The organism is Hominimerdicola alba (genome assembly GCF_900112155.1).
Taxonomy (GTDB): Bacteria; Bacillota; Clostridia; order Oscillospirales; family Ruminococcaceae; genus Hominimerdicola; species Hominimerdicola alba_D.
The window spans coordinates 1-57,671 of the sequence record NZ_FOKQ01000015.1 but is presented as its reverse complement, the minus strand read 5'-3'; the positions used below and the strand labels follow the sequence as shown (position 1 = coordinate 57,671).

Below are 57,671 nucleotides of genomic sequence, written 5' to 3'. Positions count from 1 at the left end.
AGAAACTGCATGAAATCTGGAACTTTCGGACACATTACAATTCATGTTTGAATACAGGAGGGTTACTAATGCTTGAAAAGATAGAAAAGCCAAAGATCGAAACGCCTGAGCTCAAAAGCAACGGAACATACGGCAAGTTTATTCTCGAGCCTCTGGAGCGCGGCTATGGTATAACTCTCGGAAACAGTCTGAGACGTGTACTGCTCTCCTCTTTACCCGGTGTAGCTGTTACTTCTGTAAAGATCGACGGTGTACACCACGAACTCTCAACAATACCCGGTGTTAAGGAAGATGTCACTGAGATAATCCTTAACCTCAAGGGTCTGACTGCAAAGCTTTACGGTGAGGGTCCCAAGACTATCTACATTGAAGCTGAAGGCGAATGCGTTGTTACCGCAGGCGACATCAAGGCTGATTCCGAAGTAGATATCCTGGTTCCCGATATGCACATCGCAACACTGGGCGCAGGCGCTAAACTGTATATGGAGATCACTATCGACCGCGGCAGAGGCTACGTTTCTGCTGAGAAGAACAAGTCTCTTATGCAGAATGCACCCATCGGCATCATTGCTGTAGACAGTATCTATTCGCCGGTATTAAAGGTAAACTACACTGTTGATAATACCCGTGTAGGACACATTACCGACTTTGACAAGCTCACGCTGGAGGTATGGACTGACGGTACTATATCTGCCAAGGAAGCTGTTTCAATGGCAGCCAAACTCCTCAACGAGCATCTTAATCCTTTCGTTGATCTCTCCGAAGAGACCAACGTTGTGGAACTTATTGTTGAAAAGGATGATCAGGGCAAAGAAAAGATCCTTGAGATGACCATTGAGGAACTTGACTTATCCGTGCGTTCATTCAACTGTCTGAAGCGCGCAGGCATCAACACAGTCAACGATTTGATCGAAAAGTCAGCAGAAGAAATGATGAAGGTTCGTAACCTCGGTAAGAAGTCATTCGACGAGGTTCGTGAGAAGCTTCATTCACTGGGCTATGAGCTCAATTCTGAGGAAGATAATTAATGTAAGGAGTGAAAATCTATGCCAGGCACAAGAAAGCTGGGAAGGACCAGTGACCAGAGAAAAGCTATGCTGAGAGCTATGGTTACTTTCCTTCTGGAAAACGGTAAGATTGAAACAACTGTAACCAGAGCTAAGGAAGTTGCTGCTATGGCCGAGAAGATGATAACTCTCGGTAAGGCAGGCGATCTCCATTCCAAGAGACAGGTATTCGCTTATGTAACTAAGGAAGCTGTCGCTAAGAAGCTCTTTGATGAGATAGCACCTAACTACGCAGACCGTAAGGGCGGTTACACCAAGATCATCAAGATCGGACCCCGCCGCGGTGACGCTGCTGAAATGGCTATCATACAGCTGGTTTAATATACTAACCATAAAGACCGTACCTCAAGGTGCGGTCTTTTTTATTGCTGTAAATAATAATTTATCCAATGTACAGCGGATTCTGCTGGGGAAAACCTTTCTGAAGAAAGGTTATTCCCCAGACCCCTTTCGAAAGACTTTCATTTCTTTTTGGCAGGGGGCAGCTATTTTCCGAAAGTTTGGTTAGTAATCTTACAATTTTAACTTTATAAAGATAACTGCCCCCTGCCAAAAAGAGTTAAAAATTTTCGGGGAAGGAGTTTGAGGAGGAACCTTTTGAAAAAGGGTCCTCCTCAATAAAAACTCGCACTCCTTGTGATAGATCATTGTATGAGGCAATAAAAAATCGGTGAGTACCATGTACTCACCGATCAATGTTTAAATTAGATCATTGAATCTTCCCAGCAAGCAGGAGCTTCGATACCGAATATCTTGAGAACGGTAGGAGCAACGTTTGCAAGACCGTACTTCTCGCTGTCAGCGTCCTTGATCTCGTACTTATCCTTGCTTACGATGAAGAAAGGAACACGGTTCAGGGAGTGAGCTGTTCTTACGTTGATCTCACCCTTCTTATTCTTCTCCAGCATCTCGTCAGCGTTGCCGTGGTCAGCTGTGATGAGAACAGTGTAGCCGTACTCTTCGCAAACCTTCAGCAGTCTTGTCAGACCCAAGTCAACGGACTCAACACCGATGATGGTAGCGTCCATAGAACCTGTGTGACCAACCATGTCGCCGTTAGGGAAATTGCATCTGATGAAGTCATACTTCTCGCTCTTGATAGCTTCGATGAGGTCATCGGTTATCTCAGCGGACTTCATCCAGGGTCTCTGGTCGAAAGAAACCTTATCGGAAGGAATCTCTTTCCAAACCTCGGAAGCGAACTTTTCACTTCTGTTGCCGTTCCAGAAATATGTAACGTGACCGTACTTCTGGGTCTCGGATACAGCGTAGGACTTCAGACCTGCCTTCTCCAGAACTTCGCTCATGGTATCCTTGATCTCGGGAGGATTTACGAGGTACTTGTTGGGGATGTGGAGGTCGCCGTCATATTCCAGCATACCTGCATAGATAACATCAGGCTTAACGCCTCTGTCGAAGTAGTTGAACTCGTCGCCTGCGTCGAATGCCATAGAAAGCTCGATAGCTCTGTCGCCGCGGAAGTTGAAGAGGATAACGCTGTCGCCGTCAACGATCTTGCCAACGGGTGCGCCGTTCTCAGCGATAACGAATGCAGGAAGATCCTGGTCGATAGCGCCTGTCTCGTTTCTGAGAGTCTCAACAGCTTCAAGAGCGTTTGCAAACTGTCTGCCTTCGCCCTTTACGTGAGTTTCCCAGCCAAGCTTTACCATATCCCAGTCAGCCTGATATCTGTCCATGGTGACCTTCATTCTTCCTCCGCCGGAAGCGATCTTAGCATCGAATGTAGCGTCATTCAGCTCAGCCATGCACTTTTCAAGATCTTCGATATAAAGGGGAGCGCTGGTAGCGGGAACATCTCTGCCGTCCAGGAGTACGTGTACTCTTACCTTAGCAGCACCCTGCTCCTTAGCCTTAGCGATCATCTTCTTCAGGTGGGAGATGTTGGAGTGAACGTTACCGTCAGACAGCAGACCGATGAAGTGCAGAGTGCTGTTCTTTGTCTTAACGTTGTTTACCAGCTCGGTCCATGTAGCGGAAGCGAACATCTTGCCGCTCTCGATAGACTCGTTAACGAGCTTAGCACCCTGAGAATAGATCTGACCGCAGCCCAGTGCGTTGTGACCAACCTCAGAGTTACCCATATCGTCATCGGTAGGCAGACCAACTGCACTGCCGTGAGCCTTCAGAGTGGTGTAGGGGCACTCTTTTCTCAGTCTGTCCAGTGTGGGAGTGTTAGCCTCGGTAACAGCGTCACCGAGATGTGTAACGGAGATGCCGATGCCATCCATTACAACGAGAACGATTTTTTTGTTAGACATAATAAATACGTCCTTTCTATTTTAGATGTTTGTATAATAAACCTTATGATTTATTACCGTATCAATATCTGCTTGCTCAGTCGAGATCGGAGAATCTCTGTCTGCAAACGGCATAAGCCATCAGCATGAAGATAAATGCCGCAAGGTTCGCCCAGCCGCAGTATTCCATAATGCGGAAATGTGCCTGGGTAAAGGCTTTGACATCAGCGCCAAGTTCAGCCGCCGATCTCACCGATTTTGAGAACAGCAGTCTTGAAACAATGGTAGATGCAGGAAGCATAAGGAAGGACAGTACGCCGATAAGCTTCGGGTCCATATCCTTATCCATCATCAGTTTAAGCAAGAACCAGAATATAAAGTAGAGTATAACGCCGCCCAGAAGTACGGCAGCAAGTGTCATGTCGGGATTGTTTGCGGGGACTTCGCTGATATCTATATTATAGAATTTTATCAGTGCATCGTCATAAAATGCGGGACGAAAGATCAACAGTACAGTTATAAAAAACATATAGATGACTTCGGATACTACCGAAAGAGTCATAAGTCTGCGCAGCAGCCTGCTTCTTTTCATTTTTACACACCTCATGAATAATATCAAACGGCGGATATTTACCGCTGAATATACTTGTTGCAAGAATTTCCCCAAATTCCCCAATTACTCTATGAAAAAAGGGAGCGGGCTCGCCCGCCCCCCGATGTGTTTACTGTATCAGAGATATTAGCCGTTTACTGCAGCCTGTACGATGGTGTTGAAGTCAGCAGCCTTGAGGGAAGCGCCGCCGATAAGACCGCCGTCAACGTTCTCCTTGCTGAGCAGCTCAGCAGCGTTGCCTGCGTTCATGGATCCGCCGTACTGGATAGTTACTGCCTGAGCGGTAGCCTCGTCATAGAGCTTAGCAAGTGTAGCTCTGATGAATGCGCAAACTTCCTCAGCCTGATCAGCAGTAGCAGTCTTGCCTGTGCCGATAGCCCAAACAGGCTCGTAAGCGATAACAGTCTTCTTAACGTCCTCATCAGAAACGTCGAAGAGGTCAAGCTTGATCTGACGAGCGATAACTTCCTCAGTGATGTTGCACTCACGCTCCCAGAGCAGCTCGCCAACGCAAACGATAGGCTTCAGACCTGCAGCCAGAGCAGCCTTTGTTCTCTTGTTAACAGTCTCGTCGGTCTCGCCGAAGTACTGTCTTCTCTCGGAGTGACCGAGAACAACGTACTCAACGCCCAGCTCAGTCAGCATATCAGCAGATATCTCACCTGTGAAAGCGCCGCTCTTCTCGAAGTGAACGTTCTCAGCGCCTACCTTTACGTTAGAACCTGCGGTAGTATTAACAGCAGTCTCCAGATTGGTGAAAGGTACACACGCGATGACCTCGACCTTACCCTCAGCGTTTGCTACGAGGGGCTTGATAGCTTCCAGAAGCTCCTTAGCCTCAGGACGGGTCTTGTTCATTTTCCAGTTGCCTGCAATGATAGCTTTTCTTACGGATTTCTTCATTTTAATTACTCCTTTGTATTGAAAAAATAAGATAAAAACCTACATCATCAATTATACAACAATAGCGGTTCAATGTCAATGCTTACGGATAAAATTTTAACAATTGGTGAGGGTTGGAAACCGTAAATTTGCGGAAATAGCCAAAGAAAAGAGCTTTGGCTCAAGTCTTTCGCGAAAGGCTTGCGGGGAGCCACAGTCAGCAAAGCTGACTGTTAAGGGCAGAGCCCTCGCATCAAGGTGCAAAACCATCGTGACAATGGTGCTGTAATAGCACAGCAAACTAACGTCCAAATAGGGCGCGGGCAATAATAAACGATACGAGCGTATGCAAACGTATGCCACCGCACAAACTATCCGCGTGAATATTGCCCGCGCCCGAAATCGGACAGCAAAGCGAATCCGATTTCTCGCCCCGTCAGGGGCGACCTTGGCTACCGCAGTACTTCCGATAAGCTGACGGCACTCTGTTGTGTTTATTCTCCGACGATGCTATCACCCTTAAAATCGGACTTTGCAAGTATAGTCGAGAGTTTGCTGTTTGCGATAGTTGGCGAGTTTTCGCCCATCGTTCCTCGGGGCGAGTCATCGGATTCGCTATCGCTGTCCGATGACGGCGCGACAATATTTTCCGCACATAGAAAGAGCGTGGACATTTGTATTGTCCACGCTCGATTTTTTGATATTGCCGCGCCTGTTTGACAGGGCGGGTAGTTTGCTGTGCTATTTACTGCTTTATTGTCGCGTCGCTTTGGTGCCTTGACCGAGAGGCTCTGCCTCTCGAGCTCTCCGCAAGCTTTTCGCGAAAAGCTTGACCAAAAGCTCTCTTCCTTGGCAGTTTACCACTGGTTTACGATTATGATCACGAATTAAAATAAAGTGCCACGCCGCCGAGGATCACCAGCACACCCAGTACTCCGAGGATAAGCCCTGTCATTTTGCTTTTGCCCTCATCGGATGTGTCTTCACTTTCGTCGGTATCCTCTTTTTCCTCTGCGATATAATATGCTGAGGGCTTTGCAGGATCGTACTTGATCTTTATCTCTTCACCCTCGGAATATCCGTCATCAGGAATATCCTGAGAATACTCTTCACCGTCCGCGGTGTAGACTATCTTCCACTCCACGAACTCTCTGTCCTCGCCGCCGTTGGGGTCGGGCATTTTGGTAACTTTCTTTTCAACTGCCTTGGCTGTGCCCTCAACATAGTTATCTTCCTTGATGACAGTCTCACTGCCAAGGGTAGGAATGAAGCTGTACCCTTTGGCGACTTTGAATGCTATGTACAGCAAAAGTAGTCCCGTAACGACAAGCACTATCCCCACGATATGACCCGCGCCGCTGAACAGACCGTCAAAAGTTTTGTCGGTGTCGTCTGCAAGGGCAAGAAGTTTATACATTTCCATCTTATTCACTCCTCAGCATGGGGTTTTCGTACCCGTGCTTTTCATAATTGTTGTTCAGCATAGTTATCAGTTTTGTGCTTTTTATGCCGAGATATAGTTTCAGCGGTCTGCCGTTGTTGTAGTAGATATTCAGGGTCTCCTTGATGACCTTGCCCTGGAAATAATCATAGCTGTAATCAGCAGCAGGGCGGAGACAGTCCTTTTTTATCTCGGGGACGATAATGCCATCGGGGGTGATTATCGTGAAAGCACAGGGCAGGAAAAGCAGTGTGACGATCAGCGAAAGCACGTATACCGGCAGAGACATATTATCCACTGAATAACAGCAGGTAACGCCTGCGGCAAAAAGTATCATGCAGAGGACATCGCCTATCTCCGTAAGGGTGACTTTATCCTTTGCGGCTTTCCAAGCTTTTATTACCCTGATATCGGTGACGATCAACGCCGCCGCAACTAATGCAAGGCATACCAGCATTACAATATCAAGATCGTTCATGATATCACTCCCTTACGTAGGCAAGTTCAAGGTCGCCGTCAACAAAGCCGAAACCTACTGCGCGGAAGTTTTTGAGCATATCTGCGAATTTTCCTTTTTCAAGATAAGCGGTTATCAGCTCGCGGACATCTTCGTGAGCTTCCTCCCAGCTGTATTCCTTTTCCCAGTAGTAAAGGTCTTCTTCGGTAGAATATACTTCAAAGCAAGCCCATTCATCGTCCTGAGCGTCAAATCTGTCGGAGGCTATAAGCTGAACAGTCCAGCCGTTGTTTTCCTCCTCGTAGATATTGAAATTAACTGCCACTGCGGTATCGGGCAGACCGTTCTCCAGCTTTTCATCGAGCCATGCTGAAAATTCTTCGTACATGATGATTCTCCTTTCATATGCTGTGATAATGCGGGGCATCAATACTATGCGCCCAAACACAGGATTATTCACAGATATTATACCACATCAGCAGAGTAAGGTCAACCGTTTTTTGCGGAAAGATAGCAAACCAGCGACCAGAACGGAGAGAGGGGCGACCCACCCGCAGTTCGTCCGCCAAAAAAGAAAATGTTCCACGTGGAACATTCGTTCTGAATGACGACACAAAAGCAAAATGTACATATCCTCACCTATGAAACTGTGACATCTGCAAGAAAAAAGGAGCCGTCCGAAAACAGCTCCTTAATATTATCACTTGTTCTGTGACTTGAGTATTACACCGATGACCTTGGGACCAGCGTTTACCGCAATCTCGGAACCTATCTGGTAACAGTCAGCAGGGGGATAACCCAGCTTTTTGGTCATAGCCTGAACCATCTCGTCGCGGACTTCGGTGTCGTTGCCGTATACGATGCAGTAAGGGGTCTTGGGTATCTGCTCGCCTGCGGTGAGTTCGATTATCTTGGGGATAAGCGCCTTGTCGCCGCGCACCTTGGCTTCTGTGATTATCTGGTTGTGCTGAATGCGGGATACGGGGCGGAGTCCCATTATCTCGCCAACAAATGCAGCTGCCGCGGGGATACGTCCCGACTTTTTAGCGTACTGGAGCGAGTACATTCCGAAGAATATAACGCAGTTGTCTACCCAGTCGCGGATAAAAGTTTCTATCTCGGAAACGGATGCGCCTTTCTGGGCTTTCTTTGCGGCTTCAACTACTGCATAACCGTATCCGCCTGTGTAGCCCTTGCCGTCGATGTTGATCACGCGGAATTTGTCCTTGGCTTCGGGAACTTCCTCATAGAACTGCTCGACCGCCATGACGGAATTGTTGTAGGTGGCAGAACCCTTTGAGTTGATGCTGACATAAATAACATCGGTATAACCGGCGTTGTACAGCTCCTTGTAATTCTCCACGAATTCAAAGGAAGTTATCTGTGATGTCAGGGGGATACCGTCGTACTCTTCCATCATTTTGTAGAACTTCTCGTTGTCGAAATCCACGCGGCTGGTGTAGCTCTTGTCACCCATGCTCATCTTGAAAGGGACTACGTGAATTTCATACTTCTTCTCGTTCTCGATAGAGATGTCGCTGGCTGAATCTGTCATTATTTTTATTTTAGACATTTGATATTCCTCCTTGGATTATATCCATTTTACTTTTTATATGTTATTATTTATATATTTATATAAATGTGCTCCTCGATGTAGCGTTTGAGGCGTTTGAACTTGCTGTTAGCTATGTCCTCATCGGACACACCTGACGGTTTACTAGCGTTATGATATGGTATCAGTACGCACGCGAATGAATGGTCGCCATCATCACAGTGGAAAGTTATTATTTCGATGACACCTGTATATGTGACAGTTTTGTACCTTGTCTCTTTTCTCTTGGCCGATCTTGTTTCGGTGCGTAGGTCGATGCTTTTTATTGAAGAATATGCTATCTTTTTTCTGAAGACTCTGTAAAATGTAACAGAGTTTTCGTCAGCGATAAAGCGCGCATAAACTGCGATACGTCCGAAAAATAATGCCAGTGCAGAACCCGATATAAATGCTAATATCCAGAATGTTCGTCTTTCAAGTTCGGAACCGCTCCCGAATAAATATATCATCAGTCCAAGCCCAACCAAAAATAGTAAACCATCCATTACAGAGTTTTTGACAGTGTCATATTCGTATTTTTCTTTCATTTTTTCATTTATCAGGTTGTCTTTATCATGTCCTCAATGTAAGTTTTCAGCTGAGAGAATTTGCTTTCATTGAAATCACGCTTTAGATCGCAGGGGTGACGTATCAGGTTTTTATAATTGATATCAAGCCTGCGGCGGTAAATATAGCGTTTACCATATTTTGTTTCTATGGTGAGTATTTCATTGTAGTGATCCTGATCACCGCGTATCATCGCCGTTTGAAACTCTTGTTCAACTGATATTTCTGATATATCGCGGTATCTTATTCTGGTCTTCTTAAAGAATACCTTTATAAGTACGGATCGTTTTCGGGCGTGCATACTCACAGGTACAACTGACAGTATAATAAAGCAGTACTATGTATACTGCTATGGATATAAGGATGATGCCTGCGTCTTCTTCCCGCAATCTCACGCCTGAATATGCCAGCAAGATCATGAGAACTATGCCGCCATAAAACAAAACGTAAAATAACGGACTCCTGTATTTATATTTTATCTTCATTTGTTGTTTCCTCTTTATATGTTATTTTTCTCTTTTTATATATTTATATAAATGCGCTCCTCGATGTAGTTTTTGAGGCGTGAGAACTTGCTGTTTGCCATGTCCTCGGCTGACACACCTGACGGTTCGGATGTGTCGTGCGGCGGGACAAGTATGCTCGCGAATGAATGGTCGCCGTCGTCACAGTGGAAAGTTATTATTTCGGTGACACCTGTATATGTGACAATTTGGTACTTCGTCTTTTTTTTCTTGAACGATCTTGTTTCGGTGCGCAGATCGATGCTTTTTATTGAGGAATAGGGTATCCGCTTCCTGAATATCCTGCTGAATGTGACAGCGTTGTCGTCAGCGGAAAAGCGCACACTGACTAAGATTCGTCCGATAAAGAATGCCAGCACGGAACCTGATATAAAAACTAATATCCAGAATATCCGTCTATCGAGATGGTCACCTTTCATGAATAAATATATCATCAGTCCAACTGCGGCAAAAAATATTAAACCTTCCGTGGCAGAGGTATCGTTGACAGTGTCATAGTCGTATTTTTCTTTCATTTTTTCATTTCCTTTGTCAGATTTTTCTTAGCCTGTCCGCATTTATATATTTATATAAATGCGCTCCTCGATGTAGTTTTTGAGGCGTGAGAACTTGCTGTTCTCGAATTGTACTGTCAGTTCAGCGGGGTTCGCGGCTACCTTATCGTAGTCGATATCCATTTTAGCTGAGAAGACATGAGTTTCCGATGCTGTTGTTATGGTCAGGGTCTCGACGTAGCATCTCTGGATGCCCGATCTTGTTTTGAACTCGTTATTGCGACGTTCAATTTTCATATCTTTTATTTCACCGTATCTTATAACAGTGTTTTTGCCGAGACAAGAAAATGTAACCTGAGTATCATTTGCATCAAAGCTTATTTCCTGCATCATCACGTTGAGAAATGACATTACTATTATTGGTGCGAAAATTCCGATAAGAATAATAGGAACAAATATTGTTTTGTCATTATCTATCGTCGTGTACAGCGGTAACAGTATAAATAAAGGAAGTATACCACTCCAAGCGATAGCCTCATCTGAAAAAAAGTCGGATGCGCGTGTATAATTATTTTTCATATGTTGTCACTCTTTCTATCTTTCTATTTAGTTGATCTGCATGATCGGAATGTGTTCCTCGATGTGTGTTTTCAGCTTTGCGAACCTGCTGTTTTCAAACTGACGTTTAAGGTCATCGGGGTCCATGGCTACTACGTCGTAGTCGAGTTCCATTTTTGCCGAAAAGACGTAAGTATTCTCTTTTGCATTTATGGTCAGGGTCTCGATGTAGTATCTTGTCATGCCTGTGCGTGTGTTGTATGTTTTGTTGTGTCGCTCAAGCTTCATGTTTCTGATCTCGCCGTATCGTATAACTTTTTTTCTGCCGAGACAAGAAAATGTAACCTGAGTATCATCTGCTTCAAAGCTTCCTTTCTCCAGACCGGCGCCGATGATCAATACTGCGGTCAGCAGTATTACAAATACCAGCACAGCCACCATTTCACCTGCTGGTGTGCCTATCAGTACGCCAATAAGCATCGGTAACCATATCATTACAAATACACCGCCGCAGCCGAGAGCCATCCCTTCGGAAGCGTCATGTTCGCGAATATATTTTTCTTTCATGTGTTGTCACTCTTTCTATCTTTTTGTTTAGTTGATCTGCATGATCGGGATGCGTTCCTCGATGTAGGTTTGCAGTTTTGCGAACTCGCTGTTTTCAAATTGTTCCGGCAGATATGTGGGGTTCATGGCTATCTTGTCCTGATCCAGATCGAGTTTTCGGTAATAGACATATTCATTTTTATAGATATCGGTTATTTTAAGTATCTCACCATACCAGTTTTGTTCGCCGCGCTGTTTTGCCTTTCTGAATTCGTGCTCTAAACGTATACTTTCAATATCGGAATATCTTATAACGGTTTTCTTAAAAAGCACCTTGATATTCAGTGCGTTTTCGTCTGCAAAAATCTCTACAGGCAAATTTTTTAACAGTATATAGCAGGCGAGCACTATGACAGGATACATTATAATAACAACCGGTTTAAGCACGGATGATACGTCATTATTCAGCGAGATTGTTAAACCTGCACCAAGAACAAGTGGTATAAACGCTAATAATAGGGTGATGATCGGAAGCAAATTGCTTCTGAAATTATAGTTGATTTTCATTTTGTTATTCCTTCTTTTTATATGTTATCTCTCTGTTTTTATATTTTTTCAGCTCGCATGATCGGGATGCGTTCCTCGATGTAGCGTTGCAGTTTTGCAAACTTACTGTTCTCAAACTTCTTTTTTAGTTCATCGGGATCATCGGCTACCTTGTCGTAGTCGATGTTGATTTTTCGGTAATAGACATATTCCTTTTTATGTATATCGGTTATTGTCAGTATCTCATTATAGCAGTCACGTTCACCACGCATTTCTGCCTTTCTGAATTCGCGCTCTATATTTATACTTTCAATATCGGAATATCTTATAACGGTTTCCCGAAAAAGAACTGTGACTTTCAGTGTCTTTTTCCTTGCAGATATCTCTACAGGTAAATTGCGGAACAGCCAGGAAAAGTAAACCCATATTACAAAGAAAACACACATAAATATGCACAATGATAATAATACTATTTCATTTTTTACTACGGAAGCAACTGCCATAGTACATATAATTATTGACGTTCCCCATATAATAACAGCCCGTAGATAATCGCTTCTGTATGTATATTTGATTTTCATTTTGTTATCCTCCTTCATGGTATTTTATATCTGTCACCATGTATGTTTTGTCAGCTTTTCTTTTTTATGTCTTCTATGTATATTTTCAGCCGTGAAAAAAGGCTGTATGTTGTGTCATCGGGGGACACGATCTCGGAATTGTTTGAACACGTAATAGTTTTTTGCGATGGTTCTGATTTGCAGGCAAATGAATGATCGCCGTTTTCACAGTGGAAAGTCAGTATCTCAATATAATATGTCTTTATGTCAAACGCACGGACTTCGTCGGCATTGTATGGCTTTTTTTCTCTGCGCAGATCTATGCTTTTTATGGAAGAATACGCTATCTTCTTCCTGAAGAATCTGTAAAATGTGACAGAGTTGTCATCGGTGGTGAAGTGCATAGGGACTAAGGTACGTGCGCCCCAGAAGATCAGCGCGGAGCCCGCTATAGAAATCAATAACCAGAAACCCTGATCTTCAAGATCACCATAGTTTAACAGTGCAAATATAAGTATTATTATCCCGCTGATCATTAATATATCGTTCAGGGTACTTACTTTTTTGGTGGAGTCATATTCGTATTTTCCTTTCATTTTCTTTTGTTCTTTTTTGGGGTCAGTATCGGGTATACTTCGGCTGTCTTTCATTATCTTGTCTTCGATGTAGACTTTCAGCCGTGAAAAAGGGCTGTATGTCATGTCATCGGGGGAGACGATCGTTGAATTATTTACCCATGCGAGACTTTTTTGCGATGACTCTAATTCGCTTGCGAATGAATGGTCGCCTTTTTCACAGTGGAAAGTTATTATCTCGGTAGTGGTCGTATGTCGGACTGTTCTGTTTCCCGATTTGGTTTTGTATGTTCTTTTTTCGGTGCGCAGGTCGATGCTTTTTATTGAAGAATAGGGTATCTTCTTTCTGAATATCCTGCTGAATGTGACAGCATAGTCATCAGCGGCAACGCGCATAGGGAATATGAAACGTCCGATCCAGCAGCCAAGCACTGAGACACATATAAAAGTTAGTATCCAGAATGTTAGTCTTTCAAGATCGGAATGGTTCGCGCATAAATATATCATCAGTCCCAGCCCGGCGAACAATATCAAAGCTTCCGGGGTGGTTGTATCTTTTACGGTGCTGTATTGGTATTTTCCTTTCATTTTTTTGTCCTTTTTGAGGTCAGTTATATTTCAGCCTGCATGATCGGGATGCGTTCCTCGATGTAGCGTTTCAGCTGTGAAAACGTGCTGTTCTCAAACTGTACTGTCAGATCGGCAGGGTTCATTGCTATCTCGTCCTGATCCAGATCGATTTTTTTGTAATAGACATATTTCTTTTTATTGATATCGGTTATTGTCAGTATCTCATTATAATGGTTTTGTTCGCCGCGGAGTTCCGGCTTTCTGAATTCGCGAACTAAACTTATACTTTCAATATCGGAATATCTTATAGCGGTTTTCCGAAAAAGCACCTTGACGTTCAGTGCGTTTTCATCTGCAACCATCGTTACAGGCATATAGCTTAATAGTATAATGAAAAAAGCAAATATAACCAAGGGTAAAAAATACATTATATATATTACTGCTTCTGATACCGGATTTTTTATGTTTAAACAATTTATATGAAAAAATATCATACCTATTGTTCCCAAAAACATAGCGGACTTAAGAAAATTGCTTCTGTATGTATATTTGATTTTCATTTTGTTATCCTCCTTCATGGTGTTTATATCTTATCTGTCACCATGTATATTTTGTAAGTTTGCCCTCTCTGCCGAGGTCCGGGTAATCCCATTGGCGGAGCACCTCATAGGTCGCTATTGCCACGGAATTTGACAGGTTCAGGCTTCGGAGGGTATTCCTCATTGGTATGCGCACACATTCATCGGGGTGGGCGTAAAGCAGTTCTTCGGGAAGCCCTGCGTCTTCTCTGCCGAATATTATGTATACGGGCTTGTCCTCGGGGTAGCGGGCTTCGGAATGTACCTGCCTGCCCTTGGTGGTGAAAAAGAAGTATGCGCCATCGTTCTTTTCAAAGAATTCGTCTATATTATTATAATAGTATATATCCAGTTTGTCCCAGTAATCAAGACCTGCACGTTTCAGCTTTTTGTCATCTATCTCGAAGCCGAAAGGTCTGACCATGTGGAGTGCTGCGCCTGTTACGGCACAGGTTCGGGATATATTTCCTGTGTTCTGGGGGATACGGGGCTCAACGAGGACGATGTTCAGTCGGTGCGTATTTTTATTTTCTTTCTCACACTGACTCTCAGTCTTCGGGCTGTTTAAATACTCTGTATTGCTCATAGTACCGAATACCCATCAAGCTGCTGGTAGCTTGTCAGCCAGGGGAGCTGACTTTCCAGCATAAGACCCTCTGTCCAGGGCTGCTGATAGCTGTATGTAACCTTGACATTCAGCTCGGCGAATGCGGTGGCTCTGTTCATGGCGATGGGGAGACTGTCGCCTTTCAGCAGCGAACCTATCAGCACGCTGGCGAAGATATCGCCTGTCCCCGAATAGTGCGCACCGCGGACATAGTCGTTGCGTATCTTCCAGAAACTGTTGGTATCCCTGTCATAGCCGATGGTGTGCATACCGCCGCCTGCAAGGTTCACGCTGGTGATGACAACTATCCTCGCGCCCTGCTCGGAGAGCCTTACCAGCCATGAGCGTGCATCGCTGCTGCCAAGGGGCATGGATGGGTACTCCTCACCCAAAAGTATAGCAGCTTCGGTTATGTTGGGAGTGATTATATCAGCTACGGCAACAAGTTCGCTCATGCGCTTGCAGAGTTCCCCTGTATATGTAGCATAGCTTTTGCCGTCGTCGCCCATAACAGGATCCACAACTTTAAGTGCATCGGGGTATGCGGCGAAGAATTCAAGACAGTGGTCTATCTGTTCTGCCGATGCAAGAAAACCGCTGTAAATGCAGTCGAAATGTGTATCCATGCGCTTGTAGTGCTCCAGTGCGGGGTGAATGAAATCCGTGAGATCGCGGATAACGAATTCACTGTAACCCGTATGTGCAGAAAGTACCGCCGTCGGGACAGGGCAGACCTGCACACCCATCGCGGAAAGGGTGGGTATTATAACTGTCAGCGAACATCTTCCCAGACCTGACAGATCCTGTATTGCGGCAACTCTTTTGCAGCCATTCATTTTACTGATCCCTCTTTATATAAATATTATTTCAAATCATTATAGCACATCTTTTGCCAAAAGTAAAGACCTTTTGCACCCGTCCGAATGGGTTATATCTTTGCCCGCCTGAAAGCTTGAAAGATAGCTATAGTTTGCTTAGAGGGGTACAGTCTGCGGGGGATTTTTGTTGACTCTTAACGGCTTTTGCTGTATAATGTGAGTATGGCGGTATTGCCACATATCAATATACTAAGGAGGTAGAATTATGCAAAAGCTCAAAAAACGATTCTTATCGGCAACAACAGCGCTCATTATGGGTGTGACGGCTTTTTCAGGTATGGGAGTTATCACAGCCAACGCGCAGGATTATACAGTGCATTATTCACTGTATATCGGAGATGTGCAGGTGACCAATAAAAACTACAATGACATTCTTAACAACGGAGTGTTCAAGTATTCGCCAAGCGATAATAAGCTGACCATCAGCGGTGATTTTACCGGAAAATATATCGATGCACTCAGAAATAAACAAGCTATATCCAGTGATATCAACAATCTGACAATAGAGGTCAAAACGGATTCTAACATAAATGGTAATATCAGACTGAACGAAGATACTACCATTACCGGCAGCGGTCATCTTCATGTTGAATATGATAATCTTTACGATGTAGCACTGCGGTGCAATAAAACTTTGAAATTCGTAGATGCTGATGTATCTGTGAATTCAAAGTATGTTGGTGTCGGCTGGGGATCGGCAAGCTTAGATGATAGTGAAAACACCATCGTGATAAATCATTCCAGATTAGATGTAAAATCGTCTAATGAACCTGCAGTGAGCTATAAAAATATAGTTCTCAAAGACAGCTGCATTGAGAACCCTGTGGGCGGATATACTGCCGCACACTATATCTGTACAAGCAGCAGTAACGCTGCGCAGGAGGTACTTATCTCGCCCGTTGATAAATACGGTATTGAAATTGATGATGTTCCTGTGACCAATGTGAACAGCTCGGACGTTATGGGTGACGGCAAGGTAACCTATGACGCTGATACCAAGACACTTACCCTTAAAGGCGGTACTTATAGCTACATCAATAACACAGATGTTGAGGGGCTGACTATCAATGTTGCCGATGATACTACAGTTAGGAACAGCAGTAGTTCAAATAATTATGGCAAGACATTTGAGATCGACGAGGATACTACGATCACAGGCAAGGGTAAACTGACTATAGATGCAGTATCAGTAGGTATAAAAGACCGGTATGATTCCACGCTCACCATCAAGAATGCTAATATTGATATCGTAGCGCCTTGTGCATTGGAAGGTCCGGAAGTTGACAAGGGCTTTGAGAAGCTCATTATTATAAATTCCGCTTTGAATATCAATAGTTCAGATCGTGCGATTTCGGAATTTAACTACGGCATTGTTCTGAAAAACTGCAAGATAGTTACTCCCGAAATTGCAATCATAAGTGACAGAGGAAATGTTTACGAGAGTGACGGAAAGACTTTTGCAAAAGTAGTTAAGATCAAGCCGATCGGCGTTAAGGGCGATGTAACAGGTGACGGAAAGATCGCAGTTACCGATATTACCAAAGTTGCTGCTCACATAAAGGGCAAAAAGCTGCTTACCGAAGAACAGCAGGCTCTCGCCGATATTGACGGCAACGGAAAGATCAATGTTACCGACCTCACCAGAATAGCGGCGCACGTAAAAGGCAAAAAACTTATAGTATAAATATTCAGATTGCACAAGCCGAGCTTATCTTGCCATAGCTCGGCTTTTTTTCGCAATTATCTACTTGATTTTGGCAATTAAATGGGGTATAATGTTAAATGTTATTACAATTGAATATCTGTAAGGCATAAAAATTATAACTGAGAAAAGGAAAGAGAGTGGTTTTATGAAAATGAAAAAAGCAGCAACAGGACTCTGTGCGCTGATGATGGTGTTCAGCGGTACGGTTTGTACCACAGCTCCGATAGCTTTTGATACGGCTATCACTGCAAGCGCGGCACAGACCTATGGTGATTACGAATACATAGTATTCGGCGACAACACCATTGAGATAACCATGTATAATGGTGGAGCTTCAAGTGTTTCGGTGCCTTCCAACATAGGCGGCAAGACTGTAGTCAGCATAGGCGAGGAAGCCTTTGACGGCAATCATTCTATAATGAGTGTTACTCTGCCATCCACGATAAAGAGCATAGGTACCTGTGCATTTTTCAATTGCGGCAATCTGAAGAGCATAAACCTGCCCAACGGTCTGAAAGAGATACAAGATGAGGCTTTCGAGAATTGTGTGTCACTGACTGCTATAGCTATGCCTAACAGCGTTACTTCACTGGGAAGCAATGCTTTCGGCGGATGTACATCCCTCAGCAACCTCACGATAAGCAGCGGTCTTAAAGTGATACCCGACTATGCTTTTGACGAGTGCGGTTCCCTAAGGTCTGTTACGGTGCCTTACGGCGTTACAAAGCTTGGCGTTCATGCATTTGCAAGGTGCAAATCTCTGGAGAGCATATCTCTGCCGAGTACCCTTACTTTCATTGGCGCTAATGCTTTTTACTACTGCGGCAGACTGAAGAGCATTTCTCTGCCTGACGGTATTACCTCGATAGAATCCAATACCTTCATTGATTGTGTTGGTCTTGCAAGTGTAAAGTTCCCTTCAAAGCTGAAAGAGATAGGTCTCGATGCTTTCCGCGGCTGTGAGTGTCTTACAAACGTAAAGTTGCCCGATGGTCTGCAGACTATCTGGTATGATGCATTCTACGGCTGTGTGGCTATGGGTACTGTTAATATCCCGAAAAGCGTTACAAAGATCAGTTACGGCGCTCTGGGCTTTTACGGTAACGGCAAGATAAAGGGCTTCAAGATGAGAGTATACAGCGGTTCTGCTGCTGAGGCATATGCCAAGGAAAATGGTCTGGCTTATGAGGTCATAGCTTCCACCGGTACTGCCAGGGGAGATGTTAACGGAGACGGTAAGGTCAACGTTACCGATCTTACACGTCTAGCTGCCCATGTTAAGGGCAAAAGAAAACTCAGCAACACCTCAAAGGCAGATGTCAACGGGGATGGAAAAGTAAATGTTACTGATATCACCATTCTGGCTGCGGCTATCAAGGGCAAGAAAAAGCTTTGATAACGCATAAAACTGTGTAATAAGCACGAACCGGGCTGTCGGATAGGCAGCCCGGTTTTTTGTGTATTTGAATTTATGAAATTTTAACTAAATTAACATAATTATTTTGTGCATAACAGAGTTTGAAAACTTGTTGTGATTTTACACAAAGATTTTTGGAAATATATTGTGAATTGCAAATATGAAAACGTTACAACAATGCAAAAATTGCGAAAGAATACTGCAAATTGCATAAAAATTGCGACTTGCTATTGTGCAGTAGGGCGAAAGCGCAGTTATAGCTTAAATTTAAGGTTGCGTAAACGTTTTCTGGCGCTTGACAAATTGTCGGTTAATTGTTATAATAAATGATAGCAAAGTATGCTATTTTGGCTAATTTTGATAAATCATGTGGCATAGTGCACTTCACTTAACTTATATTTTTGAACACATTGTACAGCAAATACTGTATGTTGTATGGACAAAAATTAATATATCACAAGATGTGAAAATTGCACAAATCAACAACAATAATTGATCTGTACAACAGCTGCTGAAGGGAGGAAGAGCCCCATGGACGTTATACTCAGAACAGAGGAGCTTTACCGTGACTTCAAGATCGGCGACGGCAGCATAGTTTCTGCATTGAAAAATGTCAACATCGAGATAGAAAAGGGCAAGCTCACCGTGCTGAGAGGACGCTCGGGAAGCGGTAAGACTACGCTTATAAATATTCTCGGGGCTCTTGACCGACCTACCAAAGGCAAGGTGCTGTTCGACGGAAAGGATATCACAAGGCTTTCGGAGGGCGCAAGAGACGACCTCAGGCGGCATGATATGGCTTTCGTTTTTCAGTCGGTGGCACTGATGTCGGGGATGACCGCATTTGAAAATGTCAGCTTCGGGCTGAGGCTGGCAAAATACCCTTATGACAAGCGGGACGCCCGCACAAAAGAATGTCTTGCTGCGGTTGGGCTGGATAAGAGAATGGGTCACAGACCGGGCGAGATGTCGGGCGGCGAACAGCAGAGAGTCGCCATAGCAAGGGCGATAGCCCACGAACCTCGGCTGATATTCGCCGATGAGCCAACTGCGGAGCTGGATACAAATACCGCTCTGCATATCGTCAAGCTTTTCAAGGAGCTTGTGGCCAAGCAGAATATGACTATCATCATGACTACCCACGACCCCAGCATGATGGATGTGGCAGATAAGGTGTATACATTGGAGGACGGTGAGATAGTTGAGTGATGATACTATTATAAAGTCAGCCGATGATGAGTACATGATAAGATGTGAGAATCTTGTAAAAATCTATAAAACATCCGATGTGGAAGCAGTGGCTCTGCAGGGGCTTGACCTTGATGTGAAAAAGGGAGAGCTCATGGCTATCGTGGGCAATTCGGGCAGCGGAAAATCAACGCTGCTGAATATGCTTGGTGGACTTGACAGACCCTCGGCGGGGAGCCTGACGGTGGACGGCAAGAATCTGCTGAAATTCACGGATAAGGACTACATGGAGTACAAGCGGGACACCGTGGGCTTTGTGTGGCAGAACAATGCGAGAAACCTTGTGCCTTACCTTACTGCGGTGCAGAATGTGGAACTTCCCATGCTGCTTAAAGGCAGAAAGAACAGGCGGGAAAGAGCGCTGGAGCTTCTTAAAAAGGTAGGGCTCGAAAAGCGAAAGAACAGCAGGCTCGATCAGATGTCGGGCGGCGAACAGCAGAGGGTGGCTATTGCCATAGCTATGGCGAACGACCCGAAACTTCTGCTGGCTGACGAACCTACGGGTTCGGTTGATACAAAGACCTCGGCGATGATACTTGATATATTCAAGGAGCTGAACAGAAGCGAGGGGGTCACGGTGGTGATAGTCACCCACGACCTGAAGCTGGCTGACCATATCGACAGAGTTGTGGCGATAAGGGACGGCAGGACGAGCTCGGAGATAATCAGGAAAAGATCGTACAGGGAAGACCTTGACGAGATGGGCGAGGTCATCACAGAGGAAGAAGCTACACACGAGGAGCTGGCTGTGCTGGACAGATCGGGCAGATTACAGCTTCCTAAGGACTATATGCAGTCGCTGGGAATAAAGGGCGGCGGCAAGGTCAGGGTGGAGCTTGACGAAGAACGGGGCGGGATAATCCTTTTCCCCTCGGATGACAGTTAGTATATTCGGTCTGCTTTGCAGACTCAGGATAGATGGGATCTCTTTACAGTTTAAATGACTATGCGTCGGTGCAGTGAGGATCTCAGGTTTTTTTCACAGCATTATTTTTAGAAAGGGTGGATCTAATAGTGAAAAACACAATGTTTAGGCGTGTTGTTTGCTCTGCTTTGGCGCTATCGCTGAGTGTAAGCTGCTTTGTTCCGACGGCTTTTGCAGAAACAAATGACTCTCTAGGCACTGCCGATGAAAGCTCTGAGGCTTTGACAGGCACAGACAGTATCCGTCAGAACTCTTACAGCAAGTATCTGAAAAAATATGAGGGTACAGCAAGACCTATGATCGATGAGATAGTGATCAAGGGTTCGGATTATTTGCCTGATTCGGTTAGTGCTGATCTTACAATGGGCGCCGAAACGAGCTTTGAGGGCGTGGATGATGTATTCGTCTGGGCAAATCAGCAGGGTTCTGTTTCGTATGAGGTGGTCATCCCTCAGGATGGTATGTACAACCTGAAGATGTCCTACTACGCTCTGGCAGGCACAACAAATGATATCGAGTTCTCTCTGCTTATAGACGGTGAGAGCCCCTACGGTACAGCTCAGCGTATCACCCTTGACAAAGTGTGGGTAAATGACGGTGATATCGGTGAGGATGCCAAGGGCAACGATATGCGTCCCGGACAGATAGAATATCCCACATGGCAGATGGATAAGCCTCTGGCGGATGTTGACGGTCTGTACAACGAGCCTCTGCAGTTTCATATGACAGCAGGCAAGCACGTGCTTACCATCGAATCTGACAAGGCACAGTTCGTGATAGGCGATATAAAGGTATACAATTATAAAGAGCCTGAGAAGTACAGTGCTCCTTCATCTTCAGAGATAAGCAAGTCTTCCGGACAGAAGATAGTGCTGGAGGGCGAAACTGCCAGCTTCAAGTCTTCAAGAACACTGTATCCTACTTCTGATAAGACATCTTATATGACATCCAGTACCAAGGAATACAGCCCCACCAAGACAAGGTACAACACCATCGGCGGCGGCGGAAACTGGAACCAGTCAACACAGGCTGTTACCTGGGAATTCAATGTTCCTCAGGCAGGCTACTATAAGATAGGTATATTCAGCAGACAGGATCAGATGAGGGGTATGTACTCCAACAGAAGGCTGTACATAAACGGCGTTGTTCCCAATAAAGAATCGGAGCAGGTAAAGTTTTTCTACGATACCGACTGGAACGTTGTTTCACCTGAAGACAGTTCGGGTGACACCATGTACTACTTCTTTGAAGCCGGTGCCAACACCCTCACCCTGGAAGCTGTTCCGGGTGAGATAGGCGAGATAATGGGTGAGCTTGATGATGTCGTGTTCGATATCAACAGCTATTATCGTCAGATAAGACAGATCACAGGTCCTTCTCCAGATGAGTACAACAACTATATGATAGATGTTGCTATACCTTCTATCATCGATGATTTCAAGAATAATGCCGCACTCCTCAGAGAAGAGAAGGAAAAGATCGAGAAGCTTTCGGGTTCGGGCGGAACAGAAGCCGAAACGCTTGAAAAAATGGCAATAGTACTTGACAAATGTGTGAAGAAGCCTGATATAATCCCCGAGATGATGGGACAGATCAAGGATAACGTAACTGCAGTATCGACCTTTATCAATACTTACAGAATGCAGCCCCTTGAAGTTGATAAGTTAGAGCTTTGCTCGGATAATGTGGATTTCTCAGACTGCGAGCAGACTTTCTTCGGAACAGTAGGACATGGTTTCCAGTCCTTTATAGGCTCTTTCTTTGAGGATTACAACTCTCTTTCAAACGATGAAGATTCCTCTGCACAGGAGTGCTGGGTAACTCTCGGCCGTGATAATGCGGTTGTTATCAAGGAACTCATCGACAGTGACTACAATGCCAATTCTGATAACAAGATCAACCTCAAGCTGGTACAGGGCGGTATCACCGAGGCTACGTTCTCTGGCAAGGGTCCTGATATGGCACTCTTCCTGGGCGGTGACTACCCCATTCAGCTGGCGGTAAGAGATACGCTGGTGGATCTCACACAATTCAGTGACTATGAAGAGATAACCAAGCGGTTCGCGCCTGATATCATGACACTGTACACCTACGACGGCGGCGTTTACGGTCTGCCTTGTACACAGAACTTCCCGATGCTGTTCTACAGATCGGATATTCTGGAACAGTACGATATCGACCCCGAGACTGATCTGGCCACATGGGACAGCATAATCAACTGCCTGCCTACTCTCCAGAGAAACTACCTTGAAGTAGGTCTGAGACTTCCCGCTACTGCAACTGCGGGCGTTACGATGGTATCTGCCGTTACTGAGAACGGAAGCACCTTCGCTATGATGCTGCTGCAGCAGGGTCTTAACTACTACAACGAGGATCAGACCAAGACCACATTCAGTGAACAGCCTGCTATCGAAGCTTTTGATACATGGACTAAGTTCTATACAACTTACAGCTTCCAGCAGCAGTACGATGCGTTCACAAGATTCAGACAGGGCGATATGCCTGTACTGATAAACGACTATGCGTTCTACAATCAGCTGACAGCTGCCGCTCCCGAGATCAAGGGCTGCTGGAGCTTCAGAGCTGTTCCCGGTACCAAGGACGAAAACGGCAATATCAATCATACTGCTAACTCCGAGGGTACCTGCTGCGTTATCTTCAACAAGTCACCTGACAAAGATGCTGCTTGGGACTTCATCAAGTGGTTCACAAGCACCGAGATACAGACCAAGTACGGCAACAACATCGAATCCGTACTGGGACCTATGGGACGTTACTCCACCGCTAACCAGGAAGCTCTGAGAGGTCTTTCATGGACCACCAAGGAAGCAGATCTGCTTCTCGACCAGATGAACACTCAGGTAGAGATACCGATCATCCCCGCTTCCTACGGCGTAACAAGAAACGTTATGAACGCATTCAGAAAAGTTGTTAACGAAAACGAAAATGCAAGAGATACCCTGTTCTGGTACAACAAGGATATCAACGACGAGATCACACGTAAGCGTGCAGATCTCGGATTAGACTAAGGAAAGGAGAGTGCTGTGTTATGGCTAGAAATACTCGCGGCCCTATGAACAAACAGGGCAGATGGGCTTATACCTGGCACATGGTAAAAGCTAACAAGGGCTGTTACCTGATGCTCGTTCCTTTCATGATATTCTTTATCACGTTCACGGTGGTGCCTGTTATCATGTCGCTCCCTATGGGCTTCACAAACTTCAACATGATACAGATGCCGAAATGGGTAGGTCTTTCAAACTTCTATACACTGTTCGTAAATGACGACGTATTCCTTATCGCAGTCAGAAATACTCTGATATTCGCGATATTCACAGGTCCCTTCTCCTATGTTCTCAGCTTCCTTATCGCGTGGCTGATAAACGAGATGAACCCGTTCCTGAAAACATTCTTTACATTCGTATTCTATGCTCCTTCCATGACAACATCGGTATATGTTACCTGGCAGCTGATCCTTTCGGGCGACTCCTACGGTTACCTGAACGCTGTGCTTATGGATCTGGGCATACTGAAATCACCTGCACAGTGGATAACCGACACCAAGTACATACTGACGGTAGTTATCATCGTTCAGCTGTGGATGTCGATGGGTGCAGGCTTCCTGGCGATACGTGCAGGCTTCCAGAACATAGACAAGTCTATGTACGAGGCTGGCGCTATCGAGGGTATCAAGAACAGATGGCAGGAACTTTTCAAGATCACTATCCCCTCTATGGGACCTCAGCTCCTGTTCGCAGCTGTTATGCAGATATCCACTTCGTTCACTGTTGGTATGGTAGGTCAGAACCTGGTTGGTCTGCCTTCCACCGACTATGCAGCACATACCATAATGAACCACGCTACCGACTACGGCTGGGTACGTTATGAGATGGGCTATTCGTCAGCGATATGTTTCGTGCTCTTCGCTGCGATGCTTCTTGCCAACAAGGGTGTCAACTGGATACTCGGCAAGTATCTTGATTAAAAGGGGGGAATATTTCAAATGGCTGGAAGAAAGAAAAAGAAGCAGTCTATCGAGAAGCTCAAAGTCTCTGATAAGAAGAAGTCTATCAACGGCTCAAGAGCGGGCGATGTCTGCATATTCATATTTTTGGTGCTTCTGGGTGCATTCATGGTATTCCCGCTGTACTACTCGGTGATACAGTCGTTAAAGCCTGTTGAGGAACTCTTCGTGTTCCCGCCGAAGCTTTACGTTATCAATCCCACGGGAAGGAACTTCTCGGATATGTTCAGAGTTGCGGCTAACTCATGGCAGGTGCCGCTTTCCAGATATATCTTCAACAGCTTCTTCATCACCATCGTTATCTGCGGCGCGAACCTCTTTGTTTGCTGCTGCGCGGCATTCGTACTTTCAAAGTGCCGTTTCCCCGGTGATAAGTTCATCAACCAGGTCATCGTACTTGCGCTGCTGTTCGCTTCAAACGCAACATGGATCATGCAGTTCATGGTAATGGCTAAGCTGAGAATGATAGATACCTACTGGGCACTGATACTCCCCAGCATCTCCACATCTATCGGTCTGTACCTGATGAGACAGTCAATGTCCACGATACACGATGCTATGGTAGAGGCTGCAAAGGTTGACGGCGCAAGCCTGTTCAGGATATGCTGGCAGATCGTCGTTCCAAACTCAAAGCCCGCACTGATGACCCTGATAATCTTCGCATTCCAGGGCGCATGGAATATGCAGGGCGGCGCTCTGATATATTCGGAAGAACTCAAAACACTACCTACTGTTGTACAGCAGATCTCCGCGGCAGGTCTTGCCCGTCAGGGCGTTACCTTCGCTTCGAGCGTTGTACTTCTCATTCCTCCGCTGCTGGTATTCCTGGTTGCACAGGGCAACGTAATGGAGACCATGGCGAATTCCGGTATGAAGGATTAATAGGTATCCGACATGAGAACTAGAAAAGGAAAAAGGTGATAAGTAGTGTTGAGAATAAAAAATTCTTTTAAAAAGATTCTCTGCGCAGGACTGGCTGCCGTCGCTGCAATGTCGATGACGCTGAATGCTTACGCAGCAGAACCCTACAAGTCCTACATATACGATTTCTGGGGCGACCCGATACCTTCGCAGAATGCTTACCGTATCGATAAGACCGTTACCGGATTTGATATGGGACTTGGCAGGCTTTCGGATCCCGAAGATCCGCTGTTCATCAGCGAGAAGGCTTCCGCAAGGCTTTCAAATTCAAAGGATATGTACTTTGATCCCGAGCTGAAACAGTTCTGGGTGGCAGATACCGATAATAACCGTATCATCAGACTGGATGAAGATCTGAAACTGGTGGGCGCTTATACAGGTGCTTCAGACGGTAAGAATTTCGCCGCTCCCTCGGGAATTTATGTAAAGCGCAGCGTGCTTGACGGCAAGCTTTACATATACATTGCAGATTATGAAAATTCAAGAGTTGTAAAGGCTTCGGTAGAATCCGAAAAGGAACTCAAGCTTGTGATTGAATACACAAGACCCGAGACAGACCTCTACACCGTTGAGACTTTCAACCCCTCAAAGGTAGTAGCAGATAAGGCTGAGAACGTTTATGCGGTTTGTACCTCTGTTAACCAGGGTGCGGTGCAGTTCACAAAGTCGGGCAAGTTCCAGGGTTACTTCGGTGCCAACAGAGTTGAGGTAACAGCTGCTGTTATCGCTCAGAAGCTCTGGAGAAAGTTCGCTTCAAACGAGCAGATCTCGGGTATGCAGAGAAACGTACCTGTTGAGTATGCAAACTTCGATATCGACGACGGCGGTTTCATATACACCGTTACCGAGGCTGCAAATGCCACTACGGACGCTGTAAAGAAGCTGAATCCCGCAGGCTACAATATCTGGAACAACTCCACCGGTGATACCTACATCTTCGGTGATATGGCTTCGGAGTACGATGCTACTGCGAACCAGACTTATTCTACCAGACTTACGGATATCTGTATATCCGACAACGGTCTGATAAACGTGCTGGACTTCTCCACGGGACGTGTATTCCAGTACGACAGAAATGCTGAGCTGCTTTGTATTTTCGGTACAAAGAACTCTACCAACGATCAGCGCGGAAGCTTCTCTAACCCCAACGCGGTGGAAGCTTACAACAATAATATCTACGTGCTTGACGGCTCGAAGAACGATATAACCATCTACTCCGAGACCACATTCGGTTCGCTGATGCATGAAGCTATCGAGCTTTACGATCAGGGCAGATACTCCGAGGCAAAGCCTATCTGGGAGAACGTTCTCGCAAGAGACGGCGGCTACCCTATGGCGTATATGGGTCTCGGCAAGGCTGCACTGAACGAGGGTGAGTACCAGAAGGCTCTGGATTACTTTGAGACAGCTTATGCTCAGAGATCTTACGACAGAGCATTCAAGTACGCAAGAAACGAGTTCATTGAGAAGAACTTCAATATTATCGTTACCGTTATCGCGGTGCTGGTAGTATGGCTGATCGTACTTTCCAAGCTGCACAAGAGAAATATCTATATTATCAAGGGCAAGCTCGGTAAATTGATACCAAAGAAGAAGGAGGGAAGATAAGTCATGTATGAATTTACACCCATTGGCTGGTTAAAGCACTGTATCTTCCACCCTGTTGAAGGCTTTGAGGATCTGAGATGGAAGAAGCAGGGATCTGTAAGGATATCTGCGGTGATAGTATTCTTACTGTTTGTTGCAATGGTAGCTGACAGACAGCTGACAGGCTTCCAGTTCAACAGCAACTACGTAAAGATCTTCAATGTCGTTCCGCTGATAGTTCAGTCGGTGGTATACTACATTACATGGTGCATCGGCAACTGGTCCATATGTACACTTCTGGAGGGCGAGGGTACTTTCAAAAAGATCTGTATCTACTCAGCTTACTCCCTGGTGCCTTACATAGTATGCACACTTATACGAGTACTTCTCTCAAACTTCCTGGTACAGGAAGAGGCCATCTGGATCGCGGCACTTTACTATCTGGGAATGGGCTGGTCAATAGTACTTATGATACAGGCCATGAGAGCCTGCCATCAGTATTCCTTCGGCAAGACTCTGATATCTATGCTGCTGACAGTGGCAGCGATGCTGCTGATACTGTTCCTGGCAATACTTCTGCTCTCTCTGTTCCAGCAGGTTTACGTATTCATCTATCAGATCTATACTGAGATCGCGTATAGGATCCGAGGCTAATTAGAAACGGTGGTGTTAAAATGCATAATAAAAGTTATAAAAAAGCGATTGTCTTTGGTTTGTGCCTTACTATGCTGATGCCTCTGGGTTCTATGGCCGTTACTTCGGCTGATGCTGAAGAGGATACCGCCGCGGTGGAGGAAACTGCGGAGGTCGAAGAGACCGCAGCGGCTGATGAGGATACTTCGGGAGCTGAGGATGCTCTCCCCGAAAAGATATCCGACGAGCAGGCTGCAGCTATGGCTCAAAAGCTCTGTGAGAACGACAACTTCATTCTCTACGGCGACGAAGAGAACGAGAGACTCGGTCTTTATGTAAAGAGCAGCGGCGCTTACTGGTGGACTTCTCCTATAAACGTATTTTCCGAAGATCAGGTAGTCGATGTTGAAAAGGGCAACATGATGAAGAAAGCGCTGAGAAAGCAGATCGCATCAAGCTGCGCTATCAAGGTCGGTGACCTGAGACAGGAAAAGAGAACAGAATCCGCGGCGCCTATATACTCAAATAAGGCAAGACCCAAGTGGACTACCAATGACAAGGGCGCTGTTATCGAGTACAATTTCAGTTCCGAGGGCGTTAAGCTGAAAGTTCATTATGAGCTTTGCGAGGACAGCCTGTACGTTTATGTTAATTCTTCAGAGGTCGAAGAGGCGAACACTTCACAGGTTGACGGCAAGATACTTACCAAGCTCCAGCTTTGTCCTTACTTCGCAGCAGCTCCTGCTGTGGACTACAACGGCAATCCCACGGAAGGCTATATGATAATCCCCGACGGCAGCGGTGCTGTCATCAACTACAACAACGGCAAGGGAACTTATCCCGATTATATGCAGCAGGTATACGGCAGAGACTACACCATGGTACCTCTGCAGGCTCCGAGAGTTACCGAGCAGGCTTATCTGCCTGTACTCTCCACGGTAAACGGCAGCAACGGTATCGTTGCGGTGGTTACCGACGGCGACGCTAACGTATACGCAAGGGCTCAGGTCAGCGGTCAGAACAAGCAGGTATACAACAGCTGCTACTTTGAGTTTGAGACACGTTCTTCCGATGCGTTCTTTATGAGCGGTGACAGTGCCAACAAGCTGAACGTATTTGAAAAGGGCGATATCAAGACCGAGCGTTTCGGTATACACTACTATCCCGTTACAAGCAAGGACGGCGGTACTGTAAACTATGCTGACTGTGCTGAGGTATACAGAAACTATCTTATAGATGAGAAGGGTCTTAAAAAGCAGTCTGCTCTCAGCAACAAGCTCTACATGGATCTCTACGGCGGCGTGCTGAAGAGAACTTCCATACTGGGTCTGCCTTTCAATCTCAAGACCGAGATAACAGGCTTCGATCAGGCAGGCGAGATAGTTAAAGAGCTCAAGGGCAAGGGCGTTAACAGCTTCACTGTAAACTACAATGACTGGACAAATGCCGCTATAAAGGATAATATCTCCACTAAGGCAAAGCCCTCGGGCACGCTGGGCGGAAAAAGTGATTTCAATGATTTCATCAACACTGACGATGTTCAGGTATTCCCGTCATTGAACAACTTCACTATGGACAAATCTTCAGGCGGTTACTGGACACTGACAAGCACTGCTATAAGAATTTCCAACGCTTATTCAAGACAGTCTTCCTACAGCCTGTCATTCGGCGTTGCAAAGAAGGGCGTTGCTCCTGCGCTGCTGTCACCCAGTAAGTATTCAAAGGCATTTGAAGAGATGATAAGCAGTTATCAGAAGGAAGGTATCGACAGGATAGGCTTCGGTTATCTGTCTTCAAGACTGGTGGGAGATTACACCAGAAAGGACACCTATTGCAGAGACAAGACCATGAATGTACTTGTAGATGAGTACAAGAATGCAACCAGCAATATGGGAGCTATCCTGGCTGATGAGGCTAATGCGTACATCCTGCCTTATGTTTCCACTGTATCGGGCGTGCCTGTTTCTTCCAGCGGATACGATATCACTGATTTCGATATCCCGTTCTATCAGATGGTCATCCACGGCTATGTTCCTTACGCTTCAAGCGCTATCAACAAGAGCTCCAACACTGATGAGACCTTTATGCTGGCTCTCGCTTCGGGCTCTCAGATACACTATGATTTCACCTATGCTGACAGCGATGTGCTCCAGGATACTGAGTACAATGACCTGTATTACACCAACTACAAGGGCTGGACAGCTGCAGCAGCAAGCCAGTACAAGGCTGCAAAGAACATTATCGGCGGTGTTTCCGACTATACTATCAGCAAGTATGAGGTAAGTGACGACGGAAATGTTCTCACTACCACCTATTCAAAGGAAGGTAAGGCCGATGTTGTGGTAGAGATCGACAAGAAGAACGCTACCGCCACCGTTGACGGCAAGAACGTCAGCATTGAAAAATGTATCGAAGGAGGTTTGAAATAATGAGCAAAGAAAATAACAAAGCAGTTCAGACTTCCGAAAATACGGCTTCCGCAAAGCAGAAAAAGCACGTTCTTTCCTATGAGAAAAGAAAGGGACTTTACGGCTACGGCTTTATAGGTCTCTGGGCGTTGGGCACGATATACTTCTTCATCGCACCTCTGATTATGTCCCTCATCTACTCCTTCAACGAAACAGCGGTAGAAGTCGGCGGCATGAAGATGAAGTGGATAGGCATGAAGAACTATGTCAATGCTTTCCGTAAGGATCAGGAATATACTCTCGCGCTGGTGGATATGCTGAAAAACACTGCGCTGAGAACTCCTCTGATCATTATTTTCTCGATATTCATTGCACTGGTTCTGAACCAGAAGTTCAAGGGAAGAACTTTCGCAAGAGCGGTATTCTTCCTGCCTGTTATCATAGCTACCGGTCCTGTTATGGATATCATCAACGGCAACATGAGCACAGGCGGCTACTCGGGCGGTTCTGAGCAGTTCAGCACTATGTTTGAGGCTAACCTTGTAGATCAGCTGCTTAACTTCCTGGGAATCTACAATATCAGCGACAAGCTTTCAAACATCATAAATTCGCTGACAACAGATATCTTCAATCTGGTTTGGAACTCGGGTATACAGATACTTCTGATACTCGCGGCACTTCAGGGCATTTCCCCTGCTTCCAAGGAAGCGGCTCAGATGGAGGGCGCTACTTCGTGGGAATTCTTCTGGAAGATAACTCTCCCCACCATAAGCCCTATGATACTCGCAAGCGTTGTTTATACGGTAGTTGACTCTTTCGTTGACCCCGGCAACAAGGTAATGACCATAGTTCTGAACAAGTCTACCAACTGGCAGCACGGATATTCAGCTGCGATGGCGTGGGCATACTTCCTTATAATAGGTATTTGCCTTGGCATCATAGTTGCTATCCTTAACAAGGTCATCTACTACGAAGTTGAGTAAGGGGGGGATAGAAGTGGCAACTAAAAAAGAAGAAAAGCAGTTTGAAAAAGAACGTAAGGCTGCTATCAAAGCTCGTGAGAAGCGAATGAAGGAGATAGGTCTTGAAAAATTCCTTACTCCCGACCAGATAAAGTACAACAAAAGACAGAAAGCCATCGGCGCTGTCTGGCCTGTATTCAGATTTCTGATACTCTTCGGTCTGTGCTTTGTCATACTCTATCCTCTGATATTCATGCTTTCAACAGCATTCAGACCCAACGAACAGATGAACGATCCTTCTATCATCTGGATCCCCAAGAACTTCACCATGCAGAACATCAAGGATACCTGGAAGGTAATGAAGTTTGACAAGACACTGCTGAACACAATCATCCTGAATCTGGTATCTTCTGTTCTTCAGGTAGCTACCTGTTCGATAACAGGCTATGGATTCGCAAGATTCAAGTTCAAGGGCAAGAATTTCCTGTTCGGCATAGTTGTTATGATGATAATCGTTCCTCCCCAGATAACAACGATCCCCCTGTATATGCAGTATGCATATTTCAAGCCCCAGTTCCTGGCTAAGATATTCACACTGGGCAAATCCACTTCGCTGATAAACAGCGGCTGGACAATGTACCTGCCTGCACTGTTTGCAAATGGCATAAGAGCAGGTCTGTTCATCTTCATCTTCCGTCAGTTCTTCAGAGGACTGCCCAAGGAGCTTGAGGACGCGGCTTATCTGGACGGCTGTTCACCTCTTTACACCTATGTAAAGATAATGATACCTAACGCAAGGCAGTCATTCCTGACAGTATTCCTGTTCTCCATCGTATGGTACTGGAACGACTACTATGTATCAAGTTCATTCTTCACCAACAACGACACCGTTGCACTGATGCTGAAGAACCTGAATACCACCCTTGCAAAGACACTGTTCAACAATCAGTCGGTATCTGTTCGTCAGATAATCGTTTGGCTGGAAGCAGGCTGTCTGCTTTCAATAACCCCTATACTGGTAATGTATGTATTCCTGCAGAGATACTTCGTAGAAGGTATCGAAAAGTCCGGTCTTGCAAACTAATATCGGTATTGCGGAGGTAATACGCAGCAAGAATAAGGCACTTCTGTCGGGATATTGACAGAAGTGCCTTTGCGCTTAAATGAGGATAACAGTCCTTGTTAAAAAAAGCGAACAGCGGTTAGTCGGGGACTTCGCTGTTCACTGTATCACTTATTCGTATGCAAGAAATTCTTCGGGGATATAGTTGATGTAGTTCTGCAGGACGTTCCTGTTTACGCCTGCGCGCTGATACATCATGTGGCGTGAAAGCATATCATCTGTGTAATCGCCGTAGGGGTACACAGCACAGTTGTACCACATGGAATCCCAGCTGTAACCCTCGTAATGGGATATCACGGGGATAGCCTTAACATTCTCAAAAGATATGGCGCCGCCGTTGTCGTAGTCTTTAACTACGTCCAGCTTGCCGAATATTCCGATTATCGACCTGCCGAACTGACCGTCGGGGTTGTCGCCATCGAACATGGTGGAGAAGAAATTGCCCAGACCGTAGTAGCAGAAAGCCTGACCACCGTCGGGTTTATCGAGATAGGTGCAGGTTGAAAGAGCGTGTGCCTGAGTGCCTATGATAAGGTCGGCACCCCATTCGACCAGCTTTGGTGTGAGTTCAAGCTGCATATCATTCAGGTCGTTGAGGACTTCGGTGCCGTAGTGACAGGATACCACTACAACATCAGCCATGTTATCCGCTTCCATTATCTGGCGCTTGACGGTCTCCTCATCGCTGAGGTATACCACCTTTCCGGGGTCGCCGTCACCGAGGAATATGCCGTTGGTGTGTTCCATGTAGCCCAGAAAAGCGAATTTTATGCCGTTGACTTCCATAGTCCTGATGTTTTCCGAATCATCTTCGTCGCGGTAAGCGCCGTAATGTACGACGCCCTTGCTGTCCCAGTAATCAAGAGATGATATCAGCCCCTCGGAGAACTTATCCAGCACATGATTGTTGGACATTGAAATGACATTGAACCCGAAATCTACCACAGCATCACCGACTTCGGTTGGAGTGGAGAACATTGGGAAAGTGGAAGGCTCAAAAGCATCGTTTACAAGGGTCTCCTGATTGAGTATGGCGATATCCGTACCCTCTATCAGCTTTTTGCAGGGAGCGTAGCACTTTGAAAAATCGTAGCTGCCGTCCTCCTTCTGTGCCTCGACATAGATATTATCGTGGATAAGATTATCCCCTGCGCAGGCAAGGTGAACAACGGCTTTGCCCGTCTTGTTCTCATCGGAGGGGTCTTCCTCGGGTGGGCTTACAGCGACCGGGTCCTCATCTGCGGGGACTTTATCTCCCGAGGTTTCCTTGGTGGTCTTGTCGGTCTCCTGTGCATCGGTGCTTACAGCAGAGTCATTAGCTGTATCAGCCTCGGGTTTCTTGTTTGGATCCATCTGCTTGCCGCAGGAAGCTGTAAGCATAACGGTGGCAAGAATGATCGGAAGTGTCTTTATTTTCATATAATGATACTCCTTAAATTTCGATTTCGGCTACTATTATAACACTAATTTTCCCATTTGTCACTAAATTTTTAAAAATTTGTGAAATTCAAACAAGAGCCGATGGGACAGAAGCTATGGATATACCGAAATTGCTCATTCCTGCGGGATGACACAGTCATAAAGCAGAGAAGTCCGGGAATAATATATCGGGGACGTATCATGATTAAAGGGTCTGTATATATCACAAAAAGTCGGAATAATAGTGCATTGGCGGAAACCCTGCAAAATAGGGTTATGCGAATTGCAGAACGTTAAAAAAAAGTTTAAAAAAGATAGTGAAATATGTGATTGACAAAAAAATAACAAACTGGTATAATAGGATTATGATAAAAGGAGATCGGGGTCGGAATGACCCGATATTAATCGTTTTGGTATGAAGATTCAACCTGATAATGTTTGGAGGATACTATAATGGCTAAAACTACTGCTAAAAAGAACGAACCTATTTTCGTGGACAGCGTAGAAGCACTATCTGCCAAGATAAAGGAAGTCAGAGCTGCGCAGGCTAAATTTGCGACCTATACCCAGGAACAGGTCGACAAGATATTCAAGGCTGCTGCACTGGCTGCCAACAAGGCACGTCTGCCTCTCGCTAAAATGGCTGTTGAAGAAACAGGCATGGGCATAGTTGAAGATAAGGTCATCAAGAACAACTATGCGTCCGAGCACATCTACAATGCTTACAAGAATGTACAGACCTGCGGTGTTTTTGAGACTAACGAAGCTTACGGCACAACAAAGCTGTATGAACCTATCGGTCTTATCGCAGCGGTAATACCTACCACTAACCCCACATCTACTGCAATATTCAAAACACTTATCTCGCTGAAGACCAGAAACGGTATCATCATCAGTCCTCATCCTCGTGCAAAGAACTGCACCATCGCAGCTGCAAAGATAGTTCTCGAAGCTGCTGTTGCTGCGGGCGCACCTGAGAACATCATCGGCTGGATAGATGTACCTTCACTGGATATGACAAACCAGATAATGAGAGATTCCGACCTTATACTTGCAACAGGCGGCCCCGGAATGGTAAAGAGCGCTTATTCTTCTGGTACACCTGCACTGGGTGTCGGCGCGGGCAATGCTTCCGCTATAATCGATGCTTCTGCTGATATCAAGGTGGCAGTAAGCTCCATAATACACTCCAAGACCTTCGATAACGGTATGATATGCGCTACTGAGCAGACCCTTATCGTTGACAAGAAAATCTACAAGGAAGTTAAGGCTGAGCTGAAAGCTCGCGGATGCTATTTCCTGAATAATGAGGAAGCTGACAAGGTAAGAAATACCATGATCATCAACGGCAGCCTTAATGCGAAGATAGTTGGTCAGAGACCTGTTAATATCGCAAAGCTCTGCGGTTTTGAAGTGCCTGATGACGTTAAGGTACTGATAGGTGAAGCTACCAGCACCGATCGTGAAGAGGCTTTCGGTCACGAGAAGCTGACCACTGTTCTTGGTATGTACAAGGCTGATGATTTCGACGATGCACTGAACAAGGCTGAGACCCTGCTTGAAAACAACGGCGGACTTGGTCATACTTCGGTACTGTGGATAGATAATGTAAACGAGCGCGAGAAGCTGCTGAAATTCGCTGAAAGACTGAAAACAAGCCGTCTTATCGTGAATACACCTTCCTCTCTGGGCGGAATCGGCGACCTCTACAACTTCAATTTTGCACCTTCGCTGACACTGGGCTGCGGCTCATGGGGCGGAAACTCCGTCAGCGAGAACGTTGGTGTAAAGCACCTGCTTAACGTTAAGACAGTTGTGGAGAGGAGAGAGAATATGCTGTGGTTCAGAGCGCCCGAAAAGGTATACTTCAAGAAGGGCTGTCTGCCTGTTGCCCTTGATGAACTGAAGAACGTAATGGGCAAGAAGAAGGCTTTCATCGTTACAGACCAGTTCCTGTACAAGAACGGCTACACCAAGCCTATCACCGATAAGCTGGATCAGATGGGCATAGCACACAACGTATTCTTCGATGTTGCTCCCGATCCTTCACTGGGCTGCGCACTGGAAGGCGTAAAGGCTATTCGTGCTTTCGAGCCTGATACCATCATCGCTATCGGCGGCGGTTCCGCTATGGACGCTGCAAAGATAATGTGGGTACTTTACGAGCACCCCGAGGCTGACTTCATGGACATGGCTATGCGTTTCATAGATATCCGCAAGAGGGTATATACATTCCCGAAGATGGGCGAAAAGGCTTACTTCATTTGTATACCTACTTCTTCCGGTACAGGTTCCGAGGTAACTCCTTTCGCAGTAATCACCGATGAAAAGACAGGCCACAAGTATCCTCTGGCAGACTACGCTCTGCTGCCTAACATGGCAATCGTTGATACCGACCTGATGATGAGCGCACCTAAGGGTCTGACTGCTGCTTCCGGTCTTGACTGCATGGTACACGACCTTGAGGCTCTGGCTTCCATAATGGCTACCGATTTCACTGACGGTATCGCACTGCAGTCCCTGAAGACAACATTTGAATATCTGCCCGAGTGCGTTGACAACGGACAGACAGCATACAAGGCAAGAGAGAAGATGGCTCACGCTGCAACTATGGCAGGTATGGCATTCGCAAATGCTTTCCTGGGTATAGGTCACTCCCTCGCGCACAAGCTGGGTGCATATCACCACCTGCCTCACGGCATCTGCTGCGCTCTGGTAATAACTAATGTCATGAAGTTCAATGCTAACCCTGTTCCCACCAAGATGGGTACATTCTCGCAGTATGAGTATCCTCATGCACTTGAAAAGTACGCAGAGGTAGCTCGTTCGCTGGGTCTGTTCGGCAAGGACGACAAGGCTTGCTTCAAGATGCTCTGCGATAAGGTAGAAGAGCTGAAAGAGCGCGTAGGCTGCAAGAAGACTATCGCTGAGTACGGTATCAGCGAGGAAGACTTCCTTGCAACACTGGATCAGATGTCCGAGGACGCATTCGATGATCAGTGCACAGGCGCTAACCCCAGATATCCTCTCATCGAAGAGCTGAAGGAGATCTACAAGGCTTGCTACTACGGCACTGAGTACAAGGGCTGATCTCAGGCGCTGTAAAACAGAATAAATAATTCAGGCACTTCTGTCAACGTTGACAGAAGTGCCTTTTCGTTTTATATCAGTTGGTATCGTCAAGATGATATATCCTGTTCATCTCGGGTGATAGTCCGCCGTCTGCGGAGCGCACATAGAGGGGTTTTTCTATCTGGATAAAGTTGTTTCCGCCCATGCGTCCCTCAACGAGTATCAGCCACGGTGCGCAGTTTGGATTTTTGTGAACCGTCCGCAGACGCTTGGGCTCAATGCCGTTTGAGCGCATGGCTGTCATTATATCGCAGAGCCTTTCGGGGCGGTTGCAGATACATAGCCTGCCGCCATAGCGAAGATTCTTCTTAGCCGCCCTGCAAACGTCCTCAACGGTGCAGAGCATCTCGTGCCTTGCGATGGACACCGCTTCGCTGCCATTCTTTTCGCCCGTGTTGTTTATCTTGTAAGGCGGATTGCAGGTTATAAGGTCGATGGGCTTGTCCGCGCGCCAGTCTTTAAGGTCGCCCAGCACAGGGACTATATCATCTATCTCCGACTTTTTCAGCGAAACTTTCAGCTGTTCGTGGGCTTTTTCCTGGATCTCCAGAGCGTAGGTCAGCTTCGGCTTGTAATTCTTGTGCAGCAGAAGCGCGATTATCCCGCTGCCTGTGCAGAAATCGGCGCAGACATCCTTGTGTCTTGCATGAGCGAAATCCGCCAGCAGAAAAGCATCCGTACCGAAACGGTGCTCATCTGATATGCATATCTCTATCCCGTCCCCCAGGGATTCAAATGTAAAGTCGGTGTATTCCATGGAATCTTCCTCTCAAATGTTATCTGCTTGATTATACCATGATTTTGCAGCGCTGTCAAATACGCTTGACTTGCAGCGTTTTGGGTGGTATAATATACCAAGCTTATTTGTGAGGTGACAGCATTGGCAAGCAGAAAAAACAAGAAAAACAGAAACCAAAAATCCGAAAAAGAGTCTTCGGACAAAACAGTTCTGACAGTTATTTGTATCATACTTGTGATCGGGGCTTTTATAGCAGGCGGTGTGGGGCTGCTCGTTGAGGATCACGATCTCAAAAAAAACTGCACCGCATATGCCGAGGGCGAGGTCGTCAAGGTAGAGGTAACAGGCAGACGAAAGAACAGGAAAATTACAACATACATAGAAGTGTACGACAGCATATTCCCCGAGAAAGAGATAGTTCTCAAACAGGGTGGCTACAAAGAGGATCAGGAAGTCAAGGTGTTCTATGACCCCAATGATCACAGCCGATACTATGTGGAGGGTACATCAGCTAACAGGATATCGGGCGGAATCGGGCTGATAGTGTTCGGCGGGCTGATGATTTTATCGGGACTGCTTATAATGCGGGCGTGCAAAAAAATCGCGCAGGACCAAAAATAGCAAAAGCCGTGAAGCGAATGATCGTTTCACGGCTTTTATTATGCAAAATTCTCCTCCCACGCCTGCGGCAGAGGAGGAGAACAGCCTGTTATATCCGTTCAAAAATGTTGTGATACTGCTTTATCAGAACATTCTTATCTTGCTTGCTATCTCAGCAGAGTGAGAAAGTATAGTCAGGTTAGCATCGATATCGCTTTCAACCATGTTGGGTGTGATGAATGCAAGTTCATCATCAGGACGGTTTGCACGCTCAATGTACATCAGCTTGCCGAACATCTCAGAGATGGAAGGCTTGAGAGTCTGAACATCGTCGCCCTTAAGACGAACATACATGGAGCAGTTGGTGTCCTTGTAGCGAACAACGAACTTCTCGTCCTTTCTGGATTCCTCCCAGTGGATGCCGAGAGCTCTGCCGTGGTGTCTCAGGCAGTCGATGATATCGCCTACAACTGCGGAAGCGGTAGGCAGTTTGCCTGCGCCCTGACCGTAGAACAGTACATCGCCAACGCCGTCGCCTGTAACGCTTACTGCGTTGTATACATCGTCAACGCTTGCCAGCATATTGCTCTTGGGAACGAGTCTGGGGCAAACGATAGCGCTGAGACTGCCGTCTTCAAGTCTCTTTACGGAAGCTATCAGCTTGATAACATAGCCTGCATTGTCAGCGTACTCAACATCGTCCAGAGTGATCCTTGTGATACCGGACTTATGTACCATCTCGGGATAGATATGCTTGCCGTATACCAGTGAACCCAGTATGCAGATCTTTCTGCAAGCGTCCTCGCCCTCAACATCGGCAGTGGGGTCAGCCTCGGCATAGCCCAGCTGCTGAGCCAGCTTCAGGGCATCGTCAAAGCTCATCTGATCCTTTATCATCTTGGTCAGTATAAAGTTTGTAGTACCGTTGAGGATACCCGATACCTGCTGGATATCGTTACCGGCCAGACACTTGTTCAGGGGTCTGATTATCGGTATGCCGCCGCCTACACTTGCTTCAAACAAATAGCTGCAGCCGTTATCCTGTGCAAGCTGCAGAAGCTCAGCGCCGTAAGCCGCAACAAGTGCCTTGTTGGAAGTTACCACGCTCTTGCCCTTTGCAAGCAGCTTCTTGGTGTACTCGTATGCAAATGTAGTGCCGCCTACAACTTCGGCAACTACCTCTATCTCATCATCATTGAGTATGGTGTCAAAATCGTGAATTATCATATCGGCAAAAGGAGATTCGGGGAAATCCCTGAGATCTAGAACATACTTGATATCGCAGTCTCTGCCGATCTTCTTGCTGATGGCTTCCCTGTTCTTCATAAACAGCTCGACAGTACCTGAGCCTACTACACCGTATCCTATCACCGCTACATTTTTACTCATAATAATCCTCTTCCCAAATTATTTTTAAAATTTTATGCCTTTTCAGACCGAACTCACTCGCCCGAGATTATCTTCGCTTCCACAACACCCGATACCTTGGAAAGCTCCTCTGTGAGTTTCTGGGTGTTCAGCGCATCCCTGTCGAATCTTACCGAGAACGTTACCGTAGCCACGGAATCCACGGGGATATTCTGGTTTATGGTCAGTATATTAGTCCCCAGCTCGTAAAGCTTCGATATTATTGAGGAAAGCACGCCCTTTTCGTCACGCAGTGTGCAGTAGACGGAAACGATGTTGTTGGTGAGACGTTCCTCATAATTAAAAACAGAGTCCTTGTATTTGTAGTAAGCGCTCCTTGATATGCCCACTGCCCTGCAAGCCTCAGTCGAGGTGGATACCTCGCCCCTTGCCCGCATACGTTTTGCGGCAAGCACTTTCAGCACGATATCTGGCAGTACATCTGCACTTACTATGACCAGACCCGACTCGTTATCAGCCACGGAAAGTTCACCTCCGACAAACAAGTGTATTCGCAACAAATACAACTATACCACGTTTTTGCGATTTTGTCAAGCATACTTTTTTTATAAAAAACGCCTGAACAGGTGATATTTCACGCGGGTACAGGCGGTCAGAGGGTGTTTTGAGTGCGGCTTATGGTTATAATAAACGAAATTGAGTTAGGGGCTCTTCAACTATTGTTAAATTTGTGGAAAAGAATATGGCTGACTTGAATTTTATGATAAAAAGTTGTAAAATGATAATGTATTTCTAAACATTTGACCATAGGTCATTATAGTAAGCGGCATATAGGTATAAACATCCATGCCGTTAGTATAAACTGCCGAAAGGAGTGAGCAGTTTGGATATAATCAGTGAGATACTGGAAACAGACAGACTTGCCGAGGAAAAGCTTGAACAGGCTATGCAGAAACGCAGCGAGATGCTGGAAGAATGTGAGAAAAAAGTCGAACGTATACATGAGAATGCCGAGTCCGAAGCAGACCTCTATCGCGCATTTCTCATGTCCGAAGAGGATATGAGCAACTGCGAAAATGAGCTGAGGGAAAGCGAAAAAGATCAGCTTGATGCCCTGGTTGCGGCTTATGAGCTGAAACATGAGGACTGGGAAAATGATATATTCGCCGCGATAACAGGCTGATGACCCTGCGGCTGAAAGGAGGTGCCCGATATGTTGGAGAATTACAGTTCAAATGCCACAACTGCTAAGATAAGGGCGAAATACGCTCAGCTTTTTACGCAGGAGGATTATCGGGAACTGGCGGCGCTGAGGACTGTGCCCGAAGCGGCGGAATACATCTCACGTTCGGCACGTTTCAGGGAAGCTTTCGCGGAAGTTGATCCTAATACCATACACCGCGGTTTTCTTGAAGAACTGCTGTACAGGGAGAACTTTGAAACTTATATAAGGCTCTGCAAATTTCAGGGGCTGGATAAACAGCCGTTTTTCGGATTTCTGATAAGGCGCAGCGAGATAGAGTGCATACTTTCTATCATAAACCGCATAAACTCGTCCCTTGACAGGACATTTCTTTCCGACCTGCCGGGATATCTTATAAAGTATCTGACCATACCTGTTATGGAACTCAGCCTTTCACAGACCTATGAAGATCTTGTGGCGGGACTCAAAGGTACGCGCTACGGCAAGGTGCTGAAAAAGATACCTGTCCGCGAGGACGGCAGAGCCGACTATACCGAGTGTGAGCTCAGACTGAGAACGGCTTATTATGCGGAGCTTCTTGAACAGGCTGAAAAGGAGTTCTCGGGAAGCGTGGCGGAGGAACTGAAAACTATCATACTCCGTGAGATAGACTGCCGCAATATAATAAATGCCTACCGTATGAAGTCTTACTTCGGGTATTCCCCCGATGAGATAAAGCGGAGATCGCTGAAATACTACGGTATAGGCAAAAAGAATATGGAAAGGCTGTATGAAGCAGCCGACAGTGAGACCATGATGGACATGGTAAATCATACAATCTACGGGAAAAACTCCCCCGATACCGATAATATCGAGGTGGAGATAAACAGCGTGAAGATAAGAAGGCTGAGGCATTACCTTACGGGCAGCACAAATGCTCCCGTGGCGCTGTATGCTTTCATTATCCTCTGCGATATAGAAGTTTCCAATCTGGTGCATATCATCGAGGGCATCAGATACGGCGTTGATGCTGCCGCCATTGAGGGACAGCTGATAACGCTTTGATATCTTCCCGATGAAAGGAGTGCGAACACCTAAATATGGCGATTGAAAAAATGGCGCTTGTCAATATCATCGGCAGGTTTGAGGATCTTGACGAGACTCTCATACGCTGCTGCGACAGCGGGTGCTTCCATATCGAGCCGGCTTTCAAGAATGAAGCTAATTCAACTGTAAAGCTGCTGAATGAGAAGAATCCGTTTGGTGTGCCGCTGAAAGAATTTGCGTCCCTTGCCACTGAGATGGACATCGAGCTGACAGAGACAAAGGGTACAAGGTTCAATGGGTGGACAGCGGAACAGTTCAACGAACTTTCCGAGAATATCGACAGCGAGATAGAAGAAAAGAACAGCGAGAAGCAAAAGCTCGCAACAGAAGTATCAGAGCTGGAGGGCGCTGTGCTGCAGGTAGACCACCTGCGGGGCATGAACAGCGATTTCAGTAAGATATTTGCCTGTAAGCACACTGCCTGCCGCATAGGCCGTATGCCCGCGGATAATCTGGCAAAGTTACAGTACTACGATCAGACATTCTTCTTTGTGCCTTTTGAGACTACAAAGGATTTCTGCTGGGGTATGTACTTCTGTGCCGAGGGCGACAAGGAACTGGTTGACAGTATATTCCGTTCAATGTTCTTTGAGAGGATACATCTTCCCGACTATGTATCGGGCAACACAGATGAAGCCATCACAAAGCTGAACGACCAGATAAAGGTCAAAAAGGCGGAGATAGAGGCTCTTGATAAAGAGATAGCAGTCCTTGCCGAAAAGCATAACCAGACTATACTGGAAGCCTACACCGCGCTTAAAAAGCGCTACGATATCTTTGAACTGCGCCGCAAGGTCGGTGCTGTTAAGGAAAAGTTCTATGTCAAGGGATTCGTTCCCAAGAAGCAGGCGGATAAATTCTCCGAAAGCTTCGATGATATGGAAGAAGTTGAAGTAGTGCTTCTACCGCCGGATGCGGACGCTTACTGCACTCCGCCTACGGTGCTGAAAAACGGATGGTTCACAAAACCATATGCAATGCTTGTTGAGATGTACGGTCTGCCGAAGTACAATGGTTTCAATCCCACGGCATTCGTGGCGATAACCTACACATTGCTGTTCGGCATAATGTTCGGCGATTTGGGACAGGGATTCTTGCTGTTCATCTTAGGACTGATAATAGGCGGTAAGGTCAACAAACAGGCAGGTGGCATCGTTACAAGATGCGGTCTTTCCAGTATGATCTTCGGTACGCTGTACGGTTCGGTATTCGGATTTGAAGAACTTCTCGACCCTGTGTACGAGAACTTAGGGATAGATTTCCTGCCGCTGAAAGCCTTTGAACAGTCATCCTTCATACTGCTTACCGCGGTGGGCATAGGCATATTCCTGATAGTGGTATCCATGATGCTGAACATCTACATAGGTTTCAGGGAAAAGAACTACGAAAAAGCAGTATTCGGCTGCAACGGCATCGCGGGACTTATCTTCTACGGTTCGCTGGTAACTTACGTAGTAAGCAAGTTCATACTGAAGATCGAACTTGCAAGCGGTGCAGTGTTCGCGCTGCTGCTGGTGATACCCGGTATATGCATATTCTGCCGAGTACCCTTTGCGATAGCCACAAAGTACAAGAAATGGAAACTTTCCGAGGAAGAAGAGGATATGACAGTGGGCGGATTCATCGTCGAGAACTTCTTCGAGATGTTTGAATTTCTCCTCAGCTACGTTTCAAATACCATGTCATTCCTGAGAGTAGGCGGATTCGTACTTTCCCACGCAGGTATGATGCTGGTTGTAATGACACTGCTGAATATGTCGGCAGCAGCTGCAAAGCCCTTCACCCTTGTGATAGGCAACCTGTTCGTTATGGCTATGGAAGGTATGATCGTGGCAATACAGATCATACGTCTGGAATTCTACGAGATATTCTCGCGTTTCTATGAGAGCGACGGCAAGGAGTTTGAACCTTTGAGTGTCAGCTTCGATACCGAAGTAAATATATGATAATTAATTTTGGAGGTTTTAGATATGCTTAAAATAATGTTGCTGCCGCTGGCAGCTGTCGTACTTCTGACAGTACCCTTTATGCTGATGGCTAAGAAGATAAAGACAGGTGAAAAGTCTGCAAAGGCTGCTTTCATCGGAAATCTGTGTACATTTGCAGGTATAATGCTGGTTGGTATGATAATACCTTTCACCGACCTTATTGCTTTTGCGGCTGAGGAAGGCACTACCGTTAAGGAAGCTATCTCAACAGGCGCAGGTATCGGTTATCTGGCAGCAGGTCTTTCTGTTGGTCTTGCTTGTATCGGTTCAGGTATCGCCGTTGGTTCCGGTGCTCCCGCAGCTATCGGTGCAACTTCCGAGGATCCCAAGAACTTTGTTAAGTCACTGATCTTCGTCGTACTGGGTGAAGGTATCGCTCTGTACGGTCTGCTGATCTCCATGCTGATAATCTCGGGCATCGGCGGCTAATACTATGAAATTCTATTTGCTCAGCGATAATATAGATACCCAGATGGGTATGAGGCTGGCAGGTATCGAGGGCAAGGTCGTACACGGTGAAAAAGAGGTAGCACAGGCACTTGATGAAGCCATGGAAATGAAGGACGTTGGAATAGTCCTGATGACGGAAAAAGCGCTGAAAGAGTGCCCCGATAAGGTCATGGACTACAAGCTCAACCGTGCGACTCCCCTTATTGTTGAGATACCCGACAGACACGCCACAGCGAATATCTCCGATACTATATCCAAGTATCTGGCTGAGGCTGTGGGCATAAAGCTGTAAAGCGTTGGAGGATTACAATGACTGATCAGACACAAAAGCTGGAAAAATTCAAGCAGGCAGTATTCGATGAAGCTGCCGAAAAAGCTGCTGAGATAATCAGGGAGACCGAAGAGCAGTGTGCAGAGATACTGGCTGAGGCTGAAGCTGAGGCAAGAGATTTTGTCAAGCAGAGCAGGGCTAAGGCTGAAAAGGAGCAGAAAGAGGCTGCACAGAGAGCGGAATCCGCAGGCAGGCTGGCACAGCGCAGAAATGTTCTGAATGCCAGACAGGAAGTCATAGACAGGGTGTTCTCGAATGTAAAGGAAAAGCTGGAAGCTTTCAGACAGAGCGCTGATTATGAGAAGCTGCTTGTAAGGCGCGTTACCGAGTGTGCTGCGGTATACCCCAATAAAAAGGGCGAGGTACGTTTGGCAGCGGCTGATATGAAGTACGCTTCCGCGCTTACCTGCGGCGGCAGATTTACTGTCACCGAAAGCGCAGGCATACTTCTGGGAGGACTCATGGTGGTATTCCCCGAAGATAATCTGGCGCTTGACTGCACTTTCGATAACGAATTCAACAGACAGAAGAGCGGCTTTGCAGGCAGAGCAGGGCTCGGTACTGACCTGTAATACAGCCTGTGACATGATATCTCCGACTGACACAGTCAGGATATATGTCGTTCACTATGATTCATCATATATACCGAACTCCCTCGGGGCTTTGGTAGAGTTCACATAAAGGGCGTGAATAAAATGAGTACGGAAACAATGGATAAGATATATTCGGTCAACGGACCTGTCGTTACGGTGCGCAATACCAAGAGCTTTGCCATGCAGGAAATGGTTTTTGTCGGCGAGAAAAGGCTGATAGGCGAAGTTATCCGCGTAAGCGCCAAGGAAACGACTTTGCAGGTCTACGAGACTACCACGGGACTGAAACCCGGTGAACCTGTTTACGGCACGGGTGCGCCTATGGCGGCAACTCTCGGCCCCGGAATACTTGATAATATGTATGACGGCATCGAAAGACCTCTGAAAAAGCTGGAGGAGATAAGCGGTGCGTTCATATCCGAGGGCGCTAACGTCCCCGCGCTTGATACCGAGCGCAGGTTCGAGGTAAAGCTGACTGTCAAGAGGGGAGATAAGCTCCTTCCCGGACAGATATATGCTACCTGTCCCGAAACTGCACTTATCACACATAAGTGTATGCTTTCTCCGCTTTCAAAGGGCGGCGAGGTAATATGGACAGCTGTGACAGGCAAGTATACCGTCAATGACGTTATTTGCAGGATACGCGATGAGTACGGCAGGGAAGAGGAACTGACCCTCTGCCAGAAGTGGCCTATAAGAACACCCCGCCCCTGTGCGGAGAGAATGCCTATGTCGAGACCGCTGATAACAGGTCAGCGTATAATCGATACCGTAGTACCCGTGGCTAAGGGCGGCACTGCCGCTATCCCCGGCGGATTCGGTACTGGCAAGACCATGAACCAGCACCAGATAGCTAAGTGGTGCGATGCTGATATCATCGTATACGTAGGCTGCGGCGAGCGTGGAAACGAGATGACACAGGTACTTGAGGAATTCAGCGAGCTGATAGACCCCAAGACACAGCGTCCCCTGACAGACAGAACTACAATGATAGCTAACACCTCGAATATGCCTGTTGCGGCAAGAGAGGCTTCCATATACACAGGTATCACTCTGGCAGAATATTACAGAGATATGGGCTATCATATAGCTATAATGGCGGATTCCACATCCCGTTGGGCTGAGGCTCTCCGTGAGATATCGGGACGTTTGGAAGAAATGCCCGCAGAGGAAGGCTTCCCTGCATATCTGCCCTCGCGTATATCCGAATTCTATGAGAGAGCAGGATATGTGAAGACACTGAACGGTGCAGAGGGCTCTGTTACCATAATAGGTGCGGTATCTCCTCAGGGTTCGGATTTCTCTGAGCCTGTTACACAGAACACCAAGCGTTTCGTAAGGTGCTTCTGGGCGCTGGATAAGGCTCTGGCTTATGCAAGACACTATCCCGCTATCAACTGGAATACAAGCTATTCTGAGTATACCGATGACCTCTCAGCGTACTACCGCGATAACGTTGCTCCCGATTTTATGGAGGTAAGACAGCAGATATCAAATATACTGGTAGAGGAAAACAGTCTGATGGAGATAGTCAAACTGATGGGTACGGACGTGCTCCCCGATGACCAGAAGCTGCTTATTGAAGTAGCAAGAGTAGTGCGTGTAGGTTTCCTTCAGCAGAATGCTTACCATAAGGACGATACCTATGTGCCGCTGGAAAAGCAGTACCGCATGATGAAGGCTATACTCAAATTCTTCGAGCTTTCAAAGGATGCTCTCGCAGAGGGCGTTGCCATCGACAGGATAATGTCCAACGGCTGGGCTGACAAGCTCATAAAGATAAAGTACGATATCCCCAATGACAAGCTGGAAATGTTTGACGACTACGAGAGGGATATGAACGAGTGGTACAAGAACGCGGAGGTGGTCTGAGTTGAATATAAAATATATCGGTCTCAGCGAGATAAACGGACCTCTGGTCGTTCTCGATAAATGTAAGAATGTAAGCTATGACGAGATAGCCGATATCGAGCTGGATAACGGCACTCACCGTCTGGCGCGTGTTGTTGAGGTATACGAGGATAAGGCGGTATTGCAGGTTTTCGAGGGTACCAAGGGACTCTCGCTGAAGAATACAACCACAAGCTTTGAGGGCAGACCGATGGAACTCCCTCTGGGCGGTGAAATGCTGGGACGTATCTTCAACGGCGCAGGCAAGCCTATCGACGGTCTCGGCGAGATAGTTGCCGAGGAATACCGCGATATCAACGGCGAACCTCTGAACCCCGTATCCAGAGTGTATCCCAGAAACTATATAAATACAGGCATTTCGTCCATAGACGCACTTATGACTCTTATCAGAGGTCAGAAGCTGCCTATATTCTCGGGTTCTGGTCTTTCGCATAATAAACTTGCTGTGCAGATAGTTCGTCAGGCAAAGATAGCTGACGAAGCAGGTCAGGATTTCGCAGTAGTTTTCGGCGCAATGGGCGTTACCAACGATGTTGCTGATTACTTCCGCAGAAGCTTTGAGGAAACAGGCGTTCTCCAGAGAGTTTCCATGTTCCTCAACCTTTCAAACGACCCTATAATCGAGCGTATACTCACCCCCAGATGCGCACTTACCTGTGCTGAATATCTGGCATTCAAGAAGAATATGCATATCCTTGTTATACTGACGGATATGACTTCATATGCAGAAGCTCTGCGTGAGTTCTCGTCTTCAAAGGGCGAGATACCGGGAAGAAAGGGCTATCCGGGATACCTCTATTCCGACCTTGCTTCGATTTATGAAAGAGCGGGCATCGTAAAGGGCGCTAACGGTTCTGTAACACAGATACCCATACTCACAATGCCTAACGATGATATCACTCACCCTGTTCCCGACCTTACGGGATATATCACCGAGGGTCAGATAGTTCTGGACAGAAACCTTGATGCTACGGGCATTTACCCCGGTGTTGCCATACTGCCCAGCCTTTCAAGACTTATGAAAGACGGCATAGGCGAGGGCTATACCCGTGAAGATCACCAGATGTGTGCGAACCAGCTGTTTGCGGCGTATGCTAAAGTTCAGGACGCACGTTCGCTGGCTTCTGTTATCGGTGAGGAAGAACTTACTGCCACCGATAAGGCTTACCTGAAATTCGGCGAACTGTTTGAAGCGCATTTTATCGATCAGGGATTTGAGACTAACCGTTCGATAGAGGAAACCCTTGACCTTGGCTGGAAACTGCTTTCGTCACTGCCGAGAACTGAACTTGACAGAGTCGATGATGAACATCTGGACAAGTTCTATAAGCCTGAAGAAGCGTATACCTAGAGATAATGAGGAGAGATCTGTATGACATCGTATGAGCTCATAAAATTGGCTTTTGCCATTGCAGCAGTCATTCTGGGAGTTGGTATGCTTGTAAAGCCCGAAAGGTGCCTCAAAAAGGGCAGCGAGGGCAGTGAAGCTGAGATAAAAAAGTATCGCAAAGTAGGTGCTTTTGTCACTGTGGTCGGTATACTGGTCGTTGTGCTTAATATCGTGCTTATAGTGAAATACTGAGTCAACAAAAAGTAAGCGAGGGTCTCGTTTCTTATTTCCGAAAGGAGTGAAAAAGCTTTGGCTGTACAGCAGGTGTTCCCAACAAAGGGCAACCTCATAGCAACTAAGAAAAATCTCCAGCTGGCTGCACTGGGTTATGAACTTCTCGACAGAAAGCGTAATATTCTTATACGCGAGATAATGACGCTGGTCGAAAAAGCCAAGGAACTCAGAAGCTCCATAGAAGATACCTATAAGGAAGCCTATGAGATGCTGAAACTGGCTAATATGTCAATGGGTGTTATAACCCCCTATGCCGAATGTATGCCCATCGAGGACGGTATCGAGCTTTCCTCAAAAAGCGTTATGGGCGTGGAGCTTCCGCAGGTCATTTACCACGAAACTCCCCGTGAAGTCTGCTATGGGTTCGCAAGAACTGATTCTCAGCTGGACAGGGCTTTTCTCGCCTTTGAAAAAGTTAAAAGGCTGACTGTGACCCTCGCCGAAGTTGAGAACAGCATCTACAGACTTTCCGTGGCAATAAAGAAAACTCAGCGCAGAGCAAATGCGCTGCAGAATATCATAATCCCCCGCTATACCGATACTGTGAAGTTCATCGCGGATTCTCTGGAAGAAAAAGACAGAGAGGAATTCTCGCGTATGAAAGTCATAAAGGCGGTAAAGCTCAAAAAAGAAAACGAAAACAATGGGGAGGGACAACAATGAACAAATTCAAAAAAGTGATAGGCAATTTTACGGTGCTCTCTGTTTTCTGCATAGTAATGGGCATCGCGCTGATAATCAGACCTGATCTGTTTACTAGGGTAGTTGGTCTTGTAATTGGCGGTATAATCACCACAATGGGTGCAGTTGCACTGCTGAGATACCTGATACGCACCAGAACAGACCCCGATAACGCAAGCGGTCTTGTAAGCGGGGTGGTACTTATCATCGCAGGTGTGTTCGTAATGGTAAGACCCGACTTTATCCCGAAAGTAATAGCTTTCGTCTTCGGCGCTTATATGCTGATAAGCGGTATAACCAATATTCAAGGTGCTTTCTTGTTGAAAAAGACCAACAGCACCCGCTGGACAAAAGCTCTGGTGATCGCAGGGCTTACTACACTGGCAGGCATGATGCTGGTAATAAATCCCATACTGCTGGCTGATGTTACTGCCCGACTGATGGGAGTTTGCCTGCTGATATCGGGAATGTCCAATATCGGCGGTACTCTGCTGACAGGCAGGAACAAGAATAATCCCAATATCAGATTTGATAACAGGGATAACGGACAGAATTTTATCGATATCAACTAATGCAAAAAGCAGTCCTTTGTGGGCTGCTTTTTTGTTGTTAATTATGCAAAACTGACGTACTGTGGTATTGACATCGGGGGCAGTTCTGTGATATACTATAATTTGTCATGAATATGTTTTTTAGGAGCGTGTTATAAATGAAAATTAAGATATTTGCAGCCTGCTCAGCCGCCATGTTGATGCTTGCGGGCTGTGGAAATACCATCGGGCAGAATAAGGATATGGTGGTTGACCCAAAACCCAAGACCACCGAAGCTGTGCCAACAGTAGATGAAGACAGTGCAGAGTCTGAAAAGTCCGAAGAACCCACTGAATCTGCTGTAGATGACAAGAAAAAAGACGATAAGAAGGACGAGAAAAAAAACTCGAAGGCTACCACCACAAAAGCCCCAGAAACTACCACCAAAGCAGTTACTACAACTGCTGAACCCGAACTTGGTTCCTATGAGTACTTCAATGGCTGTATACTGGCGAATTCAGGTACATCGCAGGTGCGTGCTATGGAGGAGTATTATTATAACTCCGAGAACGGCAGATATCTGGCGGACTGTGTTGACGTCTACGCAGACAGCGTGGGAAGCGGTGTAAATACCTACCTTATGATGATACCGACTTCGCAGGAATTCTATATTCCCGATGACCTCAGGGGCAGCTACCCCGACCAGAAGGAATGTGCTGATGAGGTGTATTCCATGATGACTTCGGGCAAGAGCGTGCCAATAAATTCCACACTTGAAGACCACAAGGGTGAGTACCTCTACTCCCGCAGTGACTACCACTGGCAGCCACTGGCAGCGTACTACGCTTCAAAGGTATTTGCTGAAAAGGCAGGAGTTGATTTCGCATCACTGGACAGCTACGAGAAAGTTGAGCGCGAGGGCTATCTCGGCGCATTTTATTCGGTAAACGGCATTTATCCTCTGGAGGATGCTCCCGATACTTTCACCTACTACAAGCCTGCAAATCTGGACTCTCTCAGCGTGCTTTTCCACGATACCTATTTTGGTGAGGGTGTGCCCAGCTCGCTGTTCTTTGAGGACAACGACATCTCAGCAAGCTATACCGTGTTTGTCGGCACAGATGATACGATACTTGAAGTTGATACCGACGTTGACAATGACAGGGTGCTGGTGATATTCAAGGACAGCTACGGCAACGCCCTTGTGCCTTTCCTGACGTCCTCGTTCTCGAAGATATACCTCTGTGATAACAGATTTTTCAATATCAACTCCGTTGATTTTGCAAAAGAGGTCGGTGCAACAGATGTGCTTTTCGCCCTGGGTGCGGCATCGTCCAGCAGTTATGACAAGATATCACTGATAGAATCAAATATGAACCAGTAAAAAATAGACCCGTCCGACGGATATTGCCTGTCGGACGGGTTTTACTATAACTTATTCTTTGTCTTCGTCGGAAAGATACTCTGTTTCGTGGGTCTTGAAGTACTCCTCTGCGCTGAGTTTCAGCAGACGTTCAGCAGGTGCCTGCAGCCGCACGAATTCCTGTTCGGCAGTTATAGCGTTGAAGCCGATCTTCAGGCGTATAGCCTGTTTCAGGTTCAGTATATCCACATCGTCATGCACGCCGCCCGATTCACCGTCGAGAGCCCATGCGAGGGGCTGTTTGCTCTTTATTTTCAGGTGAGAAGTTTTGAATGTTACAAAGTTGGGACCTGTCAGCTTGTTTATAGCCGCCTCCGCCAGGATGCCGCTGAGTTCGATGGCATTGTTTGGCGTCCTGATAAGGCAGACCTCAAACAGACCGTCATCGTAGCAAACGCCGTCCTGAATGAAGTTCTTCATGCCTGCGATACTCTGGGAATTGGAAATAAGACCCAGCGCAAAACTGCCCTCGATGACCTCGCCGTCATGCTCGATAGTGAGGTCGTAACCTCTTATCTCGTTTATGCGGCGCAGAGCCTCAACAATATAAGCAACGTGACCGAAACGGTTCTTGTACTCCTGCGGAGTTTCATAGGATACCGCTGTAAATGCGCCGAAAGCCGCCACATATACGAAATTCTTGTTGCCGTTGAACAGACCGATATCGTAATCGAAGAATACACCCTTGGCGATGGCATTTGCACAGTCAACGGGCTTGTTTGGCAGACCCAGGGACATACCAACATCGTTTGTAGAGCCTGTGGGGATATATCCCAGAGGTATTTTCTTATCCAGCGGGATAAGTGCGCTTACGGCTTCGGAAAGGGTGCCGTCGCCGCCGCTTGCCAGTATAAGGTCGTAGTTGTGAGCATCTTCTCTTATCTTGCGCTCGCCATCCCCCGAACACTGGGTGGGGTAGACCGTAACATCAAAGCCCTCTTTGGTAAAGATATCCACGATATTGAAAAGCTCGTTCTTTATCTGACCTTTACCCGCAAGGGGGTTGAATACGAAAAGCAGTTTTTTCATTTGTTCCTCCGATAGATGTAGTATTGTTCTCTGAAAATATGTTTTCCCGAAGTGGCAGAGAGATACGTCCGTCCCTGCCATATCCGAAGATATTTTTTTATTTGATATTTTAATTTTATCACGCCGCTTTTTTCTTGTCAATACCCTTTGTGTTAATAAACCTTGCTTATGTTAGACAAGTCCATGTTTTATCGGCTTCTGGAAGAAAATTCTATCGGAGGTAGGTGAGTATTCAATTATCTGCCTGTTTATCCTTTTTTACAAAAAGCACAAAGCTTATCACCGCAGTAAGAACTGTAAAGCACATCACAGCGAAGAACAGTTCGATGCTGTTCAGCTCTTGTATCTTTTGAATGGCGGTCTCACTGCCGAAGACCGTCAGCAGGATCGCGGCACCCAGATTGTTGTTTATCATGTGGATAAAGGATGCGGGATAGATCGACTTAGTCTTTTCGGTCACAAGGGTGAGGAAGCAGTTCATCAGCACACAGAACAGGCACATCATCAGTATTCCCACAAAGGGATAGCCGGGATAATCCGTGCCGAAATTGTGCCCTGCTATGGTGAGAGGGGCGTGCCACAGTCCCCAGATGATGCCGCCCACAATTACCGCGGCGGGCTTGGGCATAAGTTCCAAAAGCTTCGGCATCATGTAGCCGCGCCAGCCCCACTCTTCGCCAAAGGCAGGGAAGAAAATTATGACCGATGCCGCAAGCTGCAACAGATATGCGCCCATATTTTGCATATTGATATTCGGGTAGGCTTCATTAAACGCTGTGCCTTTCATAAATATCGCCCACAGCAGGAAAAGTTCCGCCCAGCCTTCTATCAGTTTGACAGCCACCGATGCAAACCAGTAGCCCTCTTTGCCTTTGAAATGCACACCAAGATAGGTGTTGTCAAAGCCCTCTTTTGTGACAAGCCTTGTGATGAGATGTGCCACAGATGGTATCATCATGCCGAAAACGCCTGTGAGGTATGAGATAACTGCAAGCTGTTCATTTTTGCCTGAATACAGCGGTTCTCCGTAGACCGACCACAGTATTGGTATCAGTATTGAAAGGGGCAGAAATGATATCACAAGAAATATCACCAGCCGTTTGACAGTCAGCTTTTTCTCACTGCTCATAATTCTCTGCCCCCTCTCTGAATACCTTGACGGATATCTTACAGGAAAGACGGTATGCCCCACAGCTTATAAACGGGAACAGGGATATCGGGAAAAGTACTTTGCCGCTATTCAGCCAGTTCATAAGTGCTTTCAGCGGGTCATCGCTGTTTATCAGCCATGAGATATCGCCGAACATCAGGTATATTAAAAGCAGCATAGCGATAAAGGCTATCACAAGACCCTTGATGGCGATACCTTTCTGCGAGCCGAAGCGTATAACGAAGGGTATCTCCACTGCCGAAAGCAAGAGCCGCCAGCTGAATATCATCGCAAGCAGGGCGGTAGCGGAGAAAGCTCCTCCCAGGATTCCGTATATCACTGTATCGGTCATGAATGTGATGAAAAGCACGATCAGAAACTGTAACAGGATATACCAGTATTTGGATTCAATGTGACCCTTTCCGCCCTGCGGCAGCGACATGGCAAAGGCACTTGCGGTCTTGTTTTCATCGGCTTCAAACAGCAGGTTAGAGGTCAGTGAGGGCATCATAAATGCAAAATAGTACAGCAGTAATAACATCAAAGTGCCGCCGTTTTCTTCGGAAATTAAATCTTTGCCGTTCAGGGCACAGCAGATAATTGCTATAGCACAGCATATCAGCGTGACGATAATGTTTAAGCGGAAAGAAGAAAGGTTTATCCGAAAGTTCTTGTAAAGCAGACCCCTCATTATTTCTCCCTCCTTTTGTAAAGCAGATACATGGATACGAACAGCACCACGAATGAAATGCCAAGCATGGTGAGCATCAGCGGGCAGTATTTCCGGGTCACGTTCGTCAATTCAGAGAATATCTCACTGATATCCATAGTTTTGTCTGTAACATTAGTATTTTTATTACTGCGTACTGCAAAGATGATGAAGAAAGCCATAAGCAGAAAAGTAGTACACAGCCAGCCCTTATCTACGCTTTTGAGCAGTGTGACAAATATCTGCGCCAAAATGCTTATCATGGACATTACAGCTATAGTTACCGCTATCAGCGAAATATCACCGTATGTGAGCTTTTCTCCGAGGGCGATATCCATAGTAAAAAGATATACCACGGAAAGTATAGCCCCTAAGGTTGTCTGTATGGCTGATGATACCGTCTTTACAGCCGCGAACCTCATGGGGGTCATGGGGGTGCAGTGTTCAAACCTGTTCCATTTGGTCATTATATCTTTGCCGGCCGTATCCGCTGAAACCGTACACATCAAAGCTGCTGACATGAGCGGTAAAAACTTCATGGTCAAAATGATAGTGAGCCCTAAGATCTCGGACGCTTCTTTGTTTTTGATGATGCCGCCCTTCAGGTCCTTGCCGAACAGCAGACCGAAGTTGCCGTATTTAACACTGAGAAGCATCAGCCAGCCCAGCAGCACCGAACCTAAATAAAACAGCAGAGCCGTTTTATAGCTGATTTTCCCGAGATAGTATTCGCGGTACAAAAGCCCTGTGAACGAACCTTTTTTCATCAAGACCACTCCTTTTTGCCGCGGTTGACATAGAACAGCATTATCTCTTCAAGAGTCGGCTTTTCGATTATCGCCCCCGAGTATTTTTGGGCGGCACTCCTGCGGTCGGCGGTCATAAGTTCCGCGCCGAAATCGCTGAGCCTTGCGCTGATGTAGTCCGCAGGATCTATCTCGGTGACATCATCTTTGGTGCATTTGATGATGCCGTGGGTATCCAGGATATCGTCCTTGTAGCCTGTTATCAGTATCTTGCCCTTATCGATGAAAGCCACGCTGTCGGCTATTTTTTCAAGGTCGCTGGTGATGTGGGATGACATGAGTATCGACCTGTTGCCGTCCATAAGGTACTCGCGGAAGATATCAAGTATCTCGTTGCGCACTATGGGGTCAAGACCTGTGGTTGCTTCGTCCATTATCAGGAGTTCCGCATTGTGGGAAAGTGCTGTGGCTATCTGCATTTTCATCTTCATGCCTTTGGAGAATTTCGAGAGCTTTTTCTTTACGGGCAGACCAAATCTGTCGCACAGCCTGAAAAACTCGTCCTTGTCCCAGGTCCCGTACAGCCCCGAAAACATCTTTGAAAGGGCTTCACCTGTAAAGGAATCATGGAATGGCAGTTCATCGAATACCACGGCGATACGCTCTTTTATGGCGTATTCGTCCTTGATGTGGTCAAGTCCCAGCAGTTTTATCTCGCCGCTGTTTATGCCGATGATATTCAGCAGTGAGCGGATAGTGGTGGTCTTGCCTGCGCCGTTCTGCCCGATAAATCCCATGATAGAACCCTTTGCAACGGTGAAGCTGATATCGTCCAGCGTAAAGCCATCATATTTTTTAGTTACGTTCTTTATCTCGATCGCATTCTCGTATTCAGTCATTGTCATTCCCCTCCGTATACATAATATCCACCATCTCTTTGAGGTCATCTGCGCTAAGACCGCACAGCCTTGCCTTCTTGCAGACCTGCGCAAGCATCTCCTCAGTCTGTCTGATAGTTTCTTCACGAAGAAAATCCGTGTTCTGCTTTTTGACAAAACAGCCTTTGCCTGTGTAATTCTCGATATAGCCCGAGCGTTCAAGCTCCTCGTAGGCGCGTTTTGTGGTGATAACGCTTATGCGCAGCTGTGCCGCAAGAGTGCGCATCGACGGCAGAGCGTCCCCTGCGGTGAGCGTACCATCCATTATCTGCGCCTTTATCTGCTCTGTTATCTGCTGATAGATCGGCTCGTCTGATTCGTTGCGTAAAATAATATCCATAGTATCCCCTCGAAGAAAATTGTATATATACACTATACACAATATAACATACATAAGCACGGTTGTCAAGTAGTCCTGCAAAAAAATTTTCGGCGGTAGAGGAAAAATGCGCAAAAAAGACCCGCCGAGGGATATCCCCCGACGGGTTTGCCGCTTATGACCGAGCTTCTGCGGCGGAAGCTTTTCTGACGTTCACCGGTTTTGTAAAAAAAAATCAGAGAAAACATTGTACCTTACTAAATAACGGATAACAAAAAAAATAACCAATAACCTATACCATGTACCTGATCTCTGTACTCATAAAAGAATAAATCTTTTTTTGGGAACGTCAGCGGAAGATCAAGCCTTTTATCAAGGCTCGAATTCCATTGTTACGGTGCTGTTGACCAGATCAAGAGCAGTCTGCAGTTTTGCCAGGGTGTTACGAGCATTTTCGTAATCAGCCTTTGCCTGTGCAGGGTCGTAGTTGGTGTATGTGTAGTCGATGATATTATTGTAGTTGCTGGAAGTGCATCTGCGCTTGGGCAGCACGTTCCTCATGGCGAACAGCTTGGTTATGCGTGCATTCAGCTGAGGTATGTACACCAGCACCTGGTCTATGGTCATATCGAATCCGGGGACTTCGGTGGTGCAGTTGAATACATTTATGGTGTGTTTCAGCTTTCTTATCTTTCTGTCCAGCTCCTCCAGCTGTGCCTGAGTAGATGCGTAGTCGTATTCGGGACGCAGTTCATCGGGGTCTTCGCCCACAGCTGCGTTGTACTCCTTGCCGTTGCGCTCTGCTATGCAGAGATTGTTGTATTCATCGTTGTAGCCTTTCAGTATCTTAGCTGCTTCTGCGGATGTTATTTTCATAGTATCTCCTCCTCGGTGATGTTCTTGTCTGAGGTGTCCCTCGTTGTTTTCTGTACTGATTATACCATAACGAACCGAAAATATCAACTAAAAAAATCTGCGATGCTGTGTTATTAAATATGGTTATCCTTCTGACACTTCACACTGAACCGTCTTTTGACGGGCAAGATCAATAGTCGGCGGTATTCTTCGCCGTGCCGAAATGCGGATAGCCATAAAGAAATTTTGCCCCCGAGCGTTGAATGATATAATCCCCTGTTACAATATAATTGACGGGTAAAACCTTGCACACCGGTAAGGATTTACACGTACTTGTTACTTAAGCTATAATGAAAGCAGTAATTGGAATGACGATAATCCCCTTGGGACAGAGTGCCCGCATCTAAGACTGTCATCCATGCTTTCATTATAGCGTTCGTTTTATGCAGGTTGAGCCACAGTATGTGCGTTCGTGTCACCAAACAGATTGAATAGGTAATGAGTAAAGTGTGGTTTGCCCGATTACAATTTCAATTCAGGAGATGTATTTATTATGAACGCAGTAGGTATTGATGTTTCC

Annotated in this window: 59 protein-coding genes; 28 read left to right on the top strand and 31 right to left on the bottom strand. The window is 46.3% G+C overall.

The window, feature by feature from the left end; genetic code table 11:
* Window positions 1-68: 68 nt before the first annotated feature.
* Window positions 69-1,028 (top strand): DNA-directed RNA polymerase subunit alpha, encoded by a 960-nt coding sequence (locus tag BM265_RS09735; protein WP_013496822.1) that lies wholly within the window; start codon window positions 69-71, stop codon window positions 1,026-1,028.
* 18 nt (window positions 1,029-1,046) lie between these two features.
* Window positions 1,047-1,388 (top strand): 50S ribosomal protein L17, encoded by a 342-nt coding sequence (rplQ, locus tag BM265_RS09730; protein WP_074961387.1) that lies wholly within the window; start codon window positions 1,047-1,049, stop codon window positions 1,386-1,388.
* A gap of 383 nt (window positions 1,389-1,771) precedes the next feature.
* Here the strand turns inward: rplQ and gpmI are convergent, their stop codons facing one another.
* From gpmI to BM265_RS09635, 20 genes are all read right to left on the bottom strand, one after another.
* Window positions 1,772-3,346: a 2,3-bisphosphoglycerate-independent phosphoglycerate mutase gene (gene gpmI, locus BM265_RS09725; protein ID WP_074829251.1), complete on the bottom strand. Its 1,575-nt coding sequence runs from the start codon at window positions 3,344-3,346 to the stop codon at window positions 1,772-1,774.
* A 76-nt stretch (window positions 3,347-3,422) separates the two neighbouring features.
* Window positions 3,423-3,917 carry a hypothetical protein gene (locus BM265_RS09720; RefSeq protein ID WP_074961386.1) on the bottom strand — a complete coding sequence of 165 codons (495 nt, stop codon included), beginning with the start codon at window positions 3,915-3,917 and terminating at the stop codon, window positions 3,423-3,425.
* 147 nt (window positions 3,918-4,064) lie between these two features.
* A complete protein-coding gene (tpiA, locus tag BM265_RS09715; RefSeq protein WP_074961384.1) occupies window positions 4,065-4,841 on the bottom strand; it encodes a triose-phosphate isomerase in 777 nt (258 codons plus the stop codon).
* A 473-nt stretch (window positions 4,842-5,314) separates the two neighbouring features.
* Window positions 5,315-5,494 carry a hypothetical protein gene (locus BM265_RS19735; RefSeq protein WP_143098706.1) on the bottom strand — a complete coding sequence of 60 codons (180 nt, stop codon included), beginning with the start codon at window positions 5,492-5,494 and terminating at the stop codon, window positions 5,315-5,317.
* Window positions 5,495-5,700: 206 nt separating this feature from the next.
* Window positions 5,701-6,243, bottom strand: a complete 543-nt coding sequence (locus tag BM265_RS09710) for a DUF3592 domain-containing protein (RefSeq protein ID WP_074961382.1) — start codon at window positions 6,241-6,243, stop codon at window positions 5,701-5,703.
* A gap of 1 nt (window position 6,244) precedes the next feature.
* Window positions 6,245-6,739, bottom strand: coding sequence for a hypothetical protein (locus tag BM265_RS09705; RefSeq protein ID WP_074961381.1), 495 nt, complete (start codon window positions 6,737-6,739; stop codon window positions 6,245-6,247).
* Window positions 6,740-6,743: 4 nt separating this feature from the next.
* Entirely contained in the window at window positions 6,744-7,106 is a 363-nt protein-coding gene (locus BM265_RS09700; protein WP_074961379.1) for a hypothetical protein, read from the bottom strand.
* A gap of 312 nt (window positions 7,107-7,418) precedes the next feature.
* Window positions 7,419-8,291 carry a DegV family protein gene (locus tag BM265_RS09695; RefSeq protein WP_074961377.1) on the bottom strand — a complete coding sequence of 291 codons (873 nt, stop codon included), beginning with the start codon at window positions 8,289-8,291 and terminating at the stop codon, window positions 7,419-7,421.
* Window positions 8,292-8,341: 50 nt separating this feature from the next.
* A complete protein-coding gene (locus BM265_RS09690; protein ID WP_074961374.1) occupies window positions 8,342-8,857 on the bottom strand; it encodes a hypothetical protein in 516 nt (171 codons plus the stop codon).
* Between the two features lie 11 nt (window positions 8,858-8,868).
* Complete coding sequence (locus BM265_RS09685) at window positions 8,869-9,069, bottom strand: hypothetical protein (RefSeq protein WP_074961372.1); 201 nt, start codon at window positions 9,067-9,069, stop codon at window positions 8,869-8,871.
* Between the two features lie 64 nt (window positions 9,070-9,133).
* The gene (locus BM265_RS20390; protein ID WP_074961370.1) at window positions 9,134-9,361 is read right to left on the bottom strand and encodes a hypothetical protein; all 228 of its coding nucleotides are present in this window, start codon (window positions 9,359-9,361) and stop codon (window positions 9,134-9,136) included.
* Between the two features lie 35 nt (window positions 9,362-9,396).
* Entirely contained in the window at window positions 9,397-9,915 is a 519-nt protein-coding gene (locus tag BM265_RS09675) for a hypothetical protein (RefSeq protein ID WP_074961368.1), read from the bottom strand.
* A 42-nt stretch (window positions 9,916-9,957) separates the two neighbouring features.
* Window positions 9,958-10,473, bottom strand: a complete 516-nt coding sequence (locus BM265_RS09670) for a hypothetical protein (protein WP_074961365.1) — start codon at window positions 10,471-10,473, stop codon at window positions 9,958-9,960.
* A 27-nt stretch (window positions 10,474-10,500) separates the two neighbouring features.
* Window positions 10,501-11,019 carry a hypothetical protein gene (locus tag BM265_RS09665; RefSeq protein WP_074961363.1) on the bottom strand — a complete coding sequence of 173 codons (519 nt, stop codon included), beginning with the start codon at window positions 11,017-11,019 and terminating at the stop codon, window positions 10,501-10,503.
* 27 nt (window positions 11,020-11,046) lie between these two features.
* The gene (locus tag BM265_RS09660; RefSeq protein WP_074961361.1) at window positions 11,047-11,565 is read right to left on the bottom strand and encodes a hypothetical protein; all 519 of its coding nucleotides are present in this window, start codon (window positions 11,563-11,565) and stop codon (window positions 11,047-11,049) included.
* A 38-nt stretch (window positions 11,566-11,603) separates the two neighbouring features.
* Window positions 11,604-11,990 (bottom strand): hypothetical protein, encoded by a 387-nt coding sequence (locus BM265_RS09655; RefSeq protein ID WP_207646975.1) that lies wholly within the window; start codon window positions 11,988-11,990, stop codon window positions 11,604-11,606.
* Between the two features lie 185 nt (window positions 11,991-12,175).
* Window positions 12,176-13,267, bottom strand: a complete 1,092-nt coding sequence (locus BM265_RS09650) for a hypothetical protein (RefSeq protein ID WP_074961357.1) — start codon at window positions 13,265-13,267, stop codon at window positions 12,176-12,178.
* A 23-nt stretch (window positions 13,268-13,290) separates the two neighbouring features.
* Window positions 13,291-13,611 carry a hypothetical protein gene (locus BM265_RS19730; protein ID WP_207646974.1) on the bottom strand — a complete coding sequence of 107 codons (321 nt, stop codon included), beginning with the start codon at window positions 13,609-13,611 and terminating at the stop codon, window positions 13,291-13,293.
* Between the two features lie 235 nt (window positions 13,612-13,846).
* Window positions 13,847-14,413 carry a tRNA (cytidine(34)-2'-O)-methyltransferase gene (locus BM265_RS09640; protein ID WP_242940820.1) on the bottom strand — a complete coding sequence of 189 codons (567 nt, stop codon included), beginning with the start codon at window positions 14,411-14,413 and terminating at the stop codon, window positions 13,847-13,849.
* Window positions 14,410-15,270, bottom strand: coding sequence for a pyridoxamine kinase (locus BM265_RS09635; protein ID WP_074961353.1), 861 nt, complete (start codon window positions 15,268-15,270; stop codon window positions 14,410-14,412). Before BM265_RS09635 ends, BM265_RS09640 begins: the two co-directional genes overlap by 4 nt.
* A 247-nt stretch (window positions 15,271-15,517) precedes the next feature.
* Here BM265_RS09635 and BM265_RS19725 point away from each other — a divergent pair, with 247 nt between their 5' ends.
* From BM265_RS19725 to BM265_RS09575, 12 genes are all read left to right on the top strand, one after another.
* Window positions 15,518-16,996, top strand: coding sequence for a dockerin type I repeat-containing protein (locus BM265_RS19725; RefSeq protein WP_143098703.1), 1,479 nt, complete (start codon window positions 15,518-15,520; stop codon window positions 16,994-16,996).
* 166 nt (window positions 16,997-17,162) lie between these two features.
* On the top strand, window positions 17,163-18,413 hold the full coding sequence (locus BM265_RS09625; protein ID WP_074961352.1) for a leucine-rich repeat protein: 1,251 nt from the start codon (window positions 17,163-17,165) through the stop codon (window positions 18,411-18,413).
* Between the two features lie 552 nt (window positions 18,414-18,965).
* Entirely contained in the window at window positions 18,966-19,643 is a 678-nt protein-coding gene (locus BM265_RS09620; protein WP_074961351.1) for an ABC transporter ATP-binding protein, read from the top strand.
* Between the two features lie 34 nt (window positions 19,644-19,677).
* Window positions 19,678-20,568, top strand: coding sequence for an ATP-binding cassette domain-containing protein (locus tag BM265_RS09615; RefSeq protein WP_074961428.1), 891 nt, complete (start codon window positions 19,678-19,680; stop codon window positions 20,566-20,568).
* 140 nt (window positions 20,569-20,708) lie between these two features.
* Window positions 20,709-23,636: an extracellular solute-binding protein gene (locus tag BM265_RS09610; protein ID WP_242940819.1), complete on the top strand. Its 2,928-nt coding sequence runs from the start codon at window positions 20,709-20,711 to the stop codon at window positions 23,634-23,636.
* Between the two features lie 20 nt (window positions 23,637-23,656).
* Window positions 23,657-24,592 carry a carbohydrate ABC transporter permease gene (locus BM265_RS09605; RefSeq protein WP_074961347.1) on the top strand — a complete coding sequence of 312 codons (936 nt, stop codon included), beginning with the start codon at window positions 23,657-23,659 and terminating at the stop codon, window positions 24,590-24,592.
* Window positions 24,593-24,610: 18 nt separating this feature from the next.
* Complete coding sequence (locus BM265_RS09600; RefSeq protein WP_074961345.1) at window positions 24,611-25,513, top strand: carbohydrate ABC transporter permease; 903 nt, start codon at window positions 24,611-24,613, stop codon at window positions 25,511-25,513.
* A gap of 48 nt (window positions 25,514-25,561) precedes the next feature.
* Window positions 25,562-27,160, top strand: coding sequence for a tetratricopeptide repeat protein (locus tag BM265_RS09595; RefSeq protein WP_074961343.1), 1,599 nt, complete (start codon window positions 25,562-25,564; stop codon window positions 27,158-27,160).
* Window positions 27,161-27,163: 3 nt separating this feature from the next.
* Window positions 27,164-27,793, top strand: coding sequence for a Yip1 family protein (locus BM265_RS09590; protein WP_074961342.1), 630 nt, complete (start codon window positions 27,164-27,166; stop codon window positions 27,791-27,793).
* A 20-nt stretch (window positions 27,794-27,813) separates the two neighbouring features.
* On the top strand, window positions 27,814-30,201 hold the full coding sequence (locus BM265_RS09585) for a DUF5696 domain-containing protein (protein ID WP_074961340.1): 2,388 nt from the start codon (window positions 27,814-27,816) through the stop codon (window positions 30,199-30,201).
* A complete protein-coding gene (locus tag BM265_RS09580) occupies window positions 30,201-31,163 on the top strand; it encodes a carbohydrate ABC transporter permease (RefSeq protein ID WP_074961339.1) in 963 nt (320 codons plus the stop codon). Before BM265_RS09585 ends, BM265_RS09580 begins: the two co-directional genes overlap by 1 nt.
* A gap of 13 nt (window positions 31,164-31,176) precedes the next feature.
* Window positions 31,177-32,226, top strand: a complete 1,050-nt coding sequence (locus tag BM265_RS09575) for a carbohydrate ABC transporter permease (RefSeq protein WP_074961338.1) — start codon at window positions 31,177-31,179, stop codon at window positions 32,224-32,226.
* A 150-nt stretch (window positions 32,227-32,376) separates the two neighbouring features.
* On the opposite strand, the gene BM265_RS09570 is transcribed toward BM265_RS09575, so the two are convergent.
* A complete protein-coding gene (locus BM265_RS09570; RefSeq protein WP_074961337.1) occupies window positions 32,377-33,684 on the bottom strand; it encodes a CapA family protein in 1,308 nt (435 codons plus the stop codon).
* Window positions 33,685-34,137: 453 nt separating this feature from the next.
* On the opposite strand from BM265_RS09570, the gene adhE reads away from it, so the two are divergent.
* The gene (gene adhE / locus BM265_RS09565; protein WP_074829327.1) at window positions 34,138-36,774 is read left to right on the top strand and encodes a bifunctional acetaldehyde-CoA/alcohol dehydrogenase; all 2,637 of its coding nucleotides are present in this window, start codon (window positions 34,138-34,140) and stop codon (window positions 36,772-36,774) included.
* A gap of 76 nt (window positions 36,775-36,850) precedes the next feature.
* Here the strand turns inward: adhE and BM265_RS09560 are convergent, their stop codons facing one another.
* The gene (locus BM265_RS09560) at window positions 36,851-37,573 is read right to left on the bottom strand and encodes a tRNA1(Val) (adenine(37)-N6)-methyltransferase (RefSeq protein WP_074961336.1); all 723 of its coding nucleotides are present in this window, start codon (window positions 37,571-37,573) and stop codon (window positions 36,851-36,853) included.
* A 123-nt stretch (window positions 37,574-37,696) separates the two neighbouring features.
* On the opposite strand from BM265_RS09560, the gene BM265_RS09555 reads away from it, so the two are divergent.
* Complete coding sequence (locus BM265_RS09555; RefSeq protein ID WP_074961335.1) at window positions 37,697-38,176, top strand: DUF3592 domain-containing protein; 480 nt, start codon at window positions 37,697-37,699, stop codon at window positions 38,174-38,176.
* A 123-nt stretch (window positions 38,177-38,299) separates the two neighbouring features.
* On the opposite strand, the gene BM265_RS09550 is transcribed toward BM265_RS09555, so the two are convergent.
* Entirely contained in the window at window positions 38,300-39,544 is a 1,245-nt protein-coding gene (locus tag BM265_RS09550) for a homoserine dehydrogenase (protein ID WP_074961334.1), read from the bottom strand.
* Window positions 39,545-39,597: 53 nt separating this feature from the next.
* Window positions 39,598-40,044: an ACT domain-containing protein gene (locus BM265_RS09545; protein ID WP_024858287.1), complete on the bottom strand. Its 447-nt coding sequence runs from the start codon at window positions 40,042-40,044 to the stop codon at window positions 39,598-39,600.
* Between the two features lie 362 nt (window positions 40,045-40,406).
* On the opposite strand from BM265_RS09545, the gene BM265_RS09540 reads away from it, so the two are divergent.
* From BM265_RS09540 to BM265_RS09485, 12 genes are all read left to right on the top strand, one after another.
* On the top strand, window positions 40,407-40,706 hold the full coding sequence (locus tag BM265_RS09540; protein WP_074961333.1) for a hypothetical protein: 300 nt from the start codon (window positions 40,407-40,409) through the stop codon (window positions 40,704-40,706).
* A 30-nt stretch (window positions 40,707-40,736) separates the two neighbouring features.
* Window positions 40,737-41,771 carry a V-type ATPase subunit gene (locus tag BM265_RS09535; protein ID WP_074961332.1) on the top strand — a complete coding sequence of 345 codons (1,035 nt, stop codon included), beginning with the start codon at window positions 40,737-40,739 and terminating at the stop codon, window positions 41,769-41,771.
* Between the two features lie 35 nt (window positions 41,772-41,806).
* On the top strand, window positions 41,807-43,759 hold the full coding sequence (locus BM265_RS09530) for a V-type ATP synthase subunit I (protein WP_074961331.1): 1,953 nt from the start codon (window positions 41,807-41,809) through the stop codon (window positions 43,757-43,759).
* A gap of 24 nt (window positions 43,760-43,783) precedes the next feature.
* A complete protein-coding gene (locus tag BM265_RS09525; RefSeq protein WP_074829346.1) occupies window positions 43,784-44,230 on the top strand; it encodes an ATP synthase subunit C in 447 nt (148 codons plus the stop codon).
* A gap of 4 nt (window positions 44,231-44,234) precedes the next feature.
* Complete coding sequence (locus tag BM265_RS09520) at window positions 44,235-44,543, top strand: V-type ATP synthase subunit F (protein ID WP_024858292.1); 309 nt, start codon at window positions 44,235-44,237, stop codon at window positions 44,541-44,543.
* Between the two features lie 17 nt (window positions 44,544-44,560).
* The gene (locus BM265_RS09515) at window positions 44,561-45,154 is read left to right on the top strand and encodes a V-type ATP synthase subunit E (RefSeq protein ID WP_074961330.1); all 594 of its coding nucleotides are present in this window, start codon (window positions 44,561-44,563) and stop codon (window positions 45,152-45,154) included.
* A gap of 138 nt (window positions 45,155-45,292) precedes the next feature.
* Entirely contained in the window at window positions 45,293-47,047 is a 1,755-nt protein-coding gene (locus BM265_RS09510) for a V-type ATP synthase subunit A (protein ID WP_074961329.1), read from the top strand.
* A gap of 1 nt (window position 47,048) precedes the next feature.
* On the top strand, window positions 47,049-48,437 hold the full coding sequence (locus BM265_RS09505) for a V-type ATP synthase subunit B (protein ID WP_074961328.1): 1,389 nt from the start codon (window positions 47,049-47,051) through the stop codon (window positions 48,435-48,437).
* A 21-nt stretch (window positions 48,438-48,458) separates the two neighbouring features.
* Complete coding sequence (locus tag BM265_RS09500; RefSeq protein WP_074961327.1) at window positions 48,459-48,668, top strand: hypothetical protein; 210 nt, start codon at window positions 48,459-48,461, stop codon at window positions 48,666-48,668.
* Window positions 48,669-48,725: 57 nt separating this feature from the next.
* The gene (locus BM265_RS09495) at window positions 48,726-49,373 is read left to right on the top strand and encodes a V-type ATP synthase subunit D (protein WP_074961326.1); all 648 of its coding nucleotides are present in this window, start codon (window positions 48,726-48,728) and stop codon (window positions 49,371-49,373) included.
* On the top strand, window positions 49,370-49,963 hold the full coding sequence (locus BM265_RS09490; RefSeq protein ID WP_074961325.1) for an HdeD family acid-resistance protein: 594 nt from the start codon (window positions 49,370-49,372) through the stop codon (window positions 49,961-49,963). Before BM265_RS09495 ends, BM265_RS09490 begins: the two co-directional genes overlap by 4 nt.
* A 137-nt stretch (window positions 49,964-50,100) precedes the next feature.
* Entirely contained in the window at window positions 50,101-51,306 is a 1,206-nt protein-coding gene (locus tag BM265_RS09485) for a DHHW family protein (RefSeq protein WP_074961324.1), read from the top strand.
* Between the two features lie 51 nt (window positions 51,307-51,357).
* On the opposite strand, the gene BM265_RS09480 is transcribed toward BM265_RS09485, so the two are convergent.
* The 7 genes from BM265_RS09480 to BM265_RS09450 all read right to left on the bottom strand — a co-directional run bounded on the left by BM265_RS09480 (window position 51,358) and on the right by BM265_RS09450 (window position 57,112).
* A complete protein-coding gene (locus BM265_RS09480) occupies window positions 51,358-52,374 on the bottom strand; it encodes a diacylglycerol/lipid kinase family protein (RefSeq protein WP_074961323.1) in 1,017 nt (338 codons plus the stop codon).
* Window positions 52,375-52,606: 232 nt separating this feature from the next.
* Window positions 52,607-53,503: a CPBP family intramembrane glutamic endopeptidase gene (locus BM265_RS09475; protein WP_074961322.1), complete on the bottom strand. Its 897-nt coding sequence runs from the start codon at window positions 53,501-53,503 to the stop codon at window positions 52,607-52,609.
* Window positions 53,493-54,215, bottom strand: coding sequence for an ABC-2 transporter permease (locus BM265_RS09470; RefSeq protein ID WP_074961321.1), 723 nt, complete (start codon window positions 54,213-54,215; stop codon window positions 53,493-53,495). Before BM265_RS09470 ends, BM265_RS09475 begins: the two co-directional genes overlap by 11 nt.
* Window positions 54,215-55,000, bottom strand: coding sequence for a hypothetical protein (locus BM265_RS09465; protein WP_074961320.1), 786 nt, complete (start codon window positions 54,998-55,000; stop codon window positions 54,215-54,217). The genes BM265_RS09470 and BM265_RS09465 overlap by 1 nt, the downstream gene beginning before the upstream one ends.
* The gene (locus tag BM265_RS09460) at window positions 55,000-55,878 is read right to left on the bottom strand and encodes an ABC transporter ATP-binding protein (protein WP_074961319.1); all 879 of its coding nucleotides are present in this window, start codon (window positions 55,876-55,878) and stop codon (window positions 55,000-55,002) included. Before BM265_RS09460 ends, BM265_RS09465 begins: the two co-directional genes overlap by 1 nt.
* Window positions 55,871-56,257: a GntR family transcriptional regulator gene (locus BM265_RS09455; protein WP_074834179.1), complete on the bottom strand. Its 387-nt coding sequence runs from the start codon at window positions 56,255-56,257 to the stop codon at window positions 55,871-55,873. Before BM265_RS09455 ends, BM265_RS09460 begins: the two co-directional genes overlap by 8 nt.
* A 351-nt stretch (window positions 56,258-56,608) precedes the next feature.
* Window positions 56,609-57,112 (bottom strand): hypothetical protein, encoded by a 504-nt coding sequence (locus BM265_RS09450; protein ID WP_074961318.1) that lies wholly within the window; start codon window positions 57,110-57,112, stop codon window positions 56,609-56,611.
* Window positions 57,113-57,671: the final 559 nt, after the last annotated feature.

Coding starts and splice junctions, on each gene's coding strand:
- BM265_RS09735 (WP_013496822.1), top strand. CDS start 69: ATGCTTGAAAAGATAGAAAAGCCAAAGATCGAAACGCCTGAGCTCAAA.
- rplQ (WP_074961387.1), top strand. CDS start 1,047: ATGCCAGGCACAAGAAAGCTGGGAAGGACCAGTGACCAGAGAAAAGCT.
- gpmI (WP_074829251.1), bottom strand. CDS start 3,346: ATGTCTAACAAAAAAATCGTTCTCGTTGTAATGGATGGCATCGGCATC.
- BM265_RS09720 (WP_074961386.1), bottom strand. CDS start 3,917: ATGAAAAGAAGCAGGCTGCTGCGCAGACTTATGACTCTTTCGGTAGTA.
- tpiA (WP_074961384.1), bottom strand. CDS start 4,841: ATGAAGAAATCCGTAAGAAAAGCTATCATTGCAGGCAACTGGAAAATG.
- BM265_RS19735 (WP_143098706.1), bottom strand. CDS start 5,494: ATGTCCACGCTCTTTCTATGTGCGGAAAATATTGTCGCGCCGTCATCG.
- BM265_RS09710 (WP_074961382.1), bottom strand. CDS start 6,243: ATGGAAATGTATAAACTTCTTGCCCTTGCAGACGACACCGACAAAACT.
- BM265_RS09705 (WP_074961381.1), bottom strand. CDS start 6,739: ATGAACGATCTTGATATTGTAATGCTGGTATGCCTTGCATTAGTTGCG.
- BM265_RS09700 (WP_074961379.1), bottom strand. CDS start 7,106: ATGTACGAAGAATTTTCAGCATGGCTCGATGAAAAGCTGGAGAACGGT.
- BM265_RS09695 (WP_074961377.1), bottom strand. CDS start 8,291: ATGTCTAAAATAAAAATAATGACAGATTCAGCCAGCGACATCTCTATC.
- BM265_RS09690 (WP_074961374.1), bottom strand. CDS start 8,857: ATGAAAGAAAAATACGAATATGACACTGTCAAAAACTCTGTAATGGAT.
- BM265_RS09685 (WP_074961372.1), bottom strand. CDS start 9,069: ATGATACGCGGTGATCAGGATCACTACAATGAAATACTCACCATAGAA.
- BM265_RS20390 (WP_074961370.1), bottom strand. CDS start 9,361: ATGAAGATAAAATATAAATACAGGAGTCCGTTATTTTACGTTTTGTTT.
- BM265_RS09675 (WP_074961368.1), bottom strand. CDS start 9,915: ATGAAAGAAAAATACGACTATGACACTGTCAACGATACCTCTGCCACG.
- BM265_RS09670 (WP_074961365.1), bottom strand. CDS start 10,473: ATGAAAAATAATTATACACGCGCATCCGACTTTTTTTCAGATGAGGCT.
- BM265_RS09665 (WP_074961363.1), bottom strand. CDS start 11,019: ATGAAAGAAAAATATATTCGCGAACATGACGCTTCCGAAGGGATGGCT.
- BM265_RS09660 (WP_074961361.1), bottom strand. CDS start 11,565: ATGAAAATCAACTATAATTTCAGAAGCAATTTGCTTCCGATCATCACC.
- BM265_RS09655 (WP_207646975.1), bottom strand. CDS start 11,990: ATGTGTGTTTTCTTTGTAATATGGGTTTACTTTTCCTGGCTGTTCCGC.
- BM265_RS09650 (WP_074961357.1), bottom strand. CDS start 13,267: ATGAAAGGAAAATACCAATACAGCACCGTAAAAGATACAACCACCCCG.
- BM265_RS19730 (WP_207646974.1), bottom strand. CDS start 13,611: ATGGTTGCAGATGAAAACGCACTGAACGTCAAGGTGCTTTTTCGGAAA.
- BM265_RS09640 (WP_242940820.1), bottom strand. CDS start 14,413: ATGAGCAATACAGAGTATTTAAACAGCCCGAAGACTGAGAGTCAGTGT.
- BM265_RS09635 (WP_074961353.1), bottom strand. CDS start 15,270: ATGAATGGCTGCAAAAGAGTTGCCGCAATACAGGATCTGTCAGGTCTG.
- BM265_RS19725 (WP_143098703.1), top strand. CDS start 15,518: ATGCAAAAGCTCAAAAAACGATTCTTATCGGCAACAACAGCGCTCATT.
- BM265_RS09625 (WP_074961352.1), top strand. CDS start 17,163: ATGAAAATGAAAAAAGCAGCAACAGGACTCTGTGCGCTGATGATGGTG.
- BM265_RS09620 (WP_074961351.1), top strand. CDS start 18,966: ATGGACGTTATACTCAGAACAGAGGAGCTTTACCGTGACTTCAAGATC.
- BM265_RS09615 (WP_074961428.1), top strand. CDS start 19,678: ATGATAAGATGTGAGAATCTTGTAAAAATCTATAAAACATCCGATGTG.
- BM265_RS09610 (WP_242940819.1), top strand. CDS start 20,709: ATGTTTAGGCGTGTTGTTTGCTCTGCTTTGGCGCTATCGCTGAGTGTA.
- BM265_RS09605 (WP_074961347.1), top strand. CDS start 23,657: ATGGCTAGAAATACTCGCGGCCCTATGAACAAACAGGGCAGATGGGCT.
- BM265_RS09600 (WP_074961345.1), top strand. CDS start 24,611: ATGGCTGGAAGAAAGAAAAAGAAGCAGTCTATCGAGAAGCTCAAAGTC.
- BM265_RS09590 (WP_074961342.1), top strand. CDS start 27,164: ATGTATGAATTTACACCCATTGGCTGGTTAAAGCACTGTATCTTCCAC.
- BM265_RS09585 (WP_074961340.1), top strand. CDS start 27,814: ATGCATAATAAAAGTTATAAAAAAGCGATTGTCTTTGGTTTGTGCCTT.
- BM265_RS09580 (WP_074961339.1), top strand. CDS start 30,201: ATGAGCAAAGAAAATAACAAAGCAGTTCAGACTTCCGAAAATACGGCT.
- BM265_RS09570 (WP_074961337.1), bottom strand. CDS start 33,684: ATGAAAATAAAGACACTTCCGATCATTCTTGCCACCGTTATGCTTACA.
- adhE (WP_074829327.1), top strand. CDS start 34,138: ATGGCTAAAACTACTGCTAAAAAGAACGAACCTATTTTCGTGGACAGC.
- BM265_RS09560 (WP_074961336.1), bottom strand. CDS start 37,573: ATGGAATACACCGACTTTACATTTGAATCCCTGGGGGACGGGATAGAG.
- BM265_RS09550 (WP_074961334.1), bottom strand. CDS start 39,544: ATGAGTAAAAATGTAGCGGTGATAGGATACGGTGTAGTAGGCTCAGGT.
- BM265_RS09535 (WP_074961332.1), top strand. CDS start 40,737: ATGTTGGAGAATTACAGTTCAAATGCCACAACTGCTAAGATAAGGGCG.
- BM265_RS09530 (WP_074961331.1), top strand. CDS start 41,807: ATGGCGATTGAAAAAATGGCGCTTGTCAATATCATCGGCAGGTTTGAG.
- BM265_RS09525 (WP_074829346.1), top strand. CDS start 43,784: ATGCTTAAAATAATGTTGCTGCCGCTGGCAGCTGTCGTACTTCTGACA.
- BM265_RS09520 (WP_024858292.1), top strand. CDS start 44,235: ATGAAATTCTATTTGCTCAGCGATAATATAGATACCCAGATGGGTATG.
- BM265_RS09515 (WP_074961330.1), top strand. CDS start 44,561: ATGACTGATCAGACACAAAAGCTGGAAAAATTCAAGCAGGCAGTATTC.
- BM265_RS09510 (WP_074961329.1), top strand. CDS start 45,293: ATGGATAAGATATATTCGGTCAACGGACCTGTCGTTACGGTGCGCAAT.
- BM265_RS09500 (WP_074961327.1), top strand. CDS start 48,459: ATGACATCGTATGAGCTCATAAAATTGGCTTTTGCCATTGCAGCAGTC.
- BM265_RS09490 (WP_074961325.1), top strand. CDS start 49,370: ATGAACAAATTCAAAAAAGTGATAGGCAATTTTACGGTGCTCTCTGTT.
- BM265_RS09485 (WP_074961324.1), top strand. CDS start 50,101: ATGAAAATTAAGATATTTGCAGCCTGCTCAGCCGCCATGTTGATGCTT.
- BM265_RS09480 (WP_074961323.1), bottom strand. CDS start 52,374: ATGAAAAAACTGCTTTTCGTATTCAACCCCCTTGCGGGTAAAGGTCAG.
- BM265_RS09475 (WP_074961322.1), bottom strand. CDS start 53,503: ATGAGCAGTGAGAAAAAGCTGACTGTCAAACGGCTGGTGATATTTCTT.
- BM265_RS09470 (WP_074961321.1), bottom strand. CDS start 54,215: ATGAGGGGTCTGCTTTACAAGAACTTTCGGATAAACCTTTCTTCTTTC.
- BM265_RS09465 (WP_074961320.1), bottom strand. CDS start 55,000: ATGAAAAAAGGTTCGTTCACAGGGCTTTTGTACCGCGAATACTATCTC.
- BM265_RS09460 (WP_074961319.1), bottom strand. CDS start 55,878: ATGACTGAATACGAGAATGCGATCGAGATAAAGAACGTAACTAAAAAA.
- BM265_RS09455 (WP_074834179.1), bottom strand. CDS start 56,257: ATGGATATTATTTTACGCAACGAATCAGACGAGCCGATCTATCAGCAG.
- BM265_RS09450 (WP_074961318.1), bottom strand. CDS start 57,112: ATGAAAATAACATCCGCAGAAGCAGCTAAGATACTGAAAGGCTACAAC.